This window comes from Pseudomonas syringae, assembly GCF_021605415.1.
Lineage (GTDB): Bacteria > Pseudomonadota > Gammaproteobacteria > Pseudomonadales > Pseudomonadaceae > Aquipseudomonas > Aquipseudomonas syringae_S.
Genome location: NZ_WKEQ01000008.1, coordinates 115344 through 172322, shown reverse-complemented (window position 1 = coordinate 172322; position 56979 = coordinate 115344). Strand labels below are relative to the sequence as shown.

The 56979-nt window shown below is 56.6% G+C and carries 52 protein-coding genes, 1 tRNA gene and 6 pseudogenes (2 of these 59 running past the window's edge); 34 read left to right on the top strand and 25 right to left on the bottom strand.

From position 1 onward, the window contains the following. Positions 1-1340, bottom strand: the 5' portion of a protein-coding gene (gabP, locus tag GIW69_RS08195; protein WP_236481619.1) for a GABA permease. 52 nt of this gene lie to the left of the window's left edge; 1340 of the gene's 1392 nt are visible here — the first part of the coding sequence; its start codon is at positions 1338-1340; its stop codon lies beyond the left edge, outside the window. A 552-nt stretch (positions 1341-1892) separates the two neighbouring features. On the opposite strand from gabP, the gene GIW69_RS08190 reads away from it, so the two are divergent. The 10 genes and pseudogenes from GIW69_RS08190 to GIW69_RS26375 all read left to right on the top strand — a co-directional run bounded on the left by GIW69_RS08190 (position 1893) and on the right by GIW69_RS26375 (position 10224). Beyond that, positions 1893-2666 (top strand): ABC transporter ATP-binding protein, encoded by a 774-nt coding sequence (locus GIW69_RS08190; RefSeq protein WP_236481618.1) that lies wholly within the window; start codon positions 1893-1895, stop codon positions 2664-2666. A 13-nt stretch (positions 2667-2679) separates the two neighbouring features. After that, positions 2680-3429: an ABC transporter substrate-binding protein gene (locus GIW69_RS08185; RefSeq protein ID WP_236481617.1), complete on the top strand. Its 750-nt coding sequence runs from the start codon at positions 2680-2682 to the stop codon at positions 3427-3429. 78 nt (positions 3430-3507) lie between these two features. Further along, positions 3508-4200: an ABC transporter permease gene (locus GIW69_RS08180; protein ID WP_236481616.1), complete on the top strand. Its 693-nt coding sequence runs from the start codon at positions 3508-3510 to the stop codon at positions 4198-4200. Further along, entirely contained in the window at positions 4200-4889 is a 690-nt protein-coding gene (locus tag GIW69_RS08175) for an ABC transporter permease (RefSeq protein ID WP_236481615.1), read from the top strand. Before GIW69_RS08180 ends, GIW69_RS08175 begins: the two co-directional genes overlap by 1 nt. Continuing rightward, positions 4870-6105, top strand: coding sequence for a methyltransferase (locus GIW69_RS08170; protein ID WP_236481614.1), 1236 nt, complete (start codon positions 4870-4872; stop codon positions 6103-6105). Before GIW69_RS08175 ends, GIW69_RS08170 begins: the two co-directional genes overlap by 20 nt. 343 nt (positions 6106-6448) lie before the next feature. Further along, positions 6449-7273 (top strand): FkbM family methyltransferase, encoded by an 825-nt coding sequence (locus GIW69_RS08165; RefSeq protein ID WP_236481613.1) that lies wholly within the window; start codon positions 6449-6451, stop codon positions 7271-7273. Positions 7274-7348: 75 nt separating this feature from the next. Then, positions 7349-7424 (top strand) — tRNA-Thr (locus tag GIW69_RS08160). A gap of 232 nt (positions 7425-7656) precedes the next feature. Then, positions 7657-7908: pseudogene (locus GIW69_RS08155) on the top strand (tyrosine-type recombinase/integrase); the annotation flags it as partial. 910 nt (positions 7909-8818) lie between these two features. Beyond that, positions 8819-9796 (top strand): integrase domain-containing protein, encoded by a 978-nt coding sequence (locus GIW69_RS08150; RefSeq protein ID WP_173603355.1) that lies wholly within the window; start codon positions 8819-8821, stop codon positions 9794-9796. Beyond that, positions 9793-10224: a hypothetical protein gene (locus GIW69_RS26375; RefSeq protein ID WP_342356292.1), complete on the top strand. Its 432-nt coding sequence runs from the start codon at positions 9793-9795 to the stop codon at positions 10222-10224. Before GIW69_RS08150 ends, GIW69_RS26375 begins: the two co-directional genes overlap by 4 nt. 36 nt (positions 10225-10260) lie before the next feature. Here the strand turns inward: GIW69_RS26375 and GIW69_RS08140 are convergent, their stop codons facing one another. Continuing rightward, a complete protein-coding gene (locus GIW69_RS08140) occupies positions 10261-12519 on the bottom strand; it encodes an AAA family ATPase (protein ID WP_236481612.1) in 2259 nt (752 codons plus the stop codon). A 118-nt stretch (positions 12520-12637) separates the two neighbouring features. Between GIW69_RS08140 and GIW69_RS08135 the strand changes: the two genes are divergently transcribed. The 5 genes and pseudogenes from GIW69_RS08135 to GIW69_RS08115 all read left to right on the top strand — a co-directional run bounded on the left by GIW69_RS08135 (position 12638) and on the right by GIW69_RS08115 (position 18883). After that, positions 12638-12847 (top strand): hypothetical protein, encoded by a 210-nt coding sequence (locus tag GIW69_RS08135; RefSeq protein ID WP_236481611.1) that lies wholly within the window; start codon positions 12638-12640, stop codon positions 12845-12847. Between the two features lie 318 nt (positions 12848-13165). Next, the gene (locus tag GIW69_RS08130; protein ID WP_236481610.1) at positions 13166-16186 is read left to right on the top strand and encodes a DEAD/DEAH box helicase family protein; all 3021 of its coding nucleotides are present in this window, start codon (positions 13166-13168) and stop codon (positions 16184-16186) included. Between the two features lie 313 nt (positions 16187-16499). Next, a complete protein-coding gene (locus tag GIW69_RS08125; RefSeq protein ID WP_236481609.1) occupies positions 16500-17087 on the top strand; it encodes a DUF4145 domain-containing protein in 588 nt (195 codons plus the stop codon). A gap of 360 nt (positions 17088-17447) precedes the next feature. Further along, positions 17448-18230 (top strand): annotated as a pseudogene (locus tag GIW69_RS08120) (DUF2235 domain-containing protein); the annotation flags it as partial. An 11-nt stretch (positions 18231-18241) separates the two neighbouring features. Further along, the gene (locus tag GIW69_RS08115; protein ID WP_236481608.1) at positions 18242-18883 is read left to right on the top strand and encodes a DUF2931 family protein; all 642 of its coding nucleotides are present in this window, start codon (positions 18242-18244) and stop codon (positions 18881-18883) included. A gap of 38 nt (positions 18884-18921) precedes the next feature. On the opposite strand, the pseudogene GIW69_RS08110 reads toward GIW69_RS08115, so the two are convergent. Continuing rightward, positions 18922-19527, bottom strand: a pseudogene (locus GIW69_RS08110) (hypothetical protein); the annotation flags it as partial. Positions 19528-19989: 462 nt separating this feature from the next. Between GIW69_RS08110 and GIW69_RS08105 the strand changes: the two are divergent. Together GIW69_RS08105 and GIW69_RS08100 are read left to right on the top strand one after the other, a co-directional pair. After that, positions 19990-20136: pseudogene (locus GIW69_RS08105) on the top strand (tyrosine-type recombinase/integrase); the annotation flags it as partial. Positions 20137-20166: 30 nt separating this feature from the next. Continuing rightward, a pseudogene (locus GIW69_RS08100) lies at positions 20167-20298 on the top strand (DUF3077 domain-containing protein); the annotation flags it as partial. A gap of 59 nt (positions 20299-20357) precedes the next feature. Here the strand turns inward: GIW69_RS08100 and GIW69_RS08095 are convergent. The 7 genes from GIW69_RS08095 to GIW69_RS08065 form a co-directional block, all read right to left on the bottom strand. After that, entirely contained in the window at positions 20358-21068 is a 711-nt protein-coding gene (locus GIW69_RS08095) for an SDR family oxidoreductase (protein ID WP_236481607.1), read from the bottom strand. 45 nt (positions 21069-21113) lie between these two features. Continuing rightward, positions 21114-21770: a DsbA family oxidoreductase gene (locus GIW69_RS08090; RefSeq protein ID WP_236481606.1), complete on the bottom strand. Its 657-nt coding sequence runs from the start codon at positions 21768-21770 to the stop codon at positions 21114-21116. After that, positions 21767-21985 carry a tautomerase family protein gene (locus GIW69_RS08085; RefSeq protein WP_236481605.1) on the bottom strand — a complete coding sequence of 73 codons (219 nt, stop codon included), beginning with the start codon at positions 21983-21985 and terminating at the stop codon, positions 21767-21769. Before GIW69_RS08085 ends, GIW69_RS08090 begins: the two co-directional genes overlap by 4 nt. Positions 21986-22112: 127 nt before the next feature. Next, the gene (locus GIW69_RS08080) at positions 22113-22793 is read right to left on the bottom strand and encodes an RES family NAD+ phosphorylase (RefSeq protein WP_236481604.1); all 681 of its coding nucleotides are present in this window, start codon (positions 22791-22793) and stop codon (positions 22113-22115) included. After that, complete coding sequence (locus GIW69_RS08075) at positions 22790-23200, bottom strand: MbcA/ParS/Xre antitoxin family protein (protein WP_236481603.1); 411 nt, start codon at positions 23198-23200, stop codon at positions 22790-22792. The genes GIW69_RS08080 and GIW69_RS08075 overlap by 4 nt, the downstream gene beginning before the upstream one ends. 120 nt (positions 23201-23320) lie before the next feature. Next, positions 23321-23524: a type II toxin-antitoxin system YafQ family toxin gene (locus GIW69_RS08070; RefSeq protein ID WP_236481602.1), complete on the bottom strand. Its 204-nt coding sequence runs from the start codon at positions 23522-23524 to the stop codon at positions 23321-23323. A 74-nt stretch (positions 23525-23598) separates the two neighbouring features. After that, entirely contained in the window at positions 23599-23889 is a 291-nt protein-coding gene (locus GIW69_RS08065; RefSeq protein WP_236481601.1) for a type II toxin-antitoxin system RelB/DinJ family antitoxin, read from the bottom strand. Between the two features lie 468 nt (positions 23890-24357). Here GIW69_RS08065 and GIW69_RS08060 point away from each other — a divergent pair, with 468 nt between their 5' ends. After that, complete coding sequence (locus GIW69_RS08060; RefSeq protein ID WP_236481600.1) at positions 24358-25284, top strand: LysR family transcriptional regulator; 927 nt, start codon at positions 24358-24360, stop codon at positions 25282-25284. Here GIW69_RS08060 and GIW69_RS08055 read toward each other — a convergent pair. The 9 genes from GIW69_RS08055 to GIW69_RS08015 form a co-directional block, all read right to left on the bottom strand. Beyond that, complete coding sequence (locus tag GIW69_RS08055) at positions 25201-25518, bottom strand: AzlD domain-containing protein (RefSeq protein ID WP_236481599.1); 318 nt, start codon at positions 25516-25518, stop codon at positions 25201-25203. The genes GIW69_RS08060 and GIW69_RS08055 overlap by 84 nt on opposite strands. Next, positions 25497-26213 carry an AzlC family ABC transporter permease gene (locus tag GIW69_RS08050; RefSeq protein ID WP_236481598.1) on the bottom strand — a complete coding sequence of 239 codons (717 nt, stop codon included), beginning with the start codon at positions 26211-26213 and terminating at the stop codon, positions 25497-25499. The genes GIW69_RS08055 and GIW69_RS08050 overlap by 22 nt, the downstream gene beginning before the upstream one ends. Continuing rightward, positions 26210-26587 (bottom strand): GNAT family N-acetyltransferase, encoded by a 378-nt coding sequence (locus GIW69_RS08045; RefSeq protein ID WP_236481670.1) that lies wholly within the window; start codon positions 26585-26587, stop codon positions 26210-26212. Before GIW69_RS08045 ends, GIW69_RS08050 begins: the two co-directional genes overlap by 4 nt. Positions 26588-26666: 79 nt before the next feature. After that, positions 26667-27413 (bottom strand): 2OG-Fe dioxygenase family protein, encoded by a 747-nt coding sequence (locus tag GIW69_RS08040; protein ID WP_236481597.1) that lies wholly within the window; start codon positions 27411-27413, stop codon positions 26667-26669. 230 nt (positions 27414-27643) lie between these two features. Then, entirely contained in the window at positions 27644-28930 is a 1287-nt protein-coding gene (locus GIW69_RS08035) for an OprD family porin (protein WP_236481596.1), read from the bottom strand. Between the two features lie 410 nt (positions 28931-29340). Beyond that, positions 29341-29553: a hypothetical protein gene (locus tag GIW69_RS08030; RefSeq protein ID WP_236481595.1), complete on the bottom strand. Its 213-nt coding sequence runs from the start codon at positions 29551-29553 to the stop codon at positions 29341-29343. Positions 29554-29797: 244 nt separating this feature from the next. Continuing rightward, complete coding sequence (gene aguA / locus GIW69_RS08025; protein WP_236481594.1) at positions 29798-30904, bottom strand: agmatine deiminase; 1107 nt, start codon at positions 30902-30904, stop codon at positions 29798-29800. A 5-nt stretch (positions 30905-30909) separates the two neighbouring features. Then, positions 30910-31788, bottom strand: coding sequence for an N-carbamoylputrescine amidase (gene aguB / locus GIW69_RS08020; RefSeq protein ID WP_236481593.1), 879 nt, complete (start codon positions 31786-31788; stop codon positions 30910-30912). 284 nt (positions 31789-32072) lie between these two features. Next, positions 32073-34985, bottom strand: a complete 2913-nt coding sequence (locus GIW69_RS08015; RefSeq protein ID WP_236481592.1) for an aminotransferase — start codon at positions 34983-34985, stop codon at positions 32073-32075. A 226-nt stretch (positions 34986-35211) separates the two neighbouring features. Between GIW69_RS08015 and rfbB the strand changes: the two genes are divergently transcribed. From rfbB to GIW69_RS07980, 7 genes are read left to right on the top strand one after another with little or no spacing between them, the layout of a single operon-like run. Next, on the top strand, positions 35212-36294 hold the full coding sequence (gene rfbB, locus GIW69_RS08010) for a dTDP-glucose 4,6-dehydratase (protein ID WP_236481591.1): 1083 nt from the start codon (positions 35212-35214) through the stop codon (positions 36292-36294). Beyond that, positions 36291-37166: a glucose-1-phosphate thymidylyltransferase RfbA gene (rfbA, locus tag GIW69_RS08005; RefSeq protein ID WP_236481590.1), complete on the top strand. Its 876-nt coding sequence runs from the start codon at positions 36291-36293 to the stop codon at positions 37164-37166. The genes rfbB and rfbA overlap by 4 nt, the downstream gene beginning before the upstream one ends. Continuing rightward, complete coding sequence (rfbC, locus tag GIW69_RS08000) at positions 37163-37708, top strand: dTDP-4-dehydrorhamnose 3,5-epimerase (RefSeq protein ID WP_236481589.1); 546 nt, start codon at positions 37163-37165, stop codon at positions 37706-37708. Before rfbA ends, rfbC begins: the two co-directional genes overlap by 4 nt. Further along, complete coding sequence (gene rfbD / locus GIW69_RS07995) at positions 37705-38586, top strand: dTDP-4-dehydrorhamnose reductase (RefSeq protein WP_496570905.1); 882 nt, start codon at positions 37705-37707, stop codon at positions 38584-38586. Before rfbC ends, rfbD begins: the two co-directional genes overlap by 4 nt. A gap of 37 nt (positions 38587-38623) precedes the next feature. Next, the gene (locus GIW69_RS07990) at positions 38624-40432 is read left to right on the top strand and encodes an ATP-binding protein (RefSeq protein WP_236481588.1); all 1809 of its coding nucleotides are present in this window, start codon (positions 38624-38626) and stop codon (positions 40430-40432) included. Then, positions 40429-41817, top strand: coding sequence for a sigma-54-dependent transcriptional regulator (locus tag GIW69_RS07985; RefSeq protein WP_236481587.1), 1389 nt, complete (start codon positions 40429-40431; stop codon positions 41815-41817). Before GIW69_RS07990 ends, GIW69_RS07985 begins: the two co-directional genes overlap by 4 nt. Beyond that, positions 41814-42269 carry a thioesterase domain-containing protein gene (locus GIW69_RS07980; RefSeq protein ID WP_236481586.1) on the top strand — a complete coding sequence of 152 codons (456 nt, stop codon included), beginning with the start codon at positions 41814-41816 and terminating at the stop codon, positions 42267-42269. The genes GIW69_RS07985 and GIW69_RS07980 overlap by 4 nt, the downstream gene beginning before the upstream one ends. Before the next feature lie 77 nt (positions 42270-42346). Here the strand turns inward: GIW69_RS07980 and cysQ are convergent, their stop codons facing one another. Both cysQ and nudE read right to left on the bottom strand, forming a co-directional pair. After that, a complete protein-coding gene (gene cysQ, locus GIW69_RS07975; RefSeq protein ID WP_236481666.1) occupies positions 42347-43174 on the bottom strand; it encodes a 3'(2'),5'-bisphosphate nucleotidase CysQ in 828 nt (275 codons plus the stop codon). 11 nt (positions 43175-43185) lie between these two features. After that, the gene (gene nudE, locus GIW69_RS07970; protein ID WP_236481585.1) at positions 43186-43752 is read right to left on the bottom strand and encodes an ADP compounds hydrolase NudE; all 567 of its coding nucleotides are present in this window, start codon (positions 43750-43752) and stop codon (positions 43186-43188) included. A gap of 87 nt (positions 43753-43839) precedes the next feature. On the opposite strand from nudE, the gene yrfG reads away from it, so the two are divergent. After that, entirely contained in the window at positions 43840-44502 is a 663-nt protein-coding gene (gene yrfG, locus GIW69_RS07965) for a GMP/IMP nucleotidase (protein ID WP_236481584.1), read from the top strand. Positions 44503-44578: 76 nt separating this feature from the next. Here the strand turns inward: yrfG and lysM are convergent, their stop codons facing one another. Further along, positions 44579-45019: a peptidoglycan-binding protein LysM gene (lysM, locus tag GIW69_RS07960; protein WP_236481583.1), complete on the bottom strand. Its 441-nt coding sequence runs from the start codon at positions 45017-45019 to the stop codon at positions 44579-44581. A 135-nt stretch (positions 45020-45154) separates the two neighbouring features. On the opposite strand from lysM, the gene GIW69_RS07955 reads away from it, so the two are divergent. The 4 genes from GIW69_RS07955 to GIW69_RS07940 all read left to right on the top strand — a co-directional run bounded on the left by GIW69_RS07955 (position 45155) and on the right by GIW69_RS07940 (position 50083). Continuing rightward, positions 45155-46042 (top strand): LysR family transcriptional regulator, encoded by an 888-nt coding sequence (locus GIW69_RS07955; protein ID WP_236481582.1) that lies wholly within the window; start codon positions 45155-45157, stop codon positions 46040-46042. 92 nt (positions 46043-46134) lie between these two features. Then, the gene (gene fdhD / locus GIW69_RS07950) at positions 46135-46974 is read left to right on the top strand and encodes a formate dehydrogenase accessory sulfurtransferase FdhD (protein WP_236481581.1); all 840 of its coding nucleotides are present in this window, start codon (positions 46135-46137) and stop codon (positions 46972-46974) included. Beyond that, complete coding sequence (locus GIW69_RS07945) at positions 46971-49319, top strand: FdhF/YdeP family oxidoreductase (protein ID WP_236481580.1); 2349 nt, start codon at positions 46971-46973, stop codon at positions 49317-49319. The genes fdhD and GIW69_RS07945 overlap by 4 nt, the downstream gene beginning before the upstream one ends. A gap of 284 nt (positions 49320-49603) precedes the next feature. Then, positions 49604-50083, top strand: coding sequence for a glycine zipper domain-containing protein (locus GIW69_RS07940; RefSeq protein ID WP_236481579.1), 480 nt, complete (start codon positions 49604-49606; stop codon positions 50081-50083). A gap of 87 nt (positions 50084-50170) precedes the next feature. Here the strand turns inward: GIW69_RS07940 and GIW69_RS07935 are convergent, their stop codons facing one another. The 3 genes from GIW69_RS07935 to GIW69_RS07925 all read right to left on the bottom strand — a co-directional run bounded on the left by GIW69_RS07935 (position 50171) and on the right by GIW69_RS07925 (position 53849). After that, complete coding sequence (locus tag GIW69_RS07935; protein WP_236481578.1) at positions 50171-50590, bottom strand: acyl-CoA thioesterase; 420 nt, start codon at positions 50588-50590, stop codon at positions 50171-50173. Continuing rightward, positions 50587-51807 carry a 3-hydroxyacyl-CoA dehydrogenase gene (locus GIW69_RS07930; protein WP_236481577.1) on the bottom strand — a complete coding sequence of 407 codons (1221 nt, stop codon included), beginning with the start codon at positions 51805-51807 and terminating at the stop codon, positions 50587-50589. The genes GIW69_RS07935 and GIW69_RS07930 overlap by 4 nt, the downstream gene beginning before the upstream one ends. A gap of 113 nt (positions 51808-51920) precedes the next feature. Further along, positions 51921-53849, bottom strand: a complete 1929-nt coding sequence (locus GIW69_RS07925) for a RecQ family ATP-dependent DNA helicase (RefSeq protein ID WP_236481576.1) — start codon at positions 53847-53849, stop codon at positions 51921-51923. 703 nt (positions 53850-54552) lie between these two features. On the opposite strand from GIW69_RS07925, the gene GIW69_RS07920 reads away from it, so the two are divergent. The 4 genes and pseudogenes from GIW69_RS07920 to GIW69_RS07905 form a co-directional block, all read left to right on the top strand. Then, a complete protein-coding gene (locus tag GIW69_RS07920; RefSeq protein ID WP_236481575.1) occupies positions 54553-54840 on the top strand; it encodes a hypothetical protein in 288 nt (95 codons plus the stop codon). Positions 54841-54936: 96 nt separating this feature from the next. Beyond that, positions 54937-56079 carry a hypothetical protein gene (locus GIW69_RS07915; RefSeq protein WP_236481574.1) on the top strand — a complete coding sequence of 381 codons (1143 nt, stop codon included), beginning with the start codon at positions 54937-54939 and terminating at the stop codon, positions 56077-56079. A gap of 348 nt (positions 56080-56427) precedes the next feature. Beyond that, complete coding sequence (locus GIW69_RS07910; protein ID WP_236481573.1) at positions 56428-56727, top strand: hypothetical protein; 300 nt, start codon at positions 56428-56430, stop codon at positions 56725-56727. Positions 56728-56752: 25 nt separating this feature from the next. Next, positions 56753-56979 (top strand): annotated as a pseudogene (locus tag GIW69_RS07905) (helix-turn-helix domain-containing protein) (it continues 62 nt past the right edge of the window).

The following is a 56979-nucleotide window of genomic DNA, read 5'->3' as shown; positions in this document are numbered from 1 at the left end:
AACAGACCGGCCACCACCACCATCAGGCTGAGCAAACCGGTGGCGAGGATTTCAACACGATGGGCCTCCTGGAACAGCATGATCGTCAGGGCCGCGATGATGAACACAATCACCGCATAAGTAAGGCCCGGGAACAGCCACATGCTGAAGACGATTTTTTCGCCGCGGGCCATGCGCTGTTTGCGCATGCGCAGTTGCGAAAACGCGATCACCAGGTACACCAGCAACGCGATGGCGCCGGAGCTGGCCAGCAAAAATTCGAACACAGCGGCCGGCGCCACGTAGTTGGCGAAGGTTGCCAGGAACGCGGCGCCGGTCGACAACATCACCGCCCAGTAAGGCGTGCCGCTTTTGTTGGTGCGGGTCGACATGGCTGGCGCGTCGCCGCGCTTGCCGAGGGAGAACAGCATCCGCGAGGAGGTGTAGAGCGCCGAGTTCAGGCAACTGGTCACCGCGACCAGCACCACGATGTCGACGATCATTTTCGCGTTAGGAATGCCCATGCGTTCCAGCACGGTCTGATAGGAACCGAGGTTTGCCAGTACCGGATCGTTCCATGGCACCAGCGCCACGACGATGAAGATCGAGACGAGGTAGAACAAGCCGATCCGCCAGATCACCGAGTTGGTGGCCTTGGAGATCTGCTTGCCTGGATCTTTCGATTCGGCGGCCGCGATGGTCACGATTTCGGTGCCCATGAACGAAAACATGGTGGTCAGGATTGCGCCCAGCACCGCGCCCATGCCGTTTGGCAGGAAGCCGCCGCTGTCGAACAGGTGCGAAACGCCACTGACCTGGCTGTTCGGCAGGAAACCGAAAATCGCCGCGATACCGAGGCCGATGAAGCCGATGATCGCCAGCACTTTGATCAGGGCGAACCAGAATTCGAACTCACCGTAGTTTTTAACGCTGAACAGGTTGGTCACGGTCAGCAGCAGGGTGATGACCAGCGCGAACGCCCAGATGTCCACGCCCGGGAACCACGCATGGAGGATAGTCGCGGCGGCGTTGGCCTCCAGCGGAATCACCAGCACCCAGAACCACCAATACAGCCAGCCGATGGTGAAACCGGCCCAATGACCGATCGCACGGTCGGCGTACGTCGAGAAAGAGCCAGTGTCAGGCGAGGCAACCGCCATTTCACCGAGCATGCGCATCACCAGCACCACGAGCATGCCGGCAGCGGCATAAGCGAGGAGTACGGCGGGGCCGGCGGCGGCGATGGCGTGGCCGGAGCCAACGAACAGGCCAGCACCGATCACCCCGGCGATCGACAGCATGGTCACATGACGCGGTTTGAGCCCCTGTTCGAGGCCATTGGAGCTTGGATTACTGCTCATTGAATCTACCTTTGCAGAAAAACAGTGCATTCCGTCCCGTCTGGCGTTCCTTCTCGTAAAAAGAATCCAACGGGGCGTTTCTTATTCTGCACGCAATAATTACGCCAAAATATTTCAGACTCCCGATTTTCCGGGGTTCAGCATCGAACCAAACGATGATCGCAACCCATTGAGATTAATGGCATTTCGCCAATCCGTTACCCTGCGACTCACTTTTTAAACGAATTTGCGCACCAGAAACACACTGAAAAAGTGTCGGATGCACAATAAAAGGGCAAATGCACTACGTTGCGCCGGTTAGCGCTTCCAACACCCCGCCAAAGCTGGCAACATCGCGCCTTTTTTTACGCGACACCGGCCGGGAAAACCGTTCGAACACCCGTTCGGTTGTTGATGGGGCGACAGTCTGCTGCGCCGATGCGACACCCCGCCACATGCCACCCGTTAACCGCCCCTGGCGCTGTTGGCTGCCGTTTAAACGCTATGCTAGCTTGGCCGCCTCGCCAGGAAGGCCAGCCAACAGCAGGAGCGCAACATAGATGAGGAACGCACATGGCTGAGGCCACGCCCGCGCTTGAAATCCGCAACTTGCACAAACGCTACGGAAAGCTTGAGGTGCTCAAAGGCATCTCGCTGACCGCCCGCGACGGCGACGTGATCTCGATCCTGGGTTCTTCCGGTTCCGGCAAGTCCACGTTCCTGCGTTGCATCAACCTGCTGGAAAATCCGCATCAGGGCCAGATTCTTGTGGCCGGCGAAGAACTCAAGCTCAAAGCCGCCAAAAACGGCGAACTGGTTGCCGCCGACGGCAAACAGATCAATCGCCTGCGCAGCGAGATCGGTTTTGTATTTCAAAACTTTAATCTGTGGCCGCACATGAGCGTGCTCGATAACATCATCGAAGCACCACGCCGCGTGCTCGGTCAAAGCAAGGCCGAAGCCATCGAAGTCGCCGAAGCCTTGCTGGCCAAGGTCGGCATCGCCGACAAGCGCCACGCCTACCCGGCGCAACTGTCCGGCGGCCAGCAACAACGCGCGGCCATCGCCCGCACCCTGGCCATGCAGCCGAAGGTGATCCTGTTCGACGAACCCACCTCCGCCCTTGACCCGGAAATGGTTCAGGAAGTACTTAGTGTCATCCGCGCTTTGGCCGAAGAAGGTCGCACCATGCTGCTCGTGACCCACGAAATGGGCTTCGCCCGTCAGGTCTCCAGCGAAGTGGTGTTCCTCCACCAGGGCCTGGTAGAAGAGCAAGGATCGCCACAGCAGGTGTTCGACAACCCGCTTTCGGCGCGCTGCAAACAATTCATGTCCAGCAACCGCTAACGGAGCTACCCGCATGCAGAACTACAAAAAGGTCTTTTTGGCCGCCGCCGTCACCCTGGCGTTCAGCGCCGGTGCCATGGCCGAAACCCTGAAAATGGGCATCGAGGCGGCCTACCCGCCGTTCAACAATAAAGACGCCAGCGGCAATGTCGTCGGTTTCGACAAAGACATCGGCGACGCCCTCTGCGCCAAGATGAAAGTTGAATGCTCCGTGGTCACGTCCGACTGGGACGGCATCATCCCGGCCCTGAACGCGAAGAAGTTCGACTTCCTGATCTCCTCGCTGTCGATTACTGAAGAGCGTAAGGGCGCGGTGGACTTCACCGACCCGTACTACTCGAACAAGCTGCAATTCATCGCCCCGAAAAACGTCGACTTCAAAACCGACAAGGACTCGCTCAAAGGCAAGACCATCGGTACGCAGCGCGCCACCCTGGCCGGCACTTGGCTGGAAGACACCTACGCTGACGACATCAAGGTCAGCCTTTATGACACCCAGGAAAACGCCTACCTCGACCTGACCTCCGGTCGCGTCGACGCGATCCTCGCCGACAAGTACGCCAACTATGACTGGCTGAAAACCGACGCCGGCAAGAACTACGAGTTCAAAGGCGACCCTGTGGTCGAAAGCGACAAGATCGGCATCGCTGTGCGTAAAGGTGACCCGTTGCGCGAGAAGTTGAACGCTGCCCTGAAGGAAATCGTCGCTGACGGTACTTACAAGAAGATCAACGACAAGTACTTCCCGTTCAGCATCTACTGATCCTGACCTGCGGGGCCAGCGCCGTGATTCGACGGCGCCGGCTCCCGACCTTGCCTGCCGCGATTTGAACAGAAATCCATGATTATCGACCTCTACGGATTCGGCCCGGCCCTCGCTGCCGGCGCGCTGATGACCGTCCAACTGGCTCTGACGGCCCTGTGCCTGGGACTGGTGCTCGGTCTGCTCGGCGCCTTGGCCAAGACTTCGCCGTACAAGCCGCTGCAATGGCTTGGCGGCACCTATTCGACGCTGGTGCGCGGCGTCCCGGAATTGCTCTGGGTGCTGCTGATCTACTTCGGGTCGGTCAATTTGATGCGCGCCCTCGGTGAGTTCTTCGGCAATCCCGATCTGCAACTCAATGCCTTCGCTGCCGGCGTCATCGCATTGGGCCTGTGTTTCGGCGCCTACGCCACGGAAGTGTTTCGCGGCGCGCTTCTCGCCATTCCCAAGGGCCACCGCGAGGCCGGCCAGGCCCTGGGCTTGTCGAAGTGGCGGATTTTCACCCGGTTGATCATGCCGCAGATGTGGCGCATCGCCCTGCCCGGGCTGGGCAACCTGTTCATGATCCTGATGAAAGACACCGCACTGGTGTCGGTCATCGGTCTTGAAGAAATCATGCGTCACGCCCAAATCGGCGTGACCGTGTCCAAACAACCGTTCACCTTCTATATGGTGGCCGCGATCATGTACCTGGGCCTGACGGTGCTGGCGATGACCGGCATGCATTTCCTGGAAAAACGCGCCGCTCGCGGCTTCGCGAGGAGCGCTTAATGAACTGGGAAGTCATCATCAAGTGGCTGCCGAAACTGGCCCAAGGCGCGACCCTGACCCTGGAACTGGTGGCCATCGCCGTGATCGCCGGTTTGCTGCTGGCCATTCCGCTGGGCATCGCCCGTTCTTCGAAGCTGTGGTACGTGCGCTCGTTGCCCTACGCCTACATCTTCTTTTTCCGTGGTACGCCGTTGCTGGTTCAACTGTTCCTCGTCTATTACGGACTGGCCCAGTTCGACGCGGTACGCAACAGCGCGATGTGGCCGTACCTGCGCGATCCGTTCTGGTGCGCCACCGCGACCATGACCCTGCACACCGCCGCCTACATCGCGGAAATCCTGCGCGGTGCGATTCAGGCTATTCCGCCGGGTGAAATCGAAGCCGCGCGGGCACTGGGCATGTCCAAACCCAAGGCGATGTTCTACATCATCCTGCCGCGCGCTGCGCGCATCGGCCTGCCGGCCTACAGCAACGAAGTGATCCTGATGCTCAAGGCCAGCGCGCTGGCGAGCACTGTGACCCTGCTGGAATTGACCGGCATGGCGCGCACAATCATCGCCCGCACCTACCTGCCGGTTGAGATTTTCTTCGCCGCCGGCGTTTTCTATCTGTTGATGGCTTACGTGCTGGTTCGCGGCTTCAAGCTGCTGGAGCGTTGGCTGCGCGTCGATGCCTGCCAAGGACGCTGATTCTTCCGACGTGCTGACGGGCGAGGCCTTACTCGCCCGCTTCACCGCGCTGGATGGTTTTCTGACAAAGCACCAGGCGTTATGGAAGCCTCGCCCGTTCACACATCTGCAATTGCCTTGGGAAACGTCCTACCCGGAATTGGCCAAATGGCTACGCGGGCGGTCACTGGAAGACGCGGAAAACGCTCACAACCACCCAGCCGGTCTGACAGATGCGCCGGAGCCTTTCGCCTCGCTGGCACGACTATCGGCGGAACTGAGCGCGGTCGGCGAATCACCTGCTCATGCGCTGGAGGCAGCGGGTCATCGATTGAATGTCGATGTACCGGGGCGCAAGTGGCAGCAGATCGAAGCCTTCGCCAGTCGCCTGTCGTTTGCTGCCGAACCTGAGCATTGGCTGGACTGGTGTTCGGGCAAAGGGCATCTGGGTCGAAGGCTCTTGAGCGCGGATCAGCAACTCACTTGCGTGGAATACGATCCAGCGTTGGTGGCCAGTGGTGAGGCGCTGAGTCGGCGCCATCATTTGCGTGCGCTGCATGTCGAGCAAGACGTATTAGCGGCAAGTGCGGCAAACGTCTTACACGTCGACCACACCCCGGTCGCGCTGCATGCTTGCGGCGAGTTGCACGTGCGCCTCATGCAACTCGCCAGCGCCGCCGGATGCCGTCACATGGCAATCGCGCCGTGCTGCTATAACCGGATCAATCGCCCCGAATATCAGGCATTGTCTTCGGCCGGACTGCGATCTGACCTACAGCTTTCGCTCGATGATCTGGCGTTGCCGATGAATGAAACGGTCACCGCCGGTACACGCGTCCGACGCCAACGAGACACCTCGATGGCTCGACGCCTTGCATTCGACCTGTTGCAACGGCAAGCACGCGGTATCGACGAATACCTGTCCACGCCATCGCTGCCCAGCGCCTGGCTGGACAAACCGTTTGCCGATTACTGTAAGGATCTGGCGGCGCTCAAAGAGTTATCCACAATCAACAATGCCGATTGGCCGGCTCTTGAAACGGCAGGCTGGCAGCGGTTGGCCGAAGTCCGCAATCTGGAATTGCTCCGCGGACTTTTCCGACGGCCCTTGGAGTTGTGGCTCACCCTTGATCGAGCTCTATTCCTGACCGATCGAGGTTACGTCGTGCGGCTCGGCATCTTCTGCACCGCGTCGCTGACCCCGCGCAATTTTTTATTACTTGCCGAACGCAACTAACGCGTCGCAACCTGTGGATAACTCTGTTGATGGTTTTGAGGTGGATCCAATATCCACGCCTGTTTCGGCCGTGTAACAGGCTTGGTCATTTTTTGTTCACATGAATAAAAAACCAGTAAAACAGGGTGTTGCGGGCAAAATGAGAACGCGTCCACGAAATCAAGCTTAAGCACGCATCGGAGCCTCTCGATTGTGCATAAGCTCAAGCTGAAAACGACATAACCGCCTAAACCGGGACGCCCAAAGCAGACAATTGCGCCGGCCAATGACCCTTGCTATACAGGCTGTCACCGTGCCGCTGACGCACAAAACAACAAGAACATCCGACGGACAGGACGCGACCATGACCTTCATTTCTTACGCACAGAATTTCGAAGACATCCGCTTGTGGCGCATCCTCAAACAATTCGAAAGCGGCTTCTACATCGATGTCGGCGCCAACGACCCGACCCACGACTCCGTCACCAAAGCTTTCTACGACCACGGCTGGCGCGGCATCAATGTCGAGCCCATGCAAAACTACTACGACGCCCTCTGCCAACAACGCCCGCGCGACGCCACCCTGCAATGCGTCGCCAGCGACCAACCGGGCGAAATGACCTTTTACGCCATTCCCGGCACCGGCCTCTCCACCGCCGATCCCGCCGTCGCCCAACAGCGCAAAGACGTCGGCATGGAAGTACACACCCTGACCGTGAAGGCCCGCACCCTCACCTCGATCTGCGAACAACACGCCGCCGACCGGCCGATCCACTTTCTCAAGATCGACGTCGAGGGCCACGAGGAAATCGTCCTGCGTGGCATGGACTTTAGCCGCTTCCGGCCTTGGGTCGTCCTCATCGAAACCCCGTGGCTGCGCGACCATGCGTGGGAACACCTGCTCACCGACGCCGGCTATCAAAGCGTCCTCTTCGACGGCCTCAACACTTGGTTCCTCGCCGACGAACACATCAACCTCAAACCCGGCTTCGACATTCCGCCCTGCAACCTCGACAACTTCCAGCTCTGCCGAGGCCATGCCCTCGCCCACCCGCTGAGCGCCAACGACCACACCCTCGCCAGCGCCCTGCACCGCGCCGAACACGCCGAAGCCCAGCTCCAGGCCATGCAAAACAGCCGCGCCTGGCGCGCCGTGCAAAAACTGCGAAACGTCCTGCACAGGGCTTGATTCGAGGCAGTGTAAAAATAGTCTGAATTCAGGGGTTTACAGAACCATCCCAGTCGCTATAATCGTCGCCCACACGCCGGTATAGCTCAGTTGGTAGAGCAACTGACTTGTAATCAGTAGGTCCCGGGTTCGACTCCTGGTGCCGGCACCATACAAAACAAAGCCCCTGCAGAAATGCAGGGGCTTTGTTGTTTCTGGGATTCGAAGCGCCCTTCAAGTGAAAACGTCCACAAAGTGTCCACACTTGAAATTTTCCCGCTGTGAAATGCCGCGTTATGCTTTCGATTCCTGAGCGATCAGCGAACGGCCTATTTCCAAAGCCATTTTCAAAAAATCTGCGGCAACCGTGCCAGCCAATGGATCGGCCATCCAGATCTGACAGCAGCGCACTGATCGAGTCAGGACTGCGGTCGGAGACAGCCATTGAACGGCAGATGAGCCACAAGGAGCGCAACAACGTCCGCGCCGCTTACATCCACAAGGCCGAGTTCATCGAGGAGCGCAGGCTGATCATGAACTGGTGGAGCCGGTACCTGGAGGCCAACCGGCAGGAGCATGTCACTCCACACGAATTCGCGAACCAGACCGGAGCGAACGTCACTCGCCTAAAAGCAAAACGTGGCGCAACCGAGTAAGCGCTCGGTCTTCATATCTCAGTGATCCGCTTGTCCACGCGGGTCCATCCAAACAGGGCTGCAAAGCCGCCCTGCTTGGATGGACCTCACTTAAAAAATCCAAAGCCCACGCAACTGTCTGTGGAAAACCACGGATTTCCACCGGTGGATAATTTCATCCACAGCCGCAGAAATCCTGAAAATTGGCGTCTTGACCCGAATTATCCACAGGCGTAGAAAAGATCGGGCAAAGCGCTGTCGTCGACAGCAACCCAGGTAGCCAGAACCTTTAAGGCTACGCCACACGGTGGTGGTTCTCCCAAAGTGCGATTAGCGTCCGGCGGCTCGCACGGTCACAGCGATGTGATGGATGCCTACTTTTACCAGTGTGCCCACTGCGGCAACTCATCCCCTTTCATAGCTGCCCTGCAGCAACCTATCCGCTTGGCCATTCCCCTGCGCCAAGCTGCGTCCGTCTCTTTCTCCCGGAAAGAGACGGGCGCTCCTACCACTGCTGCAGCCCAACTTGTACAAGGCTTTGCGGCATTACCCCTCGTGACAATCGACGTGACAAACACCGAAGTCACCAGCAACAGCGATGCAGATGATGGTGCCGCAGCCTACGGAATGGACTGCACCTGACTGACAGTCAGGCATGCCCCGGTCATCGCTTCACTGCCTTCACCCGACTCAGGATCTCGCGGCACTGGTCTCGTCAGCCAGCGCAGCCTCCACCCGCCCACTTCCTCGGAAGTGCTCAGGAGGCCAGATCATGAGATGCCCAAGCTCCCGGTCGTAAAGAGCCGCCAGTCCCGCGTTAGTGGACAACCCTCACAGGTCGCAGGGGCCTTAATCCCTGATAACACTCAACATTCTTGGCGGGATGACGTGGGGGAAGGTTTTAAGAGTTAGCTTCGAGAGGAGTTTGATCATGGCATTGGTGGGCAGGCGAGATGGACGTAATTTTGGGTATGGTCGGCAATTGAGTTATGCCGGGCCGCAGGCGTTAAAAGACATGTTCAGCGGAGGGCATTACGGGACCGTCAAAGCGCACAGCGATCGTTGGCAAGCATTCGTGCGCTGGTGCCGCTCAGACGATGGACCAGGACTCAAAGATGCACGACAGATAGATCGCCAGATCTTGTCGGATTACGCGGCGCATCTACGTCACTTGGTCGAGCGCGGCGACCTCTCCATCGCCACCGCACAAAATCGATTGTCCAGCGTCAATCGAACCATGGCAGCGCTTCGCGGTGATCAGTACGTGAAAGTGCCGAGGCCGAGCAAGACGTTGGAAATGCAGCGCACCACCATCCGCATGACAGTTCCACAAGGCCAGGATCGCGAACACGTGATGCGCATCGTCGATGCACTCCGCGAACAGTATCCCCGTGCGGCGGCCATTCTGCAGTTGGCACGCGCCACTGGTATGCGATTGCGTGAGGCCATTTTGGCCGATTTTTCACGCCTGAAACGCGAGGCCGAACAGCTCGGCAAGATCAACATCCAGGACGGCACCAAAGGCGGGCGCTCGGGTGCATCGGCACCTCGCTGGATCTGTATGAATAACGATATTCACGAAGCTCTTAGGTATGCCGGGCAGGTCTCCCCAACCGATAGCCGCAACCTGCTTGCACCAAATGAAAGCTATCTCGATTTCGAACAGCGTGTCGTCCGCCCCGCACGAGAGACCCTTCACGCACACAGTCTCAAAGGTTTCCATGAATTGCGTGCAGCTTTTGCATGCGAGCGCTACGAGCAGATTACCCAACACCTCGCACCTATCAACGGCGGCAAGTGCAGCCTGCTAGACCCATATCTTGATCGAGAGGCACGTGCACAAATCAGCTACGAGTTGGGACATGGTCGAATAGACGTCGTATCGGCCTACATCGGAGGTCGATCATGAGCAAGCCTTATGATATGGAGCTGTTCTTAGCAGGGGTACTGACCGGGGCGCATGCCACACGTAAACGTCACATTCGCCAAGCCAAAGCCATTCAAGCAGCGATATCGAGTCGCTGGCATCTAAATAACCCGTGGACCTGGCAAAGAAAACACCTAGCCTGGTTTGTAAATCACCACATGCGTCTGCACTCAAAAGCGACGCGCTATTATTACTGCCTAACCTTAAATCTCATAACTCTGCGCGTAGGAAAGTCTTGGAACGTCTTGGGCTGGCCGTCGGCGAATCTACAGCCTGCAGCTGCTGCCAAAGAGATGAAGATGATAGTGCCTGAACCACAATCGCGAGCCACCTCATCTCAGATACATGCAGTAACCAGCCCGAAGCGAGCGATCTCCGAGCCTGCAAAGTCAGGCTGCCATTCAATCTAAATTTTACGGCTAGGAGTTTTTTGTCTGGCTGTGCTCCTAGAGGGATGCAATCAGTGCATTCATGTGCTTTTGGTCAGTCTGCGTGATGGCTTCGATGAGATCCTTTACTGCATGCTCTACATCGAATATTAGTTCATTATTCCCAACCAATCTATCAATGGTATTAGCATGGCTAAAGTAGTGGAACACTTTTAGGATACGCTTGGACTTCTCAATACCAAATAATGCCTCAGCTCGTTGATCTACCGTCTCCTTCATGACTCCAGGCAGCCTTGAATAGGTATAAAGCTCAATAAATCTCCGCATCGCATTTGGCAGGAGCATTAAAATGTTGTGATCTGTCTTGTTCGGAGCCTGATGAAATCGATAAATTACTTCAAATAGGAAATGATACTCCGACTGATAACGGGCCAGTGACGTAGGCATGTCGTTGAATGTCGATTGTTTATCGCTTATTCGCTTAATGAGGAACAGTCTAGCCCCTTGCTTGGAAGCTTCAGGCTTTATTTCTCGCAGGAGATTAAAGAATTCGAAATTATGAGTTGAAATGAATATCTGCTTACAGGTGGTCAACCATGGAGAATTTTCGTTTTCTTGCTTGAAAAAAAATGCACGGATCGCAGCTGTTATTTGAAAGATGTGATTAGCATCAAGGCTAGATATTGGATCATCAATATATACGACTGTCTGTTTGAAATCCTCGGGCTTCAACTCTTGAAGTTTGGTAAGGAAGTAGGAGAAGGCAATGGCGGTGCGTTCGCCATCGCTCAGGTTTTTGGCGATTTTTCCATTCGTACGAATGAGCCTAAACTGCTCTTGGTTTGTCGCCGGGTCTTTGGTAACAACTATCTGGACGGCTTCACTGCCCAGCATGGATCCTAGTCGTTCATTGACCTTCTCTCTGCCTAACTGGGCTTGACTAATAAGGGCCTGAAGCCTTTCGACCTCACTTTGACGATCAGTGGCGTAAGCGAGCAGCCTATCGCGACGTTGGACGAGACGTGCCTTGATGCGTTCGTATCCGGCTTTCTCTTGAGAGTCGATAAACTGCTGAACGTAATGATACCTCACTCGCTTAGTGGCCTCCGCCTTTGCAGTGGAGAAGTTGTCAGCTAGCTTATTGTTTTCCTCGATTAGGGTATTGATAGCATCAACCGCGTCGGTAATGGTGCTGGCTAGCCCTTCGGCCAATGGAGCTGGCTCCATCAGTTTGCGAGGGGCATCAACCTTGCGTTGAACATCTTCTGCCAGGGTTTTTACCGCCAGATTGAACGCCTCAATGGCCTTGGGTAAAGACTCGACAAAAACCTTATAGCTGTCTCGGAACTGTGGATTGAACTCAGCTTCTTTAGGCGGTGCGAGCCTGATTTCGGCGGACTTGACACGGTGCAAGAGATTTTCGACTTTCCGCTTATGCTCCGCGAGATCTTTGGAAAAGTGGGCCTGAAATACTGAAAGTCTATCTTCAGTGACGGTGTTTCCACAGAACTCGCAAGCACCTTCATGAGGGTGTATTTGTAGGCCTGACTCTACCCAGCGCTCGATCTCGGGATGGTCTTCGAGATGCTTGAGCGTATTGGTGAAAGTCGGGACAGCAGCAAGAATCGTTACTGCTTCTTGGTGAATATTTTCAATAGACGGAAAGGCCTCGATCCTATCAACGGTACTTGGTTTTTTGTTGTCAGGAGTTAGGGAAAGCTCAATATTTTCAGAGAGTTCCTTCTCGCCAAGAAGTTGGGAGTCTAGGACTCCCACTATCGGAATGTCATTTCCTAGTTGGGTTGCAGTATACGGATCGATTTTAAGAAGCTGGCGAAGATTTTTGGCCGCATCGGTTTTTGAAGTGGAGGCTGCTTGGGTGATACTGTTGAGTTGCGCGTCAAGCCGCCTCTTAGCCCCCTCAGATTTTTTTATTCGATATGCAATGTAATTAATCTGGCCTTGGGCTTCTTCGGATTCCTTACCGAGAAGAAGTATCGGTTTAAAGCTACTGCCTTCAAAGTGTAGATTTTCTCGAATGAAGTCAGAATTGAAAACGCGAACTATTAGGCCAGATTGCTGAAAATTCTTTTCGGTAATCGGCTGATCATCGGTCTCGAAACTGAACTCACACCCGACTAGATCATGATTGAATTTCTTTGTTTCGAGTAGTGCAAACAACCTCGAAAGCGTAGTTTTTCCCGAATAGTTCCACCCATAAATCAAATTCTTGATCCCGAACTCCTGGGTACCCAATGGCTTTGTATAGTTGTCGTAAACGCCCAAACCCTTTATCTTTGAAATCCCCGTAATCATTGTTAGCTCCATAGTATTTTTATTGTTGGTTCTTTAAGAGCCGACGTTTTTTATCAAGACAACTTGCCGCACATGGCAGGAGTACCTCATTCCAACATTAGCCTAGCATCGAATCCAAATGAGCGAGAAAAACGTGTGTTTGCTTGACCGATTGCTACCTGTCGCCAATGTCCCCTTTGGCCGATTGCTGCCCTTCAAAACTGCAGCAATCGACCCAGAAAACGTAAGTAGTCCTACTAATAAACCTAAGAAAATCAAAGAAATAAAATCTACAACCCTTGGCGCATCAGAGATCCTTTGCGGAGAGCTACAGCACACGTTAAAGTGAGTAATGGCTTTTTGCTACGAACGGAAATCACCTCTGGAGCATGGAATGGCCCGCCGCTATAGCTTACTGTCCTCCATAAAGAGGATATTTTCACCTCTACTGCAATTTTCTAGCTTCGTAAAAACTAACAGCTTCTATTCCTATCTTTATGAAGATAACCCCGGAGGCTGTCGACATGAGACGAAGCAGCTTAATCATAGATACTTACATAAACTTGTAACGTTCAAATGATTTATATTCCAATTTAAACAACCCTAGCTGTTTCCGCGGAATTCAGCACCGTATCTATTTGAGCAATTTTATCCAAGGTTAGTGCTTATGATCATCGCCGAATACATAGAGTCAATAAGAGAAAAACTCAGGGACTGTCAAATCGCTGCAACTCTACAATTTGTTAAATTTTGCAAATTAAAGGAGAAGGAGGGGAAGGCTTTTCTAATAAACTTACCCACTGGAGCAGGAAAAACTGGCGTAATATCACTTATTGCCCACTTATCCAAAGAAGCAAAAGTTTTAGTAATATGCCACCGAAGGGCCGTCAAAGATCAACTATACCGTGAAGTATCTAAAAAGTTTTTCAGATCCACAATTGGTGATGACGAAATCATACTAAAGAAAACTTATAGGGACGCAGATTTCAACAAGGGTGACGGTATTTATATCTCGAGTTTCCAAAAGCTCTCTAGGCTTAACGAGGAAAATCTGGCCCGAATCCAACAAGAGTTCGATCTGATAATTGTCGACGAGGGACACTCCGAGCCATCTCCCATATGGAGAGAAATAATCAGGCAATCCAAAGCTCTTAAAGTTGTGGTGACGGCCACGCCATACCGAAATGACCTGTTCGAACTAAACGTAAGCACAAAACACGCATATGTATTCACGTTCCAAAATGCGGTCTCCGACGGCATTATATACGCACCCACCTATGAGCAGGTTCGCGAAGTAGAAGCCACCTTACAAAAAGTGGCAAACTTCCTAAACTCAAATGCAGACTTGAAGTGCATAGTTAAATGCAAAAACCTAAAGGAAATAGAAAAATATCATAATATTTTTTCTCCTCATTTTAGTACCGCTAGTGTGCATGAAAAATTCGACAACCTAGAGGCTGATAGGAAACTCAAAAGGGTTAGCGCAGCACTTAAAATTGAAGGACTCAGAATAATTATCCATCAGCACAAGCTTGACGAAGGTGTAGATATACCCGAAGCCAAGCTTTTGGTGCTGACCTACGAACTTGGTAGTGGTCGTGAACTTGTTCAAGCAGTAGGTCGAGTCGTACGTAAGTACGGCGACGTTCACCCTATCGTCTTAGATCTAACTGGCGGAGTAAATGAGGGCATGTGGGAAGGTTACGAGCGCTTCGATAACTACATTTCCACTGAGACTGGCGCCAAGGATTTTGTAAAATCGCTAAGCACTAGCTACCTAATCGAAAACTTTCTTGAATCTTTCCCTCAACACAGCTATTTCAGTGGACGTTTTAGGGAACGCGTCAACCTTAATGAAATCGAGCCCGAGAGAGATATATCAATCCCGCTAGCGTCGGTATGTTTTGTACAAAAAAACGAAGACTTCTCCACCTCACTTTTAATGGATCGTTTGTATTGGGAATTGCACGGCAGTGGCGCCCTAGTAAAGAAATATGACGAAGTACTAGATATGAGTGTATTAATATACGTCTCATTCAATAGTTCAAAATTCTTCTCAGAAAAACTTTTTTTTGAGCCAAAACTTGACTTGATAATCGTAAAAGAAATTGCGACCGGCGTTGCAATTTTCGATAGCGGTGGCGGGCGTTATTACAATCAGGAAAAATATAGGCTTAAGAATGCGATTCACATCGATAAGCTCACTGCTCTGACCGCGACAACTCAACATCGCAGAGTTAAAGAAACCCATGCCAAAGCCCTCGGCCGTCCTATTCACAGGCCCGAATCCGTAGCTTTGAAAGGACAAAATTTAGATAGCGCGAGAAGCAGTCAAAGCAATTCGAGATATGCTTTGACCATGGTGAAGGTTGATAATATCGGTAACGACGGAAAGCGAGCAAGCAGTTACTATATAGGGGCAAGATCCGGGAGGGTCTCGGACCAAAAGGAAAGTAATTTCACCATTCAGGATCTATCCGAATGGATTGACACCGTCGACAATCATATCAATTCCGGAGAACATGCTGGCCGCCTAATCAAATCTTATGCACAACCACTAGAGGAAAGACCACAATCACTCATCCTTTCCGTGCTATTGGACTTTACCGATCTCGAAAGTTCGCGCCCCGTTCGAGCAGGCATTATTTATCCTGACTTTTATTACATCGAAGTGGTAAACAACGAATTCCGCTTGATGGCAGAACATGAAACTATAACTTTAACACTAGTTTATCACGCTGAAGATGTTCGATTCGAAATTGCACTCTCTGGTCCGTCGGTCGGCGTTATGGATTACGACTGGATTGTCGATCACTTGAATTTTTCTTCTCGGCTAAAAGTTCTCTTTGAGAATGGCGTAACCTATTTAGACGGACACTTCTATAAACTCTCACTTCCTTACGAACAGGGAGTAGATCCAAAAGATAGCTGGGCTGGGAACGCACTATATGAATTAAGTGACTTATTAAACCCTATCCTTAAAGAAAAAGGGCTTATGGAGGAACGGAAATATGTAGGGACAACCAATCACGGCTTCGATCCGACCTCGGTTTTTTTCTTACTCGACAAGTTGAAAGAATATGGTAATCCCAACACTGCATTAAGCGCTCTTGGCCCTTTCGCAAACTACATCCCTGGATGCGATTTTGTTTTTTGTTGTGATATGGGAACAGAACCTGCTGACTTTATTATATCGTCACCAGAAAAATTATGTTTCGTCCATGTTAAGTGCGGCACGGCAGACAACCCTCAATCGTCCGCCGGAGCCTTGGCGGAAGTCGGAAGCCAAGCTATAAAGAACATTCATATGCTAGTTTCAACTAACGACGAAATTAAACCTGGGAACTTTAATATTTGGGATAATCGCTGGCCCAGCGCTGGGGCCGAACACTCCATTGAGACACGTTACAGGCTTTTTGATGGCCAGATCAATAAACCGGTTCCTGTCGGTGGCTCGCTCTCTCAAAACGCATGGGAATTGATATGCGAGCGTAGACGATCGCTTAGGTGTAAAAAAGAAATATGGGTAGTAAGTGCTAATGCGTTTTCAAAAAATCACTTTGTAACGAATCTCAGCGATCCGTTAACATCCCTTCCGGAAACCATTCAAGCCTATCAACTAATTGAGGATTGGCTGAGCACTGCGGAAGAGCTAGATGTGGATCTTAAATTTTTTGTCTCTGAGTAGAATATATACGGAACGAGGGCGAAGGGATCGCCGGTCGTGGGATGCCAGAAACGATCACGCGATCATCTAGTGGGTTCATGCATGTTGATTCTCAGCACGCCAACTCTTGAGGTAGTTTTAGAGATAGAAAAAGCCTAGAACGGATATTTTTACCTTAAAAATTAGTCGTTTATAATAAAGTTCGACTCCTGGTGCCGCACCATACAAAACGAAGGCTTGCAGCGATGCAGGCCTTTCGTTTTTGCGCTGGACGTAACAACCGACGTAATAAGACGTAGCTGTATCGATCAGGTGTTTGAGAAAGGACCTCCTAATGCAGCATGGCGCGACGTTAGAACTCGATAGATGCCCCCACTGCAATGTTGCCAAACCCAACATGCCGACTCAGGCCAACTTTCTCACAAAAAACGATCGGTCACACAAGCCGCGTGAATGGCGAGCCTATGCCTGCAAAACATGCGGTGGAGTTGTGTTGGCGGTGGCACCAGCTATCGATAAAGGCGTGATCACCGACATTTGGCCTTCTGCGAAGCGTGTAGATGATTCTGTACCTGCACGAGCTAGAGCGTTCCTGGAACAAGCTATCTCCAGTATTCATGCCCCTGCGGGCGCGGTAATGCTAGCCGCGTCTGCTGTCGACGCGTTGCTCAAAGAAAAAGGACTCAAAGACGGAAAGTTGTATTCCCGAATTCTGACTGCCGCCGCTCAGCATCTGATCACTAACGAAATGGCCGAATGGGCCCACGAAGTGCGTCTCGAGGCTAATGATCAGCGTCATGCAGATGAAGAAGCGCCGCTGCCAAATGAAGCGGATGCAGAACGAGTAATTGAATTTGCAATTGCGCTTGCTCAGTTCCTTTTTGTTTTGCCTGCGCGGGTAGCTCAAGGACGACAGAGGTAACAGACCGGCGTCATTTCCCCCGCTTGAGCGGTGTGCGGAGCGAGCTTGCTTAAACGAATGGATGCGTGTGCGAAACCCTGCTGCAACCGATGACTGTGCTCCACTCTTCTTTTTATGTTGACCCACGGGAAACCAGTATTTTTGGTAAGTTTTACCGTGACCGCTCTGAAAGCCTTAACGCACAAGGCTTCTAAGTAATTGGATTAGGTAAGTTTTAAGTAATATATAGAAATAATATTACCTTTTACTTAGGTCAGAAATCGAAAATAAAAATTCTATATAAATCATATAGTTAGCAAAAAATTACTCCCCCCCCCCTTACTCGAAAAAGCCAGTGCAAAGTAAGTGCTCAAAACCGCATCTGTCGGTGGCCTAGCTAATCTGGGTTATGTGCGAAGTCAGAAAGCACCTTGGCTTAATCTCTATCTGCCTCGCAGCTTGTTTCCCAACGTCGTCCAGTTGGCGGCTCGTGATGAAGTACGCGCCAACTTCCCGCTGACCCGCGTGAAAGCCGATCATCCTGAATTCAACTTGCCCGGTGTGCATTCGGACATTGGCGGCGGTTACTTTCCCGAGTCTGAAGAGCTCCTGCTGATCAGTCCCATGCAAGCGCTAGACGTTCCCGTAACGACCGATGTGAAATACACCTCAATCTATCGCGATGCCCAACAAGTGAAGGCGAAGTGGGAGGCCAAAGGCTGGCCGGCAGAGATGCTGGAGGTCGTTACACCCTATGTTCGGAGCTTACCTCCGTCTCAGCAGGATCGCTTGAACCCTACCAAGCGTGTCTACGCGGCGTTGCAGCTTAAGCGACCAGTACGAGGTGAGCTGTCGCGGGTTTACCTGCGGGTGATGTACGAACTGGCCAAGCAACAGGGAGTACGATTCATACCAATCAACGATAAGTCTTCGCGCTATGCCATTCCGGCAGAGCTTCAAGCACTTTGTGATCGCTTTGTATCTGGTGACTACAGCACGACGCCAGCGGAAGAGCAGTTGCTCAAGCTGAAGTATATTCACACCTCGGCCAACTGGAACCCTCCCAGGAAGTTGCAAGGCAACACGCCACGCACGGGATTGGTTTATTTTAACGCCCCTACCACGGAAGGGATCCGCGTACAGCATCCCCACGTACCCGACTAGGAGTTACAAGCGTGCGAACACTATGGATTTTGTTAGGGGCATTTTTAACGGGCGGTTGCCAAGCTTCAGGACATTCGGACCCGGACGCCGGCCCGTGGGCGCTGGGTTTTATCACTCCCTACGCCATGGACGGCTGGGTTGAGGACAGTGCCACTGTCGATGTAGATGGGAACCTGTACCGTAGGATTGGAAGCAGCTCTTCCGGAGGGAGGAAAAACGGCACTCAGGGAGCAAGTGGCTGGCTGGTGACTGGAGGAGGCAAAGAAAGACTTGTGGTAGAGGCAAAACTTCCGGTGCGTATCTATGTTCGCTGGCAATCGCTTGTCGAGCCACAAACCTACCAAGGCTGGATCGAGTTCCCCGAAAGTGCACGGCAGGTCATGCGCAATGCCCTGACCAAAGAATGCTCAAGTGTTCCTGAGACTACTTTCCTTCCGAAGCGTGCGTCGGTACGGCTGGGGCTAGCTCCCGGCGGTATCGTCCAAGTGTGGGCACTGGACGAGTGTCGGCGAGCAATCAAAGTCGCGCGCGCTCAAGTAGAAATAGAGCCAAAGGGGCCTGATTTAGGGCTTTCAGGTGGTACTTACTATCCATTGCAGGATGCGTCAAAACTGTATGTCGAAAAGTACGGAATCCCCTACGGCAGTTGGTGAGTCGCTGCATATTTAGCCCGCCAATTGGCGGGTTTTTGCTATCCGGTGATGGGTTTTAATTTCTCGCTCAACGACAGCGCGCTGGTGGCATTGCGTACGAACTCTCCGGCATTGTCTGGCGGCGGTGTTGGTCCATGCTTGTGCGCAGCTAGCTGGCTATTCATCTGTTCCACCAGGTAGAGCAAATTACACAGCACCTGCAACACATTCACTCCGCTCGATCCGATCCAGGTCTTTGGCGCCTCCAGTCGTTGACTGACTTTGGCCACGCTCTGACGTAGCCCCTGGAGCCGCTGCTGCATATCGCCGGCCACCGTGGCGTTGTACTTCTGCCCCACGACCAGATTCAGATCCCGGCCCGTAGCTTGGTGCAGATCATCCACCGCCGCCAAGCTCGCGGATCCACCTGACAACAGCTTGAGCGCGCCCAGGGCCTCGATCGTCTTCACACCACCCACGGTCTCGGTCGAATGGTCATCAATCGTCTGCCTGTGGCTTTGGAACTGTTCGCGATTGTCCAGGGCTTCAACTTCGCGCTCGATCGCCTGATTTCGGATCTTGCCATGGGTCTGGCGCAGCCCGTTGCCGTCTGCATCGGCACACTGCTGAGCGGCCTCGCTGTGCTGCCACACCTGATTACCTTTATCTGGCCAGCGTGATAGAACTGGCCTGCCTATGGCGCCTGCATGGCATCGAGGTCGTGACGCTCACGGACGCGAACGAGCTGCAGAAAGGGATTTTGACCAAAACTGGAGGCCATCAGGATGGCCGCAATTCCGTACGTAGATAGCCTCGGGATAACGTCGCCAACGACACCGCTTCGCTGCGTTCGGAAGGTTATTTCGATTGAGCAAATCGGCACTGTCGGTGACGGTGGCTGGCATCGATTCCGTGTTGACCTGGATATCGAGGGTGTTTCTGGGACTCGAAGCGCCCTTCAAGTGAAAACGTCCACAAAGTGTCCACACTTGAAATTTTCCCGCTGTGAAATGCCGCGTTATGCTTTCGAATCCTGAGCGATCAGCGAACGGCCTATTTCCAGAGCCATTTCCAAAAAATCTGCGGCAACCGTGCCAGCCGATGATCGGCCGTCCCGATATGACAGCAGCGCACTGATCGAGTCAGGACTGTGGTTGGAGACAGCCATTGAACGGCAGATGAGCCATAAGGAGCGCAACAACGTCCGCGCCGCTTACATCCACAAGGCCGAGTTCATCGAGGAGCGCAGGCTGATCATGAACTGGTGGAGCCGGTAACTTGCTGCACACTCCAAGCTTCTCACCGCCGACGCGGCGGTCTCATTCGATCCCGACCGTCATGTCCTGGCGTCGCGTTATTTGCAGGATTTGAACAAGGCGTTGATTGATGACGTGGTGAAAGTCTTGGGCGCTGCGCAGAATAATCCAGCGCCATAAACCTTCGCTCACGAGAAAGCCCCCGCAATACGGCGAGGGCTTTTTCGTGGTCGAAGGCTTTAGTGCCCAGCGCTCTGCCCGCCATCCACGTGCAGAATTTCGCCCGTTACGAACGCCGCATTGTCGAGATACAAAACAGCTTGGGAGATGTCATCAATCTCACCCATGTGTCCAACCGGATGCAGCGCACCCAGCGCCGCGTGGGTTTCTTCGCCGTGCATTGGCGTCTTGATGACGCCGGGCGATACCGCGTTTACACGAATCCCGCGTTTGGCGTATTCGATGGCCAGGGATTTGGTCGCGGCGTTGAGGCCGCCCTTGGTCAGCGAAGCGAGTACCGAGGGCACACCGTCGATGGCGTGGTCGGCGAGGCTGGTAGTGATGTTGACCACGTGGCCCTTGCCGTGTTTTTCCATTTCGGTGATGGCGAGTTGGGTGATGTAGAAGAAGCCGTTGAGGTTGACCGACAGCACCGCCGCGTAGTCTTCCGGCGTGTAAGCGGTGAACGGTTTGGCGACGAAGATGCCGGCGTTGTTGATCAGGGTGTCGATGCGGCCGAAACGGGCAACACCTTCGCTGATGACGCGCTGGGCGGTGGCCGGGTCGCCGATGTCGCCGGCGATGGTCAGGATTTGCGGGTCATTCGACGGTTTGATCGAGCGCGAGGTGGCCACGATGTTGTAGCCCAGTTCGCGGAAGGCTTTAAGCATGCCTTCGCCCAGACCTTGGGATGCGCCAGTGATCACGACGGTTTTTTTGAAAGTGCTCATGATGAATACCTCTGGAAGTCAGTAAAGGTTTGAGTTCGTTTTGAATCAGGCTTCAGCGGGGGCTGCGGCCATTTGTTTCAACATCTGTTCGTAGTACTCGACCGATTGCGATCCGGAAACCAGGTGCTTGCCGTTGAGGATCAGCGCCGGTACCGAATTGATGCCGTGTTGCCGATAGAACGCTTGCAGTTGCCGCACTTCGCTGGCGTATTCATCGTTGGCCAGTACTTTGCGAGCCTTGGCGGCGTCCAGCCCCGCTTCGGCGGCCAGGCGCACCAGAGTGGGCCGGTCGCTGGGGTTTTCGCCGTCGCGGAAGTAAGCCCGCAGCAGGATTTTCTTCAGGGCGACCTGGCGTCCTTCCTGCGCGGCCCACATCAGCAAGCGGTGGGCATCGAAGGTGTTGCGAAAGTGCGTGCGTTTCTCCAGATCAAACTCGAAACCGATCGCCTTGCCGCGAGCAATTTGCATGGCTTTGCCGGCAGCGACGTCTTCGGCGGTGCGCCCGTATTTGCGCATCAGGTGTTCTACAGCGGGCTCACCTTCTTCGGGCATGTCCGGGTTCAGCTCGAAAGGCTTGTAAGTCAGCTCTACCGAGACTTCACCAGCCAGGTTGTGGATCGCTTGCTCTAGCGCCGTCGCGCCCAATGCACACCAAGGGCACACCACGTCGGAGATGAAATCGATGGTGACGGGGGAGCTCATGACTGGCCCCGCTCCGCCAGTTGTCGGCGATATTCGGTGGTGGTCATGCCGGCGTAACCCCAGTTATCGGTGTCGACTTCTTCGATGACGATATGGGTCAGCTCGGGGCTTTTGTTGAGGACGCGTTGCAGGGTTTCGGTGATCTCGGAAATCACTTGGGCTTTTTGTTCGGCGGTGACGCCGTCGCGGGTGATGCGGACGCTGACAAATGGCATGAGAATTTCTCCCAGTGACCTGCCGTCAGGATGATGGTCAGGTGTTGGGGCTCAATGTAGGCGCGCGGCAGAAGGGGAAAAAGTAGGGGCGGAGTACTTCATTTGTACAGCCATGTAATCAATCGGTTTAAAGCTGACTGATTTCGAACACGAAGGAGATTTTCCGATCGGTCGCATTCCAGACGTAACGCAGGTGTTTCCCTTGCTTGGGAATGGATACGGCTGGCGGCCGAAACGCAGCGACGCACTCGTGGCCGGGCAATCGGACGCTGTCATAGAGAAGGCCCCACGACAGATTTTCACGCAATTGCCGGGCGAATACCTGTGATGGGCCGTAGGCATTGGGGTCGGGATCATGCAGCTCGGGGAAATCGCGGCGGATATCGTGCAGCGGCTTCACCACCCGATTGACGTAGGCGCGCAGCGTCAATTCGAGATCCGCTTCATTCGTGGCGGCGAGGAAGCGTTCCTGATGAAAACTCGTCTCGGCAATGGCGGCGGCCATGCTGCTGGCGGCGTAGTAGACCCCGTACGTGCCGTCGGTAAAACGGCTGGCCTTGCCGATGTGCGTGAACGCGGCCATCACTGGCGTCGAGCCGGGGCCAGACAGACGATCTTCGGGGCGCACCCGCGCAAGCACACCCGCCTGCTCAATCAGCCGATCATTGGTTAACGCTTCGAGGGCGTAAGCGATTTCGAGGTCTTCGGGATCAAGTACGTCTTCAAACAACGCAATCGGCGGGAAGCTGCTGTTGACGATTCGGTAAGCCCGCGTCCATTGCGGCTCGGCCAGCGCCGGCGTCTTCAACCGCGCACCCCGTCGAGGTAGCGGCGCACATCGGCAATGTCCACCACCCGCCCCGCGAGCATGTACGCAAGCGCTGATTGACCATTGAACGGCGCGGCACTGTTCGGGCTGCTGACCCAGGTGTAAGCGCGCTCACGGCTGTTGCTGAAGATGATGCTCAACGCCTTGTGAATGCCCATCAGGTAGGAAATGCGCTCAAGGGTGTCGTGGGGCAGACGAATGTTCGGTGGCAGGTGTTTGTATTTGTAGAACGTCGTGTTGCCGACTTTGCCCAGCAGGGTACGTTGCTGCTCGGCGGTGCAGCCCCAGCGCTCCATGAGGTTGAAGAAGAACTTCAGCGCGACGCGGCCGGTTTCGGGGGCGTCGAGTTGTTGTGCTGGAGTGAGGGCTCCTGGTGAGCTTTGCACGGACACCTCTCATGTCGTTAAGTCGTAAAAAAATAATAGTACAGATACGAATTTTTCCAGATGAATGATTCGAATATGTACGAAATACTGCCGAGAGAGGTGTTTGATGTGGGCAAAATCTCACTTGAACAATTCAGAATGACTACCCAAATCGACAAATGTAATCAGATCCGAACGCGTATTTTCATAGATCATCAGAAAATCGCCACCGATAGGGCATTCCCGAAAACCAGACCAATCTCCGGTCAGAGCATGATCCAAGTACTCCGCCGCTAACTGCTCGCCGAGAAAGAGAGACACCATCACGCTACGCACCTCGTTCATATCCCGACGCCCGGCACGCTTGTAACGATCCCAGGACTTTTTGAATAGAGGTTTGGGCACACTGTTTCGGTCGTTCAGCGCGTTTTTGCGCTTTCTCCAGTTTCGCCATCAGCGACCTCAAGCAAGTCGTCTATCGAGTCGTAGCGTTGACGAATCATGCGTGCTTCAGCCATTGCGCGGGCGGTTTTGTCCGAGGGCACACGAACCTCGAAAGGCAATCCTCGAGTCGCAACGACCTGACGAAGAAAAAGACGCATGGCATCGCTAATGCTCAGCCCGCATTCGTTCAATACTTCGGTGGCACGCGCTTTCAAATCCTCATCGATGCGGCAACGCACATCGGTAGTTTTTAGCAGTGCAGCCATTTCAGTTACCTCACAGTGATTTTGTAGCTACATGTGCGCTACCTCTGCATTGTGGTGGGGTGAATCGATGTCATTCAAAGCTGTTTTGATAAGCGGTTTTTCATGGCACTTACTAATCGTTTGAAGGGCTATTTCACCCACTTCTGCAGAACTGCACTATCAGCATGATTCGCCGCTGCACATGGGATCTGTCTCGGAAAATCTCAGGCATAACTCATTCCACTTGTAGGCCGTTTCTGTCCCAGAGATCATTCAAAACGCCTGCCCACGACATTTTTTTTGACTCCATCCCCCCATATCCCTCCTAAAATCCCGATCCTGTGTCAGCCTCCAACCATCGGCCGAGACAGCAATTGGCTACTAAACCCGCGACAACTATGCTCAGGTACAGGAATATACCCAGCAGTCGCCGCCGGATCGGCATTTACGTACCCAACAATACCCAGCCCACTTTAGAGGGCATTACCCATGGATAGCAGAACCTTACGCAACCTCATGCGCATCGTGCAGACCGGCTCATTGTCGGCTGCGGCCGAGCATTCGTGCCTGACCGTGCAAGCATTGGCGGCGCAGTTGAACAAGGTCGAAGAACAGTTCGGTTTCCGCTTGTTTCGCCGTTCCAATAAAGGGCTGACGCTGACGCCGCAAGGCACCGAGCTGACACCTTTTATGGACAGAGTGCTGATTGCCACCCGGCAAATGGAAGAAAAAGTCGAGGCGCTGAAGGTGCCCGGCCAGCGGACGTTGAAGGTCGCGTTGAACACCACGCTGGCGCCTGACTTCAACCGGCGAATGATCGGACGGCTGATCGAGGTGTTTCCCGATTACCAGATGGAATTCAGCTACGCCGAGTCGATGGAAAATCTCAGCAAGCTGAAGAATGAAGACTTCGACCTCGCGGTACTTATTGGCCCGCAGCGGCCGGGGTTGCCGAGCATTGTCCTGCCCGATGTACAGGTGCAAGTGGTCGGCGCGCATTGCGGTCAGGAACACGACCCGCTGACGTTGCTGGGCAATAAGTTTCAGGTGCGTCCCGCAGAAGATTGTCCGTATTCCCACAGCTTTTTGCGTTTTCTCGATGCGGGCCTGGGCAATCATGAGAACAGCCAGCGCATGGTCTACTCCTGCAGCGAAACCCTGACACTGTCGCTCATTACGCAGATGGACGGTGTCGGCATGGTCTCTCGCGAAGCCGCGCAAAAGAACGGCCTGACGATTTTTCCCGGGTTCGAGGACTTCCTCGAAGTGCGCCTGGCGGTGAACAACCCGGAATTGCCCGGCCAGGCGCTCAACGAGGTGATCGAGCTGCCGCTACATGAACGCGCCGAGCGCAATGTACGCAGCCGTCCCAACCGCCACACTGAGAAAGAGGTTTTTGCTGAAATACGCACATAACAACGTCGGAACTGCGGCATAGAATTCCGGGCGGTCGAGCTGGATCTGCTGATCCTTGATCAACAAGGGTGTCAGGCTGATTGCAGCGACGATCGCCACCGGCAGGTATTCCAACGCCCGGGCGATGAACGGTGGCCAGTGTTCGGTGTTGACCTGCAACGGCAGCGCGCGTGGCAAAAAGGTCACGGCCATCATCAGCACGACCACCAGAATCAGGAACGTTTGGTCAGGCATACGCCCACCCCGCAACCCACGAATGTGGCAATGAACACGTTAAACGGCGAGCTTCCGACCAGGCTCAGCGCCCCCATGCACAGGACGGCGGCCAACGCGGCGATCAGTTTTTTCGGCGTGTTGCACAGCGACACCAGCACGTAGAGCATCATCGCCGTCAACGCGTAGTCGAGCTGATATTTGATCAGGTGCGCCGCGTATTGCGCGCACAGTGCGCCGAGCAATCCGCCGAGCACCCACGAGGTGTGGCAGAACAGGTTGAAACCGATCAGATAACGCACGTTCACCGGTGCGCCCTTGCCCAGCTTGACGCTGTGGAAGGCGAACGACTCATCGGTCAGCCCGCCGGCGTAGCACCAACGCTCCATTCGGCTCAGACCGAGCGCCCGCAACGCCTTGGCCATGTACACCGACATCAGCATGTGCCGGGCGTTGATCAAAAACGTGGTCAGCACAATGGTGGTCAGCGAGGCGCCGCTGGAGATCAGCGCCAGCGCCGCAAACTGTGACGCGCCGGCATAGACAAACAAGCACATCGCCACCGGTAGCCACACCGGCAGCCCGGCATTCACCGCCATCAAGCCGAACACGAACGACACAGTGAAATAGCCGGCCACGACCGGGCTGGCTTCGGCAAAGGTGCGCGACGGCTGACGATCAGCCATCAGCGGCGCACTGCCGGACGTTTCATTCATAGATCCCTCTCAAAAGTCCGTTCGCCGTGAGGCTCGCAAAAACCCTGGGACGCCCAAAAGCGCTTGCCCGCGAGGTTGGCATCGTCGACGAACAGAAACATGCGCAGCACACCGACCCGTTTCATCTCGGCCGACGCCGCCTCCACCAGACGCTGACCCACGCCTTGACTTCGATAACGCAGGCTCACGGCCAGGTGATTGATCGTGCCGCGACTGCCAAGCATACCCCCGAGCACCGCACCGACAATCTCGCCACAGACGTCGAAGGCCAGATACGCCGTGGTGGTTTTCTGGATCAGCACGCCGCGCAGACATTTGGCATCTTGCCATTCACAAAAGGACACTTCGTCGAACTGGCGAAAGAAACGCTCCATATTCTGCGCGTCCTTGGCGGTGGCACGTCGCAACACCACCGGCGTCGAACATTCGACGCCATCGATTTGGGTGATCTGATTAGCGAACAATGTCGAAAGCGGTCCCGGGCCGCGAGAAAGAAATCGCCAGAATCTGCCGATACGCCATGGCGTGGGAGTGGCTGTTGCGCGCGGGGGTTACGTAGTGACGCATGTCGCGATCAAGGAAATACGTGGTATCGAGAATTTCCTGGTACGTGGTCGACGCGAGTTGATGCTCGTGGATGTCGTACAAACGGCTCTCGGCGCCTTCCACGTTGTTGCGGCCCCAGAAATGTACGCCGCTGAACGGATAACCGTCGCAGTGAATACCTTCCGGGGTAATTTCCAATTGCTTGCCCGGTTTGATTTCGATGCGGATCTGATGGATCTGGCATTGCCAGATTTCATCGTGCAACTCTTCCGGCAAGACACTTTTATACACTTCGAAATCGGTGTCGATGAGGCTGCGCATCACTGGCGAAGTAATCACTTCATCGGAGAAATCCTGAAAGTGCCGCACGACGCCGCCGACATACATATTGTTGGCTTTGGACTGCACGTAGGCGCGGTGTTCCAGTTGCTTCAACTCCCGGGTCTTGGGGTTGTATTCAAAATCGCTGTAACGGCGGTAGCGCATGCCGGCTTCGGCCTGACCGTAATAGCTGTCGGGTTCCATGTTTTCCCAACTCTTGGTCAGTCTGACGAAGTCGGCGAAATGACCGTAGAGATTGAAGTCACCACCCTGGACGTTGACGTACTTGTCGCGCCGTAGCGATTCGCCCACTTCTCTATTCAAAACGATCATTGCCAAATCTCCACTCGTTGAGCGGCCTAATTTATTAGGTGGAGAATTTGCGTCCATGAGAAAGAATTTCAGGCATTTAAAGCCCTGTTTGAAGCGCGGCTTGAAGTGACTGCAAATGGACCTTGAGATGGGTAAAACAGCGTTTTTTTGCAGTTTTGAGCCAATAACCGGTCGAAAAAAAACCCCGAACCGTTCGGGGCTTTTTTCGAGTTCAACAAATCAAGCGATCATCAGAAGACGTTGATCGGGTAATCCACAAATACACGCAGCTCGTTGCCGCTGACGTTGTACTCGCTGGACTTCTGCGACACGCGCAGGATCGAACTGCGCAGCCTTACGCTCAGGTCTTTGGCCGGGCCGCTTTGCACGACGTATTTGAACTGGTTGAAGATCTCGCGTTCTGTGCCGCCCTCGCTGGTGGACGTGGTGATGTTGTCGCCACGCACGTAAGCGAAGTTGTAGCTCAGACCCGGTACGCCGAACGTACTGAAGTCCAGGCCGTAGCCCAGCTGCCAGCTGCGTTCGTCTTCGGCGTTGAAGTCAGACCAGTAGGAGTTGGCCAGGTAGATGGTGTTGCCGCCATCGCCCACACGACCTTGACCTTTCTGGTAGCCACCATAGGCGTAACCCAGGTTGCTGTCGCCGGTGGAACGCTGGTGCGCCAAGGTGAACGAGTGCGGGCCGGTAGCGAAAGTCGCAGCCAGGCTCCAGATCTTGTTGTCGTCGCCAGTGATACCGTTTTCACGTACATACGAGTTATCTAACTTGGTGCGGTAGCCGTTGAAGTCCAGGGTCAGGGACTGATCCTTATCAATCGGCAACACGTAGTTGGCGTTCACGTATTGCTTTTTCAACACGTCTTCAACGTCGGAAGCGTACAGCGCAGCCTTGAACTGTTCGGTGAACTGGTAGCTACCGCCGATGACGTTGATCGACTTCAGACCACCGCTGTCACGGCCTTCAGCGCTCTTGCGCGATTCGGCGGTGAAACGACCGGCATTCAGCTCCAGGCCTTTAATCTCTTTGGAGGTGATCAAAGTACCGGTGTAGCTTTCCGGCAGCAGGCGCGAGTTGTCGTAGCTCAGCACCGGCAGTGCCGGCATCTGGTCGCCGTAGGTCAGCACAGTGTTGGACACACGGAATTTTACCGCCGCGCCGAACTTGGACAGATCGTCAGCCGCATTGCCGCTGTCGCCCTGCTTGAAGAAGTCGATACCGCCGGCGCCGCTGCGGCCCTTGCCGCCGTCCAGACGCAGTGCGTACAGACCGAAAGCGTCCACACCTACACCTACGGTACCTTGGGTGAAGCCGGACGAGAACGTACCGATGGCGGCTTGGCCCCATTCGGCTTTGTCGTCGTTACCGTCCTTGTAGTCACGATTGATATAGGCGTTACGCAGCAGCACTTTCAGACTGCTGTCTTCTTTAAAGCCTTTGGATTCGGCCTGGTCGTTTGCCATGACCGAAGTGGCGCTCAACATCCCCAGTGCGATCAGACTGATACGCTTGTTCAACATTTTGTTTTCCTTATAACGGGTTGAAACGCGCTGTGTCGAACGGCTGAAACGGCGCTTTTCGCACTCTTTTTTCACCCCCGAATAAAAAGGCCCGCCCACGGAAAAACCGTGGCGGGCCTTTTTATTATTTTGGGTCATGGCGGTTGGCCACAGGCGTTGGGCCGAATCGTAGCCGCGCCTTCGACAATGTGTCAATTTCAAGAATGGTCTTTAAATAGGTGAAAAAAGTCTAAGGAAAGGCGTTTTTGCGATTTTTGATTGCTGGGAAAGGCCTTTTTTCAGAGGGTTTATTCGGAGCAAGATCAAAAGATCGCAGCCTGCGACAGCTCCTACATAGAGGACGAGATTTTTTGGGCACAAAAAAAAACGCTGCCTTGATGGCAGCGCTTTAATTGATCCTTTACGTATTTCTATCCTTCCATCACATCCCACAACGCTTCGAGTTCCGCCTCGGTCAGTAACCCTGCGGGGTATCGCTCGGTCATGGTTCGTCGCAGATCGGTTTCTCTGATCTGGCGCGAGCCATTGGACTTCAACCAGTGCGCAACGATTTGCAGCGACTGGGTATCGACAGGCATGGGATGCAGGTTCCGCTCGCTGACTACGTTCACTTCGGCGTTCATTTCAGCGCTCTCTCCCGTACATGAGCGGCTAAGTTATCCAAGGTTTATGACAGAACTGTTGAAGCTCTTTCCCCATCCCTAGTGCTTAACCAGCGATACAAGACCTATGCCAATGTTCGTCATTGTCCATACGCGGATACAAAGAAGCCCGCGCTCCTGACGGGGTGCGGGCTTCTCGGTTTGAAACGGCGCGAATCGTGGCCTGAGCGAATATTGCAATCTACTCAAGCTGTTACGTCTTCACTCATTCCTTGTGCGGCGCTGGCTGTTGTTGGGTAAGGCAGTGAATGTTGCCGCCGCCCAGTAACAGTTCACGACCCGGCACCATCACCACTTCGTGCTGCGGGAACAGGTTCTTGAGGATTTCCTTGGCTGGCCCGTCCATTGGATCGTCGAAGCTCGGCGCGATGATGCCGCCGTTGACGATCAGAAAATTCACATAGGAACCGGCCAGGCGAACCGTAGGATTACGCTCTTGCGTGCCGTCCACCGGATCGACACCGGCGCATTCTTCTTCGGTGGCGAACAGTGGTCCCGGAATCGGCATTTTGTGCACCGTGAACGGGCGGCCCTTGGCGTCGGTGCTGCTTTCGAGCACTTTCATGGCAGCCTGGCAGCGCGCAAAATTCGGATCCTGCGGATCATCGGTCCACGCCAGCAGTACTTCGCCCGGACGCACGTAGCAGCAGAAGTTATCCACATGGCCGTCGGTTTCGTCGTTGAACAGACCGTCCGGCAGCCAAATGATTTTATCCACAGCCAGATTGGCGCTGAGCACCGCTTCGATTTCTTCGCGCCCCAAATGCGGGTTGCGATTGCGGTTGAGCAGGCATTCTTCGGTAGTAATCAGGGTGCCTTCGCCATCGACGTGGATCGAGCCGCCTTCAAGCACGAAGCCTTCAGTGCGATAGCGCGGACTGCGCTCGATCTCAAGGATCTTGCCGCCGACCTGGGAGTCGCGGTTCCACGGCGAATACAGGCCGCCATCAAAACCGCCCCAGGCGTTGAAATCCCAGTTCACGCCGCGCACTTCGCCGGTGTTGTTGATGACGAACGTCGGCCCGCTGTCGCGTACCCAGGCATCATCGCTGGACATCTCGACCACACGAATATTCGGCATGTCGAGACGGGCGCGGGCGTTTTCGTACTGGCCGGCGGAGACCGCGACGGTCACCGGCTCGAAACGAGCGATGGCCTTGGCCACCGCGACGTGGGCGGCTTGCGCGGGTTTGCCGCCCAGACGCCAGTTGTCCGGGCGCTCGGGCCAGATCATCCAGGTCTGAGTCTGCGGCGCCCACTCGGCCGGCATGTGAAAGCCGTCGTCGCGCGGCGTGGTGTTCAAAGTGGTCATGGCGTTCAGGACTCCAGGGATCCGTCGAGGGTTTTCAGCGCACTGTACAGGTTCGGACGCCGATCACGGAATGAACCCCATGCACTGCGTGTGTGTTCGAGCGCGTCGAGGTCGAAACTGTGCACCAGGACGCCCTCTTCAGTGGTGTTCAGTTCCTCGACTTTTTCGCCGAACTGGTTGGCGATGAATGACGAACCATAAAAGGTGATGTCGTAGCCGTCCTGCTCTTCATTACCAATACGGTTGCTGGCGATCAGCGGCATCAGGTTGGCGCCAGCATGGCCCTGTTGCACACGCTGCCAGTGATCGCGCGAAGAAATGGTCTTGTCGTGAGGCTCGCTGCCGATGGCGGTCGGGTAAAACAGAAGCTCCGCACCTTGCAACGCCATGGCCCGCGCTGCTTCCGGGAACCACTGATCCCAGCAGATACCCACGCCGATTTTCGCGTAACGGGTGTTCCACACCTTGAAACCGGTGTCGCCCGGGTTGAAGTAATACTTCTCGTGATAGCCCGGGCCGTCCGGGATGTGGCTTTTACGATATATCCCGAGGTTGCTGCCGTCGGCGTCGATGATCGCAATGCTGTTGAAGCGCGCGCGGCCGGCCAGTTCGTAGAAGCTGATCGGCAAAACGACCTGCAACTCCTTGGCGATCTTTTGGAAATGCTTGATGGCCACGTTGTTTTCGACAGACGTCGCCAGTTGCAGGTAATCCGGATTCGGTTTCTGGCAGAAATACGGCGTTTCGAACAGTTCCTGGATAAGAATGATCTGCGCGCCCTTGGCAGCGGCTTCGCGCACCAGCCTTTCGGCGATTTCCAGATTGGCATCGAGATCCCAGGAACAGGCCATCTGGGTGGCGGCAACGGTAACGATACGGCTCATGAATCATCTCCGGACAAGTGCTTGACGGTCGAAGGCGTTCGACCGATGACAAAAAGCGCTGCACCGGACATGACGACGCCACACCGGAGCGATGGCGACTTTATAGCCGATATAAATCGACTTTAGAAGCTTTAAAAAATCATCCTGTCGTATTTTGTCGAAATTAAACCGATAACTATCGGCTTAACATTTCCTCTGCAGGAGCTGCCGCAGGCTGCGCTCTTTTGACTTTTAAAACACAAAATCAAAAGAGCGCAGCCTGCGGCAGCTCATACAGGGGTGAGTTACAGGCCTTCCGCGAGTACGCGGTCGAGCATGTCGACGAAGAAGTCCACGCTGCGTTGCGACGTGACCATCGGCGGTTTGATTTTTAACAAGTTGAGGAAATCGCCGGTGGGCTGCATGAAAATCCCCAGCTCGCGCAACCGATCACACAACCGCGTGGTTTCCTCGGTCGCCGGCTCTAACGTCTCGCGGTTTCGGATCAATTCCACGCCCAGATAAAAACCAGAACCGTGCACCGCGCCCACCAGCGGATGTTTATCGATCAACGCTTGCAGCCGCGCCTTGAAATGGCCGCCGACCACCTGAGCGTTTTTCCAAAGATTTTCCTCTTCCATCACATCCAGCACGGCCATGCCGATCTGACAGCTCACCGGGCTGCCGCCGGCAGACGAGAAGAAATAACCCTCGGCCTCCAGCGCTTCGGCGATGTCCCGACGGGTGATCACCGCGCCCAGTGGCTGCCCATTGCCCATGCCTTTGGCCATGCAAATAATGTCGGGCACCACGCCTTGCTCTTCGAAGCCCCAAAAGAAATGGCCCATGCGTCCATAACCGACCTGCACTTCATCGGCGATGCATACCCCGCCCTGAGCGCGCACCAACGCATACACCTCTTTCAGATAACCCGCCGGCAGCGAAATGCCGCCGGCATTGCCGTACACCGGTTCACAGATAAATCCGGCCAGTTGACGCTTCTCGGCAGCGATTTTTTCCAGATGATGCTCGACGCTGCGCACGTACTGCGGCGCTGAGTCCGCGCCACGGAATTCGCCGCGATAGGTATTCGGCGCCGTCACCGGGTGCACCCAGTCCGGACGGCTGCTGAGCGCGCGCGGGTTGTCGGCAATCGAGGTCGAAACCGCGTCCGCGCCCACCGTCCAGCCGTGGTATGCCTCAAGTACGCTGATCATGTCGCGGCCGCCGCTGTAAGCCCACGCCAGGCGGATGGCCAGATCGTTAGCCTCGCTGCCGCTGTTGACCAGGAATACGCGATCCATGCCCTGCGGCGCGAGCTTCAGCAAACGCTCGGAAAACTCCGCCACCGCCGCGTAGTTGAAACGCGAGTTGGTGTTGAGCAGCGACCACTGACGGCTGGCGACCGCCGCCATCCGTGGATGGCCATGGCCAAGCACGGCGACGTTGTTGAGCATGTCGAGATAGGAACGACCTTGCATGTCGATCAGATGATTGCGCCAGCCACGTTCGATGCGCGGCGGATCGACGTAATAGTGTTTTTGCGTGCGGGCGAAACTGGCGTCGCGGCGCTCCAGCAAGGTTTGTGAATCCAGCTCCGGCTCGGCGTCACAGGCAAGGCCGAGCAAAGCTGCAGGCGAGGGACACAGTGCCTGCCACGCCGCCGCGCGTGAAGGCGTGCAAAACAACGGTGCGTCGATCTGCCCGTTACGACTCAGTTGCACGATTAATCCATCGCTGACCGAGCCGAGCACTTGGCCTTTAACCAATGAGGCACCGGCGTGCAGTGTCGGCGTCACACCCGATAGACGCACGCTCGACTTCACGCCATCGAGTCGCAACGAGCCATCCGCCGCGTGGTGCAACACACCGGCAAACGGCGCTTCCACGGTCGTGCCACTTGGCACGCGCAATTCGACATGCAATGGAAAAGTGTCGGGCTCGTCGGCGCTGTCCGGCCGAGTGCGCGACAAACGGTACTGACCGTAACGGCTCGCCGCTAAACCATGGGCCGCCGCCGCTTCATCGAGCAAACGCTGATCAATGCCTTCCTGCTCCCAGTTCCCCGCCTCGAAATGCGGGCTGAGGACGCCGAGATCGATCAAGGCGAATTCGCGCCCGACCAGACTTGGCAATAACGGCGCGAAACCTTCATCGGCAATGTCCGGCAGCGACTGGCCGAGCGCCGTCAAAATCGCCGCTTCCATTAATTCCAGCGGCACAGAAGTAGCCACGTGGAAAATTTCCCATTCATGGGTGAGGTTATCGCGGCTGTAGGCATTGCTTGGGTCAATGCTGACCTGTTGTTCGCCACTGAGCACCAACACGGCAGCGCGCGCGACGATCAACGGCCACAGCGCCTGCAGTTCTTCAAGCTGCAGCGGATTGACCGCGTGGTACGCCCGCACCGCCGGCAGAATCACAAACGGGTCGCCGCCGGCATGGTGCAGCAGCGCCGCGCAGGTCACCGACAGATCGGTGATGCGCCAGGTGCGGATCAGATCGCCAAAATCGATCACGCCCTGCAATTGCCAATTCCGCTGGGCATCACGCTGCCAGACAGCATTGTCGTCAGTGATGTCCATGTGGATCGCCTGCACCGGCAGCATCGCCAACAGCGGCCGCAAGCGCTTTTCAGCTTGTTCGGCGGCGTCAGCGATCACGGCGCGCTGATGCTCGTTTTCGATCACCGGCAGCAAGTGGGCGATCAGCGCGCTGGCATGACGGGCATCCCATTGCAGCGTCCGTTCGAGGCCCGGATGATCGAAACCGGCGAGAGCCAGATCCATCTCACCGCAGAGCCGGCCAAATCCGCTGACCACGGCATTATCCAGGTGATCGAGATCAGTCAGCGGCTGGCCTTCGATGTATTCCAGCAAACGCACATGCACGGTTTGCCCGGCGACTTCGAGCGTTAGCAGATCCTGGCCACTGAGCGCCGGAACCACGCGCGGTACGGGCACCTTCGAATGCTCGTGGAGATGTTTGAGTGCGGCATGCTGGGCTTGCAACTCCACCGCCGAATAATCGCCGCGACAGATTTTCAGCACGAATCGTTCGGGCCCGCCGTCCACACGAAAATTAAGATCCTGCTGGCTGCCCAGCGCCTGCAACGCACCGCCGAGGCCGTAATGCTCCGCCAGCAATTGCCGTGCCTGTTCCCCAGAAACCTGCGGGCTGGGCAAACTGGCACGATGAATCAACGTGACGAGCGACATGGAACGACCCCTGAGATTTTATTAGGCGCCTATATCGCCACTGCGCGAGGCGATACGCAACCCCCGCCCGCCAGAGCAACTGATCCGGCACGCCCGTGCGTCGAATAGCGGCCGGTAACACGCCCTGAAGCACAAATACCCGCAACAACCCTCTTGCACCGCCCCCCGCCTGCCGACAAGCTATGCTCCATTCGCTATATCGTCTTACGGAAAAAGGCTAGCCTGCATGCGCATTCTTATCACCGGCGGCGCCGGTTTCATTGGCTCCGCACTGGTTCGCCACCTGATTCGCAACACCGGGCACGAAGTGCTCAACCTCGACAAACTGACCTATGCGGGCAATCTCGAATCGCTGACCAGCATCGCTAGCGACAGCCGCTATGAGTTCGTGCAGGCCGACATCGTCGACCAGGCCACTGTGAGCGCTGTCCTCGAACGCTTTCAGCCACAGGCCATCATGCATCTGGCAGCCGAGTCTCATGTCGACCGCTCCATTGACGGTCCGTCGGACTTCATCCAGACCAATATCGTCGGCACCTACAGCCTGCTGGAAGCTGCACGCGCGTATTGGCAAGACCTGGCCGAGCCGGAAAAAAGTGCGTTTCGGTTCCATCACATTTCTACCGACGAGGTGTATGGCGACCTGCACGGCGTCGATGACCTGTTCACCGAAACTACGCCGTATGCGCCGAGCTCGCCTTATTCCGCGAGCAAGGCTGCGTCCGATCATCTGGTGCGCGCCTGGCAGCGCACCTACGGCTTGCCGGTACTGCTGACCAATTGCTCGAACAATTACGGGCCGTTCCACTTCCCGGAAAAACTCATTCCTCTGGTGATTCTCAACGCATTGGCGGGTAAACCCCTGCCGGTCTATGGCAACGGGTTGCAAGTGCGTGACTGGCTGTTCGTCGACGATCACGCCCGCGCGCTGCTCAAGGTCGTCACCGAAGGCAAGGTCGGTGAGACCTACAACATCGGCGGCCACAACGAGCAAAAGAACATCGACGTGGTGCGTGGCATCTGCGCATTGCTCGAAGAACTCGCACCGCACAAACCGGACGGTGTCGGGCACTTCGCCGACCTGATCACCTTCGTCAAGGATCGCCCGGGCCACGACCTGCGTTATGCCATCGACGCCGACAAGATCGAACGCGAACTGGGCTGGGTGCCTGAAGAAACCTTCGAAACCGGCCTGCGCAAAACGGTGCAGTGGTACCTGAAAAACCTGGAGTGGTGCCGTCGCGTGCAAGACGGCAGCTATCAGGGCGAACGACTTGGCTGCACCGACCACAAGGATCTGCTCGCATGATGAAGGGAATTGTTTTGGCCGGCGGCTCGGGCACTCGCCTGCATCCGATCACCCTCGGCGTGTCCAAACAGCTGTTGCCGGTGTACGACAAACCGATGATCTATTACCCGATCTCGGTGCTGATGCTCGCCGGCATCAAGGACATCCTGGTGATTTCCACGCCCCAGGATCTGCCGCAGTACCGCAACCTGCTGGGTGACGGCAGCCAGTTCGGCGTCACCTTCAGTTATGCAGAGCAACCGTCCCCGGATGGCCTCGCCCAGGCTTTCCTGATCGGCGAGCAGTTCATCGGCGACGATCCGGTGTGCCTGATCTTGGGCGATAACATTTTCCACGGCCAATACTTCGGCGAGCAGCTTAAAAAAGCCGCCGAGCAGAAAACCGGCGCCACCGTATTCGGCTATTGGGTGAAGGATCCGGAGCGCTTCGGCGTGATCGACTTCGACAGCGAAGGCCGCGCCCTGTCCATCGAAGAAAAACCGCGGAAGCCTAAGTCCAGCTATGCCGTCACCGGCCTGTATTTCTACGACAACGATGTGATCAGGATCGCCAAGGCTGTCAAACCGTCGCCACGGGGCGAACTGGAGATCACCGACGTCAACAATGCCTACCTGCAACGCGGAGACTTGCAGGTCGAGCGTTTTGGCCGAGGTTTCGCCTGGCTCGATACGGGCACGCACGACAGCCTGCTCGAAGCCTCGCAATACGTGCAAACCATCGAACATCGACAGGGCCTGAAAGTCGCCTGCCTGGAAGAAATCGCCTATCAGAACGGCTGGATCAGCCGCGATTACCTGCTCGAACGCGCCCAGTATTTTGGCAAGACCGGCTATGGCCAGTACCTGTTCACGATTGCCGGAGAAAGCCAATGAAAGTCATCGCTACCGAGCTGCCCGAGGTCTTGATCATTGAGCCGAAAGTCTTCGGCGACGAACGTGGTTTTTTCTATGAAAGCTTCAACGCCCGCGCGTTCGAAGACGCCACAGGGATAAAGAACGCCTTCGTCCAGGACAACCACTCACGCTCGCGCAAGGGCGTTCTGCGGGGCCTGCACTATCAGCTCGAACAGACCCAGGGCAAATTGGTGCGGGTGATCGCTGGCGAAGTACTCGACGTGGCGGTGGACATCCGCCGCAGCTCGCCGACCTTCGGGCGCTGGGTGGCCGTTCGCCTGTCGGCGCAGAACAATCGCCAGCTCTGGGTGCCAGAAGGTTTCGCCCACGGTTTCATGGTGCTGAGCGATGACGCCGAATTCCTCTACAAGACCACTGACTACTACGCGCCGAGCGCCGAGCGCTGCATCCGCTGGGACGATTCGCAATTGGCGATCGACTGGCAACTCGATGAAGCGCCGCAGCTGTCGGAGAAAGACCAGCGCGGCCGAAGCCTGGCAGAGGCCGACCTGTTCCCATGAAAAAAGCGTTGAAAATACTGATCTGCGGCGAACACGGTCAGGTCGCCCGTGAGCTGCTGCAACGTTTCACCGGCTCCGGCGAATTGATCGCTCTGGGCCGCGACCGCCTCGACCTGACCCGGCCGGACATGATCCGCGAGCACATCCAGCGAATCTGCCCCGACCTGATCATCAACGCCGCGGCCCACACCGCGGTAGATCAGGCCGAAAGCGAGCCGGAGCTGGCCTTCGCCATCAATGCGACCGCGCCGCAGGTGCTTGCCGAGCAGGCAATGGATCTGGACATTCCGCTGATCCACTACTCCACCGACTACGTGTTCGACGGTCAGAAAACCACGCCCTATGTCGAGACCGACAACCCTGCGCCGCTGGGGGTTTACGGCAAGAGCAAACTCGCGGGCGAACAGGCCATTGCGGCAGTTGGTGGCAAACACCTGATTCTACGCACCAGTTGGGTGTATTCCCGGCACGGGCGCAATTTTCTGCTGACCATGCAACGGCTGCTGGCCGAGAAGCCGGAATTGCGCGTGGTCTGCGACCAGATCGGCGCGCCGACGTGGGCGGGCACGATTGCCGACAGCACGCTGGCGCTGGTTGAACGCTGGAACAACGGCAACGCCGGCGCCTGGGGCACCTACCACCTGACTGCAAAAGGCGAGACGTCGTGGTTCGGCTTTGCCCAGGCCATCGGCGAAGACCTGCGCCTGCGTGGCAAACCCTGCGCAAACCTGCTGCCCATCCCGGCAAGCGATTACTCGACACCGGCGGCTCGCCCGCAAAACTCGCGGCTGGATTGCAGTCGCCTGCAGCGAGAATGGGGTGTCAGTCAGCCGGACTGGCAAACCGCGCTGCGCGAGTGTCTTGCCCATCAAGGCTAGGCATAATGGCGCCTGTACCCCCAGGCGCCAGATGCTCATGACTTCATCCCTCCCCCACAGACCCCGCTGGCGCAGCCTCGCCCTTCTGGCCCTGTGCCTGGCCCCGCTGCTGTGGCCGCTGGAACATCTGGCCGAGCGTTATTACCGCAGCGAACTGGCCAGTCAGAATCGCCAGACCCTCGACCTTTACGTCGCCAACCTGTTGGGCACGCTGCATCGTTATGAGGTGTTGCCGCAAATCCTCGGCGAGCTTCCGGCGCTTCGCGCCGTGCTGGGCGCGCCGGACGACGGTGTCACCCAGGGCAACGCCAACCGCCTGTTAAAAAACATCTGCGCCCAGACCGGCGCCGAAGTCATGTATTTGATGGACACCAATGGCCAGACGCTCGCGGCCTCGAACTGGGACAAACACGACAGTTTCGTCGGGCGTAACTTTTCCTTCCGGCCGTATTTCAGCGAAGCCATGGCCGGACGTCTCGGACGGTTTTTCGGCCTCGGCACGACGTCGGCCAAGCGCGGCTATTTTTTCGCGTCGGCGGTGCGCGACGGCGAGAAAGTCATCGGCGTGCTGGTCACCAAGGTCGATCTCGATCACACCGAAAGCCTGTGGGGAAAAACCCCGGAGCAGTTGCTGGTCACCGATCATAACGGCGTGGTGATCCTGACCTCGCGGCCGGAATGGCGCTTTCGCTCGACGCGCGTCTTGAGCGATAGCGAACGCACGGCGATCACCGCGATTCAGCCGTACCCGACCCGCGAGCCGCGCCCGCTCAACCTCAGTCCCGCCGCATGGATGAAACAAACCCACGACATCGAGGAAACCGGCTGGAGCGTGAGCATTCTTGCCCCCCAAACGTTGATCGACCGCCCGGTACGCACGGTGGTGGCCATCGGTGGCGCGACGCTGCTGGTCTTGATGCTGTTGCTCGGCCTGGTGATGCAGCGCCGTCGCCATTACCTCGAACGCATCGATTTCGAAGCCAAAGCCCGTCGCGAACTGGAAGGCCGGGTGGCCGAACGTACCAGCGACCTCGAAGGCCTCAACCGGCGGCTGAAACAGGAAGTGCTGGAACGGGAAACTGCGCAGCAAGAGTTGGTGCGTGCGCAGGATGATCTGGTTCAGGCCGGCAAATTGTCGGCGCTGGGGACGATGTCGGCGAGCATCAGCCACGAACTCAATCAGCCGCTGGCGGCGATCCGCAGCTACGCTGAAAACGCCGAAGTGCTGCTTGATCACCAGCGCACCGACGACGCCCGAGGCAATCTCAAATTGATCAGCGAATTGACCGGGCGCATGGCCTCGATCATCGCCCACCTGCGCGCCTTCGCCCGCCGCGACCGCCACGCGCCGGAAAGCGTCGCCCTGCAACCGGCGCTGGACGATGCGCTGGCATTACTCGCCAAGCGCCGCCGTAGCATGGAAGTCGAGCTGATCCGCGATCTGCCGGCCGCTACGTTATGGGTCGAGGCCGGGGAAACCCGTCTGCGCCAGGTGCTTGGCAACCTGCTCGCAAATGCCCTTGATGCCCTCACCGAAAAAGGTCCGCCGCGCAAACTCTGGCTGAGTGCCGAAGCCACCGCCGACGGCGTCAATCTGTACATTCGCGACAACGGCCCGGGGTTTTGCATGGAAGCCCTGGGCCGCGCCAGCGAACCTTTTTACACGACCAAGACCCGCACGCAGGGTCTGGGGCTGGGGTTGGCCATTTGCGAAACCCTGATGCGCGCCTTCGGCGGTGAACTGTCGTTCGCCAACCACAAGCAAGGTGGCGCCTTGATTACCCTGCGGCTGCGCGCCGGCGCGCCCGGGGTCAGCCTGCAACCGTCCGAGGATCGAAGTGCATGACCATCGACAATCGCATTCAGGTGGTGCTGATCGACGACGATCCGCACCTGCGTCAGGCCCTTGGCCAAACCCTGGATCTGGCGGGCCTGAAAATCCTCCCGCTCGCCGAAGCCAAAGGCCTGGCTGCGCAACTTGAGCGCGACTGGCCGGGGGTGGTGGTCAGCGACATTCGCATGCCGGGCATGGACGGTCTCGAACTGCTCAGCGAATTGCACGCTCAGGATTCCGAGTTGCCGGTGCTGCTGATCACTGGCCACGGCGATGTGCCGCTGGCCGTGCAGGCCATGCGCGCCGGCGCGTATGACTTCCTCGAAAAACCGTTCGCCAGCGATGCCCTGCTCGACAGCGTGCGTCGAGCGCTGGCCTTGCGCCGACTGGTGCTGGACAACCGCAGCTTGCGTCTGGCCCTCAGCGATCGCAATGAATTGAGCGCGCGGCTGGTTGGCCAGTCCGCACCGATGCTGCGCCTGCGCGAGCAGATCGGCTCACTGGCGGCCACCAAGGCTGACGTGCTGATCCTCGGCGAAACCGGCGCCGGCAAGGAAGTCGTCGCCCGCGCTTTGCATGATCTGTCGAACCGTCGTAATGGGCCGTTCGTGGCGATCAATGCCGGTGCGCTAGCCGAATCGGTGGTGGAAAGCGAACTGTTCGGCCACGAACCGGGAGCATTTACCGGCGCGCAAAAACGCCGCATCGGCAAGTTCGAATTCGCCAACGGTGGCACGCTGTTCCTTGATGAAATCGAAAGCATGAGCCTGGACGTTCAGGTCAAGTTGCTGCGCATGTTGCAGGAGCGCGTGGTCGAGCGGCTGGGCGGCAATCAACTGATCCCGCTGGACATCCGCATCATCGCCGCCACCAAGGAAGACCTGCGTCAGGCGGCCGATCAGGGCCGTTTCCGCGCCGACTTGTATTACCGCCTCAACGTCGCGCCGCTACGTATTCCACCACTGCGCGAACGGGGCGAAGATGCGCTGGTGCTGTTCCAGCATTACGCCGACGAAGCCAGTGCCCGCCACGGCTTGCCGCCCCACGAACTGCAGCCGGCGCAACGCGCCCTACTGCTGCGTCATCCATGGCCGGGCAACGTGCGCGAGCTGCAAAACGCCGCAGAGCGTTTCGCTCTCGGCCTGGAACTGGCGCTGGATAACACCGAACCCGGGGGCAGCGGTATTGGCACCGTTGAAGTCACCAGCGGCGGGCTCAGCGAGCAAGTGGAACACTTCGAAAGATCATTGATTGCCGCTGAACTGGCGCGCTCCCACAACTCCGTACGCAGCCTGGCGGAAGCTTTGGGCATCCCGCGCAAAACCCTGCACGACAAACTGCGCAAGCATGGGCTGAGCTTCGCCGACAACGGCAGTTCTGCCGAGGAGTCCGAATGAATCGCGATGCTCAAGCCCTGGAGGCCGTCCTCCATCACGACATCCCGCTAACCCGCGACATGGGTCTCAACGTTCTCGACTGGCATGATCAGCAACTTCGTCTGCATTTGCCGCTGGAGGCCAACGTCAATCACAAAAGCACCATGTTCGGCGGAAGTCTTTATTGCGGCGCCGTGCTGGCAGGTTGGGGCTGGCTGCATTTGCGCTTGAAGGAGGAAGGCATCGACGACGGGCACATCGTGATTCAGGAAGGGCAGATCAGCTATCCATTGCCGGTAACGGGTGATGCCATCGCGATTTGTCGTGCCCCGGGTGCGCAGGTGTGGGCGACGTTTCTGAAGACGTATCGGCGTTATGGCCGGGCGCGACTGACGCTGCACACGCGGGTGGTCAACGGCGCAAGTGATGAGGATGCGGTGACGTTTACCGGTCAATATGTTTTGCACCGTTAAAAGCAAAAAGATCGCAGCCTTCGGCAGCGCCTACACCGATCTTTGTAGGGACTGCCGAAGGCTGCGATCTTTTGATCTCAAGACCGAGCCAACGCCAACAACTCACCCCGCCACGCCGCCTTTGCCGGCAGCGCCAGGAAAAACGCATTCAGCAACGATTCCCGCGCCGGATAACTGAACGCCTCGCCATCCAGCCCCAGCACCTCGCCGCCCGCACCTTCCAGCACGCCTTGCGCTGCTGCCGTATCCCATTGCGAAGTCGGCGCCAGGCGCGGATAACAATCCGCCGCACCTTCGGCCAACAGACAGAATTTCAAAGAGCTGCCGATGTTCGCCAATTGCAACTCGCCAAGGCTCGCGCTCAAGCCGGCCAGCAAGCGCTCCTGCTCAGGGCTGGAATGCCGACGGCTGGCGACCACGGTAAACGCTTCGCCTGGCATTAGCGCATCTCGCACGGCAATGGGTTCCGGTGAGCCGCCCTTGTCGCAGCGCCAGGCGCCCAGCCCGGCGCCGCCGACGTAGAAACGTCCGTTAGTCGGCATCGATACCACGCCAAACACCACGGCACCGTTTTCGATCAGCGCGATGTTCACGGTAAATTCTTCGCTGCCGCTGATGAACTCCTTGGTGCCATCCAGCGGATCCACCAGCCACCAGCGCTGCCAGCCGGCACGCACGCTTTGCGGGATATTAGCGTCTTCTTCGGAGAGGATCGCGATGGTCGGATCCAGTGCCTTGAGCCCGGCAACAATCACGTCGTGCGCCGCGATGTCAGCGGCAGTGACCGGTGAATCATCGGATTTCGCGGTGACCGCGACGTCGGCACGCCAGAACGGCAGAATGGCCTCGCCGGCCTTCAATGCCAGCTCAATCACCGGCGCCATCAACGGATGGGGAAAGCTCATCGACAATTCACTCATGGCTGAAAGAACCCGCGCTGGGTCAGCAAGTCTCGCGTCAAGTACAGCGCCGCGAGCGCGCGGCCCTCGGTGAACTGCGGATTCTGCGCCAGTGACGACAGTTCACGCAGGTTGATCTTGTCGACCCGCATTGGCTCAGGCTCGTCGCCTTCCAGACGCTCTTCGTACAGGTCGGTGGCAAGCACGACTTGAATTTTCTGGCTCATATAGCCGGGCGACAGCGACAACTCGGTCAGATGCTCCAACTGCCGTGCGCCGTAACCTGCCTCTTCCTTGAGCTCACGCTCGGCTGCCGCCAACACATTTTCTCCGGGCTCGATCAAACCCTTGGGCAACGACAGTTCATATTCGTCGGTGCCACCGCAGTATTCTTCGACCAGCACCGCATGCTCGGCATCGAGCATCGCCACGATCATCACCGCGCCGTAGCCCGCGCCTTTGCCGACCAGTCGCTCATAAGTGCGCTCCACGCCATTGGAAAAACGCAGCTTGAGTTCTTCGACGCAAAACAGACGACTGGTGGCGACGATTTCGCGGGCAAGTACGGTGGGTTTCTGGCGCATGCAAAGCTCCTTGGCGTGAACGCGCTACTATAACGCGGCTTTCCCGATTGTTTGCGTCGGATATCTTTTACCGTTCGAGACGTTGCCATGCCTTCATTACCCTGGTCTGACATCGATACCGTTCTGCTGGACATGGACGGCACGTTGCTGGATCTGCACTTCGACAACCATTTCTGGCTCGAACACCTGCCCCAGCGTTATGCCGAATTGCACGGCGTGAGCCGGGCCATGGCGGACATGGAATTACAGCCGCTGTTCGAGCGCCACTACGGCCAGTTGCAGTGGTACTGCCTGGATTTCTGGAGCGCCGAATTGAAGTTGTCGGTGCGCGAGCTGAAGCAGGAAACCGCCCACTTGATCGCGTTACGGCCGGACGCGGACACTTTTCTGGCCGCACTCAATAGCGCCGGAAAACGCGTGATCATGATCACCAACGCCCACCGCGATTCGCTCTCGCTGAAAATGGAGCGGATTGAACTGGCACCGTACTTCGAGTGCTTGATCAGCTCACACGACTACGGTTTCCCCAAGGAAAACCCGCAATTCTGGGACGCATTGCAAGCGGACATCGGTTTTGATCCGGCGCGCAGCCTGTTCATCGACGACACGTTGCCGATCCTGCGCAGTGCGCGGAATTTCGGTATCGGGCATTTGTTGGCGGTAAAGGAACCGGACAGCCGCAAAGGCCCAAAGGACACGGCGGAGTTTGCGGCAGTAGACGATTATCGCGATCTGATCGCCGGATTGTAGGAGCTGGCGCAGGCCGGGATCTTTTGATCTTGACCTTCAGATCGCAGCCTGCGGCAGTTCCTTCAGGGGTTGATAGTTACTTGGGAATACGCAGCTTTTGCCCCGGATAGATTTTGTTCACGTCCTTGAGCATTGGTTTGTTGGCATCGAAGATTTTCTGGTACTGGTTGGCATTGCCATAGACCCGGAGGGAAATCGCGCTGAGCGTGTCCCCGGCCTTCACTTCGACGAATTCTGCCGCCACCACCACCGGCCCGGTCACCGTGATCTGATCATCCACACTGCCAACCCCGGCAATGTTGCCAGCGGCCAGCACAATTTTTTCTTTCTCTTCCTGACTCGCCACTTCACCCGTGAGCGTGACTGTGTCGCCCTCGACTGTCGCGTGCACATTCGGATTGCCCAGCCCGACCTTGCTGATATGTTCCTTCAACTGCTCGCCGGCATTGGCATTACCAGGGGTCAGCAGGTCGATCAGCTTTTCACCGGCTTCTTTTATAAAGCTAATAATACTCATGACGCACTCCTTGTTTTGGGTTCCAGACGCCCAAGCCTAGACCACTCCCGCGAAACCCGATCTCAAGCCGACCAATGACCCTGCCCCTGAACAAACGTTAGAATTGCCCACCCACCGCCCGCGCCCGGAATGAAGATGGACATCAAACAACTGAAATTCCTTATCGCCCTCGACGAAACCCGCCATTTCGGTCAGGCGGCGGCGCGCTGTCATATCACTCAGCCGACACTGTCGATGCGTCTGCGCAGCCTCGAAGAGGAGCTGGATCTGCCGCTGGTCAACCGTGGCCAGCGCTTCGAAGGTTTCACCGCGCCGGGCGAGCGGGTGCTGGCCTGGGCGCGTACGGTGCTGGCGGCTTATGACGGTTTGCAGGCAGAAGCGGCGGCGTGTCGCGGCAACCTGATCGGCACGTTGCGACTCGGTGTCGTGCCATTGTCGAGTTTCGATCCGCTGGAGCTGATGAAGCGCCTGCACGGGGAGCATCCGAATCTGCGCTTCGAACTGTCGTCATTGAGTTCCGAGCAGATCCTGGAGCAACTGGCGAACAACCGTATCGATCTCGGCGTGTCCTATCTGGATCGGCTTGACGGCGAACGCTTCGATTCCTTGGCGTTCAGCGAAACCCGCATGGGCCTGCTCTACGACCAGCGCTTTTTCAATTTTGGCGATGAACCGTTGAGTTGGGAGGCCGTGATCGAATTACCGCTGGGCATGCTCACCAGCGGCATGCACTTTCGCCAGTCCATCGACCACAACTTCCACAGCCGTGGCCTGACGCCACAGCCGTTGTTGCAAACCGATGCCGTGCATCAATTGTTACAAGCGGTACATGGCGGCATGTGCTGCGCGGTGATGCCGCTGGACGGAGGGCTGGAAAACCTGACCGACCACTTGCGTTTGCAACCGATCGAAAACGCGCAAACCCTGGCACGCCTGGGCTTGATCATGCGACGCGGGGCGCCGCGTTCGGCGCTGGCGGAGGCCTGTTTTGCGCTTTATCAGAAATCGCCAACGGAATCTTGATCGACGTCATCTATCGGCGGATCAGTAATAGCGATTAGACGCGACAAGTTGACGCGCCTAGTCTTACTACTGACCCAACCGTCGGTGATGCCATGAACGCCAAGCGCCCAGCCTGCGCGGCGCCAGCCCTAGAAACGCCCGCGCCAGACGCCAGCCAGACCTACAGTTTCAGCGATTTGCAGCTCAACGACTCGGCAAACACCGCGCTGGCCGAGGAAGTCGCGTTGGCGATTGCCTACAACGGCATCAGCCAGGCCGTGATGCTGGTGACCCCGACTGATCTGGAAGACTTCATCGTCGGTTTCAGCCTCGGCAGCGGCATCATCGAAGACGCCTCAGACATTTATGACCTGCAACTGACGGGTTCCGGCTCGGCGCAGTACGCGCAAGTGACTATCGCCAATCGCGCCTTCTGGAACCTTAAGCAGCAGCGTCGCCAACTGGCCGGCACCAGCGGTTGCGGATTGTGCGGCGTCGAAGCGGTAGAACAGGCACTACCGGATCTCAAAGTATTGCCCGGCGCACCGTTGCCACCCATCCAATGGCTCGACGGCCTGCGCCAGCGTATCGGCGCATTCCAGCCACTCGGCCAACATTGCGGTGCGGTGCACGCGGCAGTGTTCATGGATGCCGAAGGCCAATTGTTGCTCGGTCGCGAAGACATCGGCCGGCATAACGCTCTCGACAAGCTCATCGGCGGTCTTATTCGTCAAAAGATATCCACAAGCGGCGGCCTGGCGATTGTCACCAGCCGTTGCAGCCTCGAACTGATCCAGAAAGTGTTACGCGCCGGCATCCAGACCCTCGTCAGCCTGTCCGCGCCAACCGGCCTTGCCGTGCAATGGGCCCGTCGACACAACCTCAATCTCATCCACCTGCCGCAGAAAAATGCGCCGCGGGTGTATAGCCCAGCAATGGAGAAACACGCGTGAGCCAACATCAACAAGCCGACCAGAAACCCGTCCCGCGCTACAAGCCTTACAAAGGCGCTGCCGGTGGATGGGGCGCACTGATCAGCGTGGCTCAGGCCTGGCTGACCAGCGACAACGCGCTGAAAAACCTGCGCATGATGCTAAAGACCAACCAGAACGGTGGTTTCGACTGCCCGGGTTGTGCTTGGGGCGATTCGCCGGAAAGCGGCATGGTCAAGTTCTGCGAAAACGGCGCCAAAGCGGTGAACTGGGAAGCGACCAAGCGCCGGGTGGACAGCAAGTTCTTCGCCAAGCACAGCGTGACGTCGTTGCTGGAACAAAGCGATTACTGGCTCGAATATCAGGGCCGCCTTACCGAACCGATGCGCTACGACGCGGCCACCGATCGTTATCAACCGATCAGTTGGGATGATGCCTTTGCGTTGATCGGTCAGCATCTGCGCGGCTTGTCGAGCCCGGATCAGGCCGAGTTCTACACCTCGGGCCGGGCCAGCAACGAGGCGGCGTACCTCTATCAGCTGTTCGTACGCGCCTACGGCACCAACAATTTCCCCGACTGCTCGAACATGTGCCACGAGGCCAGCGGCGTTGCCTTGTCGCAAAGCGTCGGCGTCGGCAAAGGCACCGTCACCTTCGACGACTTCGAACACGCCGATGCGATTTTCGTTTGGGGCCAGAATCCGGGCACCAACCACCCACGGATGCTAGAACCGCTGCGTGAAGCGGTGAAGCGCGGCGCTCAGGTGGTCTGCATCAATCCGCTGAAAGAGCGCGGCCTGGAGCGTTTCCAGCACCCGCAGCACCCGATCGAAATGCTCACCAACGGTGACAAGCCGACCAACACCGCGTACTTCCGTCCGGCACTCGGCGGCGACATGGCGGTGCTGCGCGGCATGGCCAAATTCCTGCTGCAATGGGAACGTGATGCACAACTGGCGGGAACGCCGGCGGTGTTCGATCACAACTTCCTCAACGAACACAGCGTCAGCGTGCTGGATTACCTCGCCGTCGTCGACGACACCTCGTGGGAGCAGATCGTCGAGCAATCCGGCCTGTCCCTGATCGAGATCGAACAGGCCGCGCGCATGTACGTTAAAGGCAAGAACGTGATCATGTGCTGGGCCATGGGCATCACCCAGCATCGTCACTCGGTGCCGACCATCCAGGAAATCGCCAACCTGATGCTGCTGCGCGGCAACATCGGCAAGCCCGGCGCCGGTTTGTGCCCGGTGCGCGGTCACAGTAACGTGCAGGGCGACCGCACCATGGGCATCAACGAGCGTCCGCCCGTGGCGTTCCTCGATGCTCTCGAGCGTCGCTTCCAGTTCAAGGTGCCTCGTCATAACGGACACAACGTGGTCGAGGCCATCCATGCGATGGCCGAAGGTCGCGCCAAGGTCTTCATCGGCCTGGGCGGCAACTTTGCCCAAGCCACGCCAGACAGCCCGCGTACATTCCAGGCGTTGAGCAACTGCGACCTGACCGTGCAGATCAGCACCAAGCTCAACCGTAGCCACCTGGCGCACGGGAAAGACGCGCTGATTCTGCCGTGCCTGGGGCGTACCGACATCGACATCCAGGCGGACGGCGCGCAAGCCGTCACCGTGGAAGACTCGTTCAGCATGGTGCACGCCTCCAACGGCCAGTTACAGCCACTGTCGAACCAGATGCGCTCTGAACCTGCAATCCTCGCCGGCATCGCCGCCGCGACCCTGGGCAGCAAACCGGTTGACTGGAACTGGCTGGTGGCCGACTACAGCCGCATCCGCGACTTGATCGCCGACACCATCCCGGGCTTCAAGGATTTCAACGAGAAGGTCAAAAACCCGGGCGGCTTCTATCTCGGCAACGCTGCCGGCGCCCGCAAGTGGAATACCACCTCAGGGCGCGCCAACTTCCGCGCCAACGTGCTGCCCAAAGATCTGGTGCACGAACGCACCCGCGCCACCGGGCAATTGCCGGATCTGATCCTGCAATCGATGCGCTCACACGATCAGTACAACACCACAATTTATGGCCTCGATGACCGCTATCGCGGCGTGAAAGGACAGCGCGACGTATTGTTCGCCAACGAAGCCGATATCATTCGTCTGGGCTTCCGGCCGGGCCAGAAAGCCGACATTGTTTCGCTGTGGGACGACGGCCGCGAGCGTCGAGTGAAAGGCTTCACGTTATTGGCGTTCGATATTCCGGCGGGTCAGGCGGCGGCCTACTATCCGGAAGTGAATCCACTGGTGCCGCTGGAAAGTGTGGGAGATGGCAGCCATACGCCGACGTCGAAGTTCATTGCGATCCGTCTCGAAGCGGCGAGTGAAACCGGATTGATCATGGCCAAGTCGGCCTGACGTCCAAATCAAAAGATCGCAGCCTGCGGCAACTCTCACACAGATCATCTGTAAGAGCTGCCGCAGGCTGCGATCTTTTTGCTTTCAGACGCCCACAAAAAAGGCCGCTTTTGCGTCAAAGCGGCCTGTCCGAAGTAATTAAAGACCGGCGAAAAACCGTTAAGTTCCGCTGAAAAAACAGTAACTTGCACAATTGTATACAAGTCGTGCTATTCGTCGGATTTCGATTGTCAGGCCTGTTACAGAGCCTCAGGATCGCGCCGTCATCCCTTTGAGGCTCCTCTATGAAGTTCTCCCAGATTCTCTTGTTGTCCCTTGGCCTGGTCAGCGGTTTCGCTTCTGCCGGAGGCACCACCGAAGCAGGCGTGGGCGGCGCATTGGGCGGGGTTCTTGGCTCGGTCGTCGGTCAATCGTTAGGCGGCAACACAGGTTCCACCATTGGCGCAGCCTTGGGCGGCGCGGGTGGTAGCGCGGTCGGTGCAGACAAACGCAGCCGTGGCGAAGCAGCCATTGGCGGAGCGTTGGGCGCAGCCGGCGGTAACGTTGTCGGCCGCAGCATGGGCGGCACCACCGGCAGCCTGATCGGTTCCGCCGCAGGTGGCGGCGCCGGTGGCGCGTTGGGCAACTACATGGGCAACAAGAGCGACGACGACGATCGTTATGATCGCGGTCGCGGTGATCGTCGCTATTACCGTGATGGCCACCCAGGTCGCGGTCATGCTTATGGCCATCGCAAGCATCACAAGCATTACCGTCATCGCTGATTGCCGGTTTTAGGCGAACGGATCAAAAGATCGCAGCCTGCGGCAGCTCCTACACAGAGCTGTCCGGGTTGCGATTTTTTTTGCCCGTCAGATGACCAGACGCTGCAGCGCTTCACGTAGCCCGGTTGGGATCGGCACTGGTTGGTTGGTTGCCCGATCCACAAATACATGCACGAAGCGTCCGGCCGCACAGGCCTCGCTTTCACCGACCTTGAACACCGCCAGTTCGTACTGCACCGAACTGTTGCCCAGCTTGCCAACCCGCAGTCCGATTTCAATCAAATCAGGGAAGGCGATCGATGCGAAATAATCGCACGCCGAACTGACCACGAAACCCACCACTTCACCGTCATGAATATCCAGCCCACCGACCTGGATCAGGTAAGTGTTCACCGCCGTGTCGAAGAAGCTGTAATAGGTAACGTTGTTGACGTGGCCGTAAGCGTCGTTGTCGTGCCAGCGCGTGGTGATCGGTTGGAAATGGACGTAGTCGGCGCGCTGGCTCATGCAAACCCCTTCCCTTGCGCCGCCAGCTCACCAATCAACCGCGCTGGTTTCCACTGATCGCCTTGGCGGGTTTCCAGCGCCAGCAACCGCTGATGAATGTCCGCCAGCCCCTGAGCATCCGCCCAAGCCATCGGCCCGCCTTTGTCCGCCGGAAAACCATAGCCATTGAGGTAAACCAGATCGATGTCCTGCGCTGACCCGGCGATGCCTTCCTGAAGGATTTTCGCGCCTTCATTGACCAACGCCAGCAGGCTGCGTTCAAGAATCTCCTCAGGCCCGATCTCGCGGCGCTGGAAGCCCAATTCTTCGCTTACGGCAAGCACCAGCGCATCCACTTGCGGATCATGCTCGGCCTGCCGGCTTCCCGGTTCGTAGTGGTAGTAACCGTTGCCGCTTTTTTGACCGAACCGCCCCGCTTCGCACAGGCGATTGTCGACTTGGACTTCTGGTGCGTCTTGCCCCTTGCCGGCCAGTTCGCGCGCACGCCATTCAAGGTCGATGCCGACCACGTCGTACATGCGGAACGGTCCCATGGCGAAACCGAACCCTTGCAACGCTGCATCGACCTCGTGTGGATAAGCGCCTTCGAGCAACATCTTGCGCGCCTCCAACACATAGGGATGCAGCATGCGGTTGCCGATAAAACCGTGGCAGTTGCCCGACACGACACTGACCTTGCCCATGCGTTTGCCCAAGGTCTGTGCGGCATCGAGCACCGCTGGCGACGTTTGCGCACCGCGAACAATTTCGAGCAGTTTCATGATGTGCGCCGGGCTGAAGAAATGCAGGCCCAGCACCTGAGTCGGCCGTCGCGTAGCGGCGGCGATCGCGTCGATGTCCAGCGCCGAAGTGTTGCTTGCGAGCAGCGCTTCGGGTTTGAGCAGACCGTCGAGTTCTCGGAAAATCCTTTGCTTGAGTTCAAGATTTTCGTACACCGCCTCGATCACCAGATCGACATCGCGGATCGCTGCGTAATCAGGCGCACTGGTTACACGGGCGATACGCGCATCAGCCTCGGTCTGATCGATCCGTGCCTGCCGCACGCTATGCGCGTAGGTGTCGGCGACCGTAGCGAGCGCCTGCTCCAGCATCTGTGGATTGTTATCAACCCATTGAACGGAAACGCCGGCGTTGGCCAGACACATGACAATGCCACGGCCCATGGTTCCGGCACCGATCACGGCAGCCCGCTGAATATCGAACGATGTCTGGCTCATGCTGTTCTCTTATTGGCGATCCGAAGACAGCCTTCACCATAGACAGCCATCCGGCTTTTTTGAAGTTTAGTAGCGTGATGGCGGACATTCACAAGATGGATGAACCACAGCCGTTAGAGGCTTTCCGCCGCCCAAATACGTACGTCTGCATAGGGATAATTTTCCAATGCCGCATAACCGGGAATCCCCCGCGCCTTGAGCTTTGTGAACAATGGCACGCTGATCCCACACAGAAACCGCGTAATTCGCTCAGCAGATGGAACGCTGCCAGTGTGTTCTTCATGCCTGTGGATAAAATCCCCGCACAGCACCTCAAAACTTTTATCCACAAGCGCCGGCAACTCGGGCGGCGCCGGCAGTCGGGCAATCTGTCCTTGGCACACTGAGCAATGCCCACAATGTTCCGGCGCTTCGAGATCACCGAAATATTCGGCGAGGCGATAGCCCAGGCAGCGTTCAGTGGCGAACAGATCCAGCATGGCGTGGATTCGCGCGATTTCGGTTTGTTCATGACGGGTGAAGTAAGCGTGCAACTCCGTGCTCAGAAGCTCGCTGTCAAATTCATTGCGCAGCAAGCTGTAAACCTCGGTCATCTGCTTGCTTTCCAGTTCGACCCAACCCTTTTCCTGAAAGTAATCCAGCGCCTTCACCACCCGCTGACGCTCGGCAGCGTATTGCTCGAACATGGCCTCGAAATTGACTGTCGCCCAGGTTCGGGCTCGGCTGGAAGTCTGGATGATTGCGGCAACGAAGTCCCTGCGCTCGCCCTCGAACCGCGCCAGCAACGCGTCCGGCTCCAGCAAATACTTGAACCGGTACTCGGCGTAATAGGCATAACGCGGGGCGATCAGCTTCTTGAGTTCGAGTTGCACCAGCAACGTTTTGAGCGGCAACGCGCGGATATTGCTGCCGTCCGCCAGCGGCCCAAGGAGAAATTCCCATTGCCCTTCGGGCACCGCTGCCTGTATTTCGTCAAGCACATGGCGGATACCGTCGCGCTCCGGCGTATCGCCGTAGACGAAGTTCTCCAGCACATTCAGGCTGTCGCGATTGGCCAATACCAGACAGTCGGAGGGCTGTCCGTCGCGCCCGGCCCGACCGATTTCCTGACTGTAGTTTTCGATGGATTTGGGCAAGTCGAAATGCACCACATTGCGGATGTCGCTCTTATCGATACCCATGCCGAAGGCAATGGTCGCAACAATGCAATTGGATTGCCCGGACATGAAGCGCTTCTGGATCGCTTCGCGTTTCTCATAGGGCAGGCCGGCATGATAAGCCTCGGCCTGAATACCGTTGCGCTCCAGATGCTCGGCGATGTGTTCGGCGGTCTTTTGCAGCGTGACGTAAACGATGCTCGGCTGGTTCGCCCGCTCACTCATCCAATCCACAAGTCTCTGGCGTTTATCCTGGCCCCGAACCGGTTCCACCGACAGATTCAGGTTGGGCCGATAAAACCCGGTGGTGACGACATCGTGCTCGGCGATGGCGAATCTGGACTGCATGTCAGCGATGACGTTCGGCGTTGCCGTAGCGGTCAGCAGCAAGACTTGCGGGATGTTGAACTGGTGTTGGTAGTCCGGCAACTTCAGGTAATCGGGGCGGAAGTTGTGGCCCCACTCTGATATGCAATGCGCCTCGTCCACCACCAGCAACGAGATCGGTACTTGCTGCAGAAAGTTGCGGAAGCGCTCGTTCTTCAGGCGCTCCACGGAAATCATCAGGATCTTCAGTTCACCGGAACGAGCGCGGGCCATCACATCATTGGCATCGTCCCGACTCTGGGTCGAATCGATGCTGCCCGCCGAGATCCCGTGGCGTTGCAGAAACTCCAGTTGATCCTGCATCAACGCCAGCAATGGCGAGACCACTAACGTCAGATGCGGGAGCAACACCGCCGACAATTGATAACAGAGGGATTTGCCCGAACCCGTTGGAAAAATTGCCGCCGCCGAGCGACCGGCCAGCACCGCACTGATTGCGGCTTCCTGACCGGGACGAAATTGTGGATAACCGAAAACCTGTTCCAGGGTGTTGTGCATAAGCTGTCACTCCGTTGACTGCTGCCATGTCACCAGCCTAGCGGGCGAACGCAGCGAGTCGAGAAAAGGCCGGGGGCAAATCGATACGGAATGATACAGGCTTGGTATTGCGCGCAAGGTCACAGGAGGACACAAACGAAACACTTTCCACCTCGCAAAGCGATAACAGCGACAGGTAGGGTTCGCATCACTGGACTCGCGCAGAGCGCAACCGGCAGGACGCCGAGTGCACGTTGCGTCTGGAAAAAGGACTGACCATGTCGCAATTTTTGGCTTTACCGATCGCCCTTCTCCTTGCATCCCTGCTGATGAGCAGATGCTCGAAATTCCCTGACGAACCGCCCATCCTGGCAAATTGGCTGTCACAGCTCCGATCATAATCATCGAGTCATTCGTAATGCGTACTCAATTCCCTGTGAGTACGTAACGGACGTCTGGAAACGCCCTACATATTCTGGCGCGACCTCACTGAGGAATTCGCAGAAATTCCTCCACGTCGCGTGGGAATTTTTTCGTTCAAGGGATTTACCTTGAAAAAGCCAAAAAACCGCGTAGGGCAAATGCCCAGCGCCTCGTAAATCCCCTACGCATTCTGTCCATCCTGGCCGTCTTGTCCCATGACACAACGCACTCTTATAGTGGTTGGCACGGCTGAGATGTTGCTCAGCCTGTGGAGCAACTTCGTATAGGACACGCCATCATCATGAACACCCTCGACCCTTTGGCTAAACGCTACCGCCCACTCAAAAGCAGCTACAGTGATAGCCCGGTACTCGTCATCGACACGCACACCAGTCAAAACGATTTGCTGGATGCAGCCCAACAACGTATCCGCGCAGCGAGCAACCTGCTCGAAACGCTTTACTGTTTGTGTTTTAAACACGCAGACCCGCAAGACATTCCAAACATCGTCACTGCGCTTTATTTACTCACTCAAGACGGTTGCGAACTGCTGGACGTTGCAAGACAAAAAACAAACAAAGCCTCCTGAATAACTTCACTACAAACTTCGCAACAACGCGCCACTTCCATAATTCAAACGCGCCGCACTAGTCTGTTTGCTCTTACATCAATAACGAGCAATCAGATGACAACTTTGACAATATTTTTTTGCGGCACCGGTTCGAACAAATTTGATGAGACCCACGAGAATTTTTGGGACGGCGAACTTGTTTCTACCCTCGCAGCCCATCACGCCGGGCGCGAATTCGCCGAGTGGATCGTGGTCGATGGCCCCGGCAGCGGCAACCTGCAAGCCGATGACCTGTTCACCAAGCACACCGATTACGGCCTCAGCGGAACGTTGTTCGGCAAGGGCTGGGAGGAAAACGTGCAACATGCCGTTAACATCATCAAAGGCAAATGTGACTGGAAGCGCGAACAACTCACGGAAGCGGAATACAACCGATTGAAGGCCGCCGGCATTCCGATTGAAGATGTAAAAGTCGAAGGCTCCTGGTTCTGGCGTAAATATAACTACGGCGACCGCAGCATTACGCAGCAGGCGTTACAGGAGCAGATCATCAAGACGTTCCGCAAAGATGGCGTCATTCCGACTCAAGTCAACTTAGTGGGATGGAGCCGCGGTGCAGTAAGTTGCCATATGCTGGCCAACGCAATGTTAAAGGATCCGAGCGTTCAACACATTCCCGTGAATATTTTTGCGCTTGACCCGGTTCCAGGCACCGGTAACTTTCAGGATGAAAAGATCAAACTGGGTGCCAACGTAAAAGAGTACGTGGGTTTCTTCGCCCGGGATGAACGCTCGAAAGGCTTTTGCTGCGTCATCCCACAAACCGCCACAGGCACCAAAACCTCTGTCTTCCCAATGGCGGGTCGCCACGCGACCATGGCCGGCAACGCCACCGCAGCCGGAGGCGAACCTACCGACGCGAGTGATTTGAAGGTGCTGGCCGAACCCGGTCGCATCGTCCGTCATCTTGCCGAAACCTGCCTGAAGCGTTGGGGAGTGCAATTGAATAAAACGTTAAATCTGAGTGAAGCGGATCTGCAAAACCTGGCCGACTCCATCGTCCACGACGAAGCCAGATACAAGCTGATGCATGACGTTTCCTATACCTGGTTTACCGAGCTCGACAAGGGTGAGCGTTATGTTTCGCTGGGCAGCAACGGCGTGCCGTTCTCGACGGTGAAAGGCACGATTTACCAACCCGTTACCGGGCTGGCGACAAGCCTGTTGGATACCTCTGCTTATCAGCATTTGCGTTGAAACGCGTTTAAACATTGGTAGGAATGTCCGATGAAATCTTCGTCTCATTCCTACGAATCAGGACTCTTTATCGCCTATCGCTGCTTGAGCCCGCAAACCTATAGTCGTGACTGCCGCTGCCAAATCAGCGGCTCGGGTTTGGTCACCTGAAATTGAGAGAGAGAAACAGCGCATGCCCTTGTATGCTTGCCGCCATCTATTGTGCGGCTCGCTTTATGGCGGCTGTGTTTGGGACGCTTCGGCGTACACAGAGTGCTCTCTCTCTGGTTGACCAACCTGAACACAGTTCGCCTCCCATCGTTTGGTCATGGTGGCAGCGGATATCTGAATGCCGATAGAGAGAAAACAATGAAAACACTCAGCCAACTCAACGCCACCCGCTACCGCCCCCTTGAGTCCAACCTCACCGACACAAAACCCCTGGTCATCGACACCGAGGCCAACCCGCACGACATCCTCGAGTGCTCCGTCCAGCGCCTGCGAGCCGCCAGCGACCTGCTGCAAACCCTCTACTGCCTCTGCTTCAAACAAGCCGACGTCGAAGACATTCCCCACATCACCCACGCCCTCTACCTGCTGACACAAGACGGTTGCGACCTGCTCCAGGTTGCGCAGCAGCGCATGCTCAAGTGGCAAGCCCCGGCATGACCATGATCGGTAGCTGGAGACAACCATGAGCAAGTTTTTTGATGAGCTGATAGAAAGCGTTCAAGAAATGGATGAAATGCTTTGCGGCGAACGCGAGCCTTCCCGCGAGCTTCATGTCGATGCATTACAGGTCAAAGAAAATACGTAAGGCAACCGGCATGACTCAGGCAAAGTTCGCGGCGTTGATCGACGTCCAGCTCGGAACTCTGCGCAATTGGGAACAGGGTCGCCGTGAACCGACGGGGCCAGCCA

Coding starts and splice junctions, on each gene's coding strand:
- GIW69_RS08170 (WP_236481614.1), top strand. CDS start 4,870: ATGCCTGCCAAGGACGCTGATTCTTCCGACGTGCTGACGGGCGAGGCC.
- GIW69_RS08175 (WP_236481615.1), top strand. CDS start 4,200: ATGAACTGGGAAGTCATCATCAAGTGGCTGCCGAAACTGGCCCAAGGC.
- GIW69_RS26375 (WP_342356292.1), top strand. CDS start 9,793: ATGAGCAAGCCTTATGATATGGAGCTGTTCTTAGCAGGGGTACTGACC.
- GIW69_RS08040 (WP_236481597.1), bottom strand. CDS start 27,413: ATGATCGTTTTGAATAGAGAAGTGGGCGAATCGCTACGGCGCGACAAG.
- GIW69_RS08150 (WP_173603355.1), top strand. CDS start 8,819: ATGGCATTGGTGGGCAGGCGAGATGGACGTAATTTTGGGTATGGTCGG.
- GIW69_RS08165 (WP_236481613.1), top strand. CDS start 6,449: ATGACCTTCATTTCTTACGCACAGAATTTCGAAGACATCCGCTTGTGG.
- GIW69_RS08030 (WP_236481595.1), bottom strand. CDS start 29,553: ATGAACGCCGAAGTGAACGTAGTCAGCGAGCGGAACCTGCATCCCATG.
- rfbD (WP_496570905.1), top strand. CDS start 37,705: ATGAAAAAAGCGTTGAAAATACTGATCTGCGGCGAACACGGTCAGGTC.
- yrfG (WP_236481584.1), top strand. CDS start 43,840: ATGCCTTCATTACCCTGGTCTGACATCGATACCGTTCTGCTGGACATG.
- fdhD (WP_236481581.1), top strand. CDS start 46,135: ATGAACGCCAAGCGCCCAGCCTGCGCGGCGCCAGCCCTAGAAACGCCC.
- lysM (WP_236481583.1), bottom strand. CDS start 45,019: ATGAGTATTATTAGCTTTATAAAAGAAGCCGGTGAAAAGCTGATCGAC.
- GIW69_RS08035 (WP_236481596.1), bottom strand. CDS start 28,930: ATGTTGAACAAGCGTATCAGTCTGATCGCACTGGGGATGTTGAGCGCC.
- GIW69_RS07915 (WP_236481574.1), top strand. CDS start 54,937: ATGACAACTTTGACAATATTTTTTTGCGGCACCGGTTCGAACAAATTT.
- GIW69_RS08055 (WP_236481599.1), bottom strand. CDS start 25,518: ATGCCTGACCAAACGTTCCTGATTCTGGTGGTCGTGCTGATGATGGCC.
- GIW69_RS07985 (WP_236481587.1), top strand. CDS start 40,429: ATGACCATCGACAATCGCATTCAGGTGGTGCTGATCGACGACGATCCG.
- GIW69_RS08140 (WP_236481612.1), bottom strand. CDS start 12,519: ATGATTACGGGGATTTCAAAGATAAAGGGTTTGGGCGTTTACGACAAC.
- GIW69_RS07980 (WP_236481586.1), top strand. CDS start 41,814: ATGAATCGCGATGCTCAAGCCCTGGAGGCCGTCCTCCATCACGACATC.
- rfbB (WP_236481591.1), top strand. CDS start 35,212: ATGCGCATTCTTATCACCGGCGGCGCCGGTTTCATTGGCTCCGCACTG.
- GIW69_RS08090 (WP_236481606.1), bottom strand. CDS start 21,770: ATGAGCTCCCCCGTCACCATCGATTTCATCTCCGACGTGGTGTGCCCT.
- GIW69_RS08180 (WP_236481616.1), top strand. CDS start 3,508: ATGATTATCGACCTCTACGGATTCGGCCCGGCCCTCGCTGCCGGCGCG.
- aguB (WP_236481593.1), bottom strand. CDS start 31,788: ATGAGCCGTATCGTTACCGTTGCCGCCACCCAGATGGCCTGTTCCTGG.
- GIW69_RS07920 (WP_236481575.1), top strand. CDS start 54,553: ATGAACACCCTCGACCCTTTGGCTAAACGCTACCGCCCACTCAAAAGC.
- cysQ (WP_236481666.1), bottom strand. CDS start 43,174: ATGAGCTTTCCCCATCCGTTGATGGCGCCGGTGATTGAGCTGGCATTG.
- aguA (WP_236481594.1), bottom strand. CDS start 30,904: ATGACCACTTTGAACACCACGCCGCGCGACGACGGCTTTCACATGCCG.
- rfbA (WP_236481590.1), top strand. CDS start 36,291: ATGATGAAGGGAATTGTTTTGGCCGGCGGCTCGGGCACTCGCCTGCAT.
- GIW69_RS08045 (WP_236481670.1), bottom strand. CDS start 26,587: ATGGAGCGTTTCTTTCGCCAGTTCGACGAAGTGTCCTTTTGTGAATGG.
- GIW69_RS07930 (WP_236481577.1), bottom strand. CDS start 51,807: ATGAGCCAGACATCGTTCGATATTCAGCGGGCTGCCGTGATCGGTGCC.
- GIW69_RS08095 (WP_236481607.1), bottom strand. CDS start 21,068: ATGAGCACTTTCAAAAAAACCGTCGTGATCACTGGCGCATCCCAAGGT.
- GIW69_RS08015 (WP_236481592.1), bottom strand. CDS start 34,985: ATGTCGCTCGTCACGTTGATTCATCGTGCCAGTTTGCCCAGCCCGCAG.
- GIW69_RS08085 (WP_236481605.1), bottom strand. CDS start 21,985: ATGCCATTTGTCAGCGTCCGCATCACCCGCGACGGCGTCACCGCCGAA.
- GIW69_RS08065 (WP_236481601.1), bottom strand. CDS start 23,889: ATGGCTGCACTGCTAAAAACTACCGATGTGCGTTGCCGCATCGATGAG.
- GIW69_RS07955 (WP_236481582.1), top strand. CDS start 45,155: ATGGACATCAAACAACTGAAATTCCTTATCGCCCTCGACGAAACCCGC.
- GIW69_RS07925 (WP_236481576.1), bottom strand. CDS start 53,849: ATGCACAACACCCTGGAACAGGTTTTCGGTTATCCACAATTTCGTCCC.
- nudE (WP_236481585.1), bottom strand. CDS start 43,752: ATGCGCCAGAAACCCACCGTACTTGCCCGCGAAATCGTCGCCACCAGT.
- GIW69_RS08060 (WP_236481600.1), top strand. CDS start 24,358: ATGGATAGCAGAACCTTACGCAACCTCATGCGCATCGTGCAGACCGGC.
- GIW69_RS08125 (WP_236481609.1), top strand. CDS start 16,500: ATGCAGCATGGCGCGACGTTAGAACTCGATAGATGCCCCCACTGCAAT.
- GIW69_RS08050 (WP_236481598.1), bottom strand. CDS start 26,213: ATGAATGAAACGTCCGGCAGTGCGCCGCTGATGGCTGATCGTCAGCCG.
- GIW69_RS07910 (WP_236481573.1), top strand. CDS start 56,428: ATGAAAACACTCAGCCAACTCAACGCCACCCGCTACCGCCCCCTTGAG.
- GIW69_RS08130 (WP_236481610.1), top strand. CDS start 13,166: ATGATCATCGCCGAATACATAGAGTCAATAAGAGAAAAACTCAGGGAC.
- GIW69_RS08135 (WP_236481611.1), top strand. CDS start 12,638: ATGAGCGAGAAAAACGTGTGTTTGCTTGACCGATTGCTACCTGTCGCC.
- GIW69_RS08185 (WP_236481617.1), top strand. CDS start 2,680: ATGCAGAACTACAAAAAGGTCTTTTTGGCCGCCGCCGTCACCCTGGCG.
- GIW69_RS08070 (WP_236481602.1), bottom strand. CDS start 23,524: ATGAACGAGGTGCGTAGCGTGATGGTGTCTCTCTTTCTCGGCGAGCAG.
- GIW69_RS07935 (WP_236481578.1), bottom strand. CDS start 50,590: ATGAGCCAGCGCGCCGACTACGTCCATTTCCAACCGATCACCACGCGC.
- GIW69_RS07990 (WP_236481588.1), top strand. CDS start 38,624: ATGACTTCATCCCTCCCCCACAGACCCCGCTGGCGCAGCCTCGCCCTT.
- GIW69_RS08190 (WP_236481618.1), top strand. CDS start 1,893: ATGGCTGAGGCCACGCCCGCGCTTGAAATCCGCAACTTGCACAAACGC.
- GIW69_RS07940 (WP_236481579.1), top strand. CDS start 49,604: ATGAAGTTCTCCCAGATTCTCTTGTTGTCCCTTGGCCTGGTCAGCGGT.
- rfbC (WP_236481589.1), top strand. CDS start 37,163: ATGAAAGTCATCGCTACCGAGCTGCCCGAGGTCTTGATCATTGAGCCG.